We start from the raw sequence: 57,671 nt of genomic DNA on the forward strand, positions 1-57,671 counted from the left end.
GGCGAAAATCCGGGGTTACCGGATCGAAACGGGCGAGATCGAGTCGCAGCTGCTGCGAGTGGAAGGTTTGCGCGAAGCGGTGGTGCTGGTTCGAAGTGACGCAGACGGGCAGAAGGCGTTATGCGCGTATTACACGCCGAATACCGGGGCGGATCTGGTGGTGAACGATTTGCGCAGCGCACTCGCGCAGGAGTTGCCGGGCTATATGATCCCATCGTACTTCGTGGGGTTGGAGCGCCTGCCTCTGACGCCGAATGGGAAGATTGACCGGAAGGCGCTGCCCGCGCCGGAAGGAGAAGCAGGAAGCGGAACGGAGTACGTCGCACCGCGCAATGAGCTGGAAACGAAGCTGGTGGTGATTTGGCAGGAGGTACTCGGGCTTGCGAAGGAGATTGGCGTTCACGACAACTTCTTTGACATCGGCGGCCACTCCTTGCGGGCGACGACGCTGGTCAGCAAGGTATTTAAAGAATTAAACGTCAACTTGCCGCTGCGCGACGTATTTCGTCATTCTACGATTGCGGCAATGGCCGAGGCGATCGCCCGCATGGAACGACGGGAGCATGAGGACATTCCTCAAGCGGAGGAGAGAGAGTACTATCCTCTGTCCTCCGCGCAGAAACGGCTGTTCATTCAGCACACGTTGGATGGGGCAGATCAGCTTTACAACATGCCGGAGCTGGTGCAGGTGGAAGGCAAGTTTGATTTAGACCGGTTAGAAGCCGCCTTGTTGAAATTGATAACACGGCATGAATCGCTGCGCACCGGTTTTGAAATTGTAAAGGGCGAAGTGGTTCAGCGGATTTACTCGCAGGTCGATTTTGCTATGGAGCATTATCGAGCGGATAAAGAGAATGCGGCTCAAATCGAGCAGATCGTCCGCAGTTTCATTCGTCCGTTTGATCTCGTCAAGCCGCCGCTGCTGCGGGCCGGGGTCATCGAGCTGGAGGCGAACCTGTATATCCTCCTTTTCGACATGCACCATATGGTGTCCGATGGTGTATCGATGGCGATTGTGATCGATGAGTTCACGAGTTTCTACGCGGGGGAAGAACTGCCGCCACTACGCATTCAATACAAGGATTATGCCGTTTGGCAGCAGTCGAAGGCCTACCAAGAGCGGATCGGGCTGCAGGAAGCGTACTGGCTGCAAACCTTCGAAGGTGAGCTGCCGAAAGCGGACCTGCCGATGGACTACGAACGGTCTGCGGATCGCAGCTACGAAGGTGCGCATCTGGAGTTCGACATCGAAGCTTCTCTCTCTGCACGGCTGCGCGAATTGGCGGCCGAGCGTGAAAGCACGCTGTTCATGGTGCTTGTTGCGGCTTATACCGTGCTGTTGTCCAAGTATAGCGGTCAGGAGGACTTGGTCATTGGCACCCCGGTGGCGGGAAGAACGAACGCCGATTTGGAATCGGTTATCGGGATGTTTGTCAATACGCTGGCGATCCGCAATCGTCCGTCGGGCGACAAAACGTTTTTGTCCTACCTGGAAGAAGTGAAGGAGACGGCTTTGGGGGCTTTCGAGAATCAGGATTATCCATTGGAGGAACTCGTGGAGCGTTTGAATGTGAAGCGAGAGCCGGGTCGCTTCCCGCTGTTTGATGCCGTTTTCGACTTGCAAAATATCGAAGAACGAGACGCCGAACTGGAAGGGGTCAGCCTGAACAATTATGAGCTTGACCATTTGGAAGAAGCGAAGTTCGATCTGACGCTGTTTATGTATGAAAACAATGGTTCTCTGAGCGGGGGCTTCTTCTACGCCACCAAGCTGTTCAAAGAAGCGATGATCCGCAACTTGACCGAGGATTACCTGCGGGTACTGTCTCAAATTGCGGAAAATCCACAACTCGAGCTAAGACAGATTAAATGTCATAAGCCGGCGGCAGGCGCAAAGAGTGCCGTCGATACGATCGAATTCGCGTTCTAATTTTACAAGCGCGACCCGCTGTCTAGCGAAAGCGGTGCGCATTTATTTCAAGGAAGACGGCGAACAACGTCTAAGCCCTTAGACGCGCAGGCCGAAAGCAAGTTTTTTCGGACCTGCGCCGGGGCATGCGGTCATTTCATTTTTAGGGGTGATACGAATGAAATCTTTGTTTGAAAAGGAAGAACGCTACTGGAGCGCCAAGTTTGACGACGATGACAGCTTGAGCTTCCTTCCGTACAGTCAATCCTCCAAATTATCCGCCGACGGGGAATCCGCGGCCGAGCCGGGCTTGCTACACCGTACGCTGCCGAGCGAACTCTCGGAGAGAATCATTGGGCTCGCCAACGGTTCGGATTTGGCTTTGTACATGATTGTTTTGGCAGGAGTAAAGAGTCTACTGTTCAAATATACCGGGCGGGACCAAGTACTGGTCGGCATGCCTTCTTATAGCGTAGACGCCGACGGGACTCCGCCACCGCATGACATCTTGGTGATCAAGACGTCTGTTAGCCGCCAAACTACGCTGAAAACGCTGCTCGGGGGCATCAAAGCCTCTATTGGTGAGGCGCTGGAGCATCAGCACCTGCCTTTTCGGAAAATGGTGGAGCCGCTCCATCTGGACTATACGGGGGACGGACTCCCGGTTGTCAACACCGTCGTATCCTTTGCCCCGATTCATCCGGGACCGTTGGGTAACCGGGTGGCGGCCGATACGGTTTTTCGCTTCGACCGCCAAAACCACTCCATCGAGCTGGAAATAAGCTTTGATGGGCAGCGGTATGAGCGTGCATTTGTGGAACAGGCGGCCGACCATCTTGTTCGGCTGCTGTGCGTGCTTTTATTTCAGTCGGATTTGGAGCTCGGACAAGTTGATGTGCTGTCCCCGGACGAGAGGGAGACGCTGCTGAAGCGATTTAATGACACTGAAACCGAGTTCGAGCGGGGGAAAACGATTTACGGCTTGTTCGAAGAACAGGCGGAGCTTTACCCGGACAACGTGGCAGTCGTCATGAACGAGCGGCAGTTGACCTACCGTGAGCTTAACGAGCGATCCAACCGCCTTGCGCGGACCCTGCGAAAGAGGGGGGGAGCAGCGGATCAACTGGTAGTGATTCTGGCCGAACGCTCGCTCGATATGGTCGTCGGCATTATGGCGGTTCTCAAAGCGGGCGGAGCCTACGTGCCTGTCGATCCCGACTACCCGGAAGAGCGCATCCGCTTCATGATCGAGGATTCGGGTGCGCAGCTGCTGCTGACTCAAAGGGAACGTCTACAGCAGGTACCGTTCGAAGGGACCGTGTTGGCGCTGGATGACGAGCAGGTCTACACCGATGATGGCTCGAACTTGGAGCCGGTCAGCGGTCCGAATGATCTGGCTTATGTCATCTATACGTCAGGTACGACGGGCAAACCTAAAGGGGTCATGCTGGAACATCGAGGTTTGGTCAGCTTGAAACTGATGTTCGCGGACAGACTGGGCATCACGGAGCATGACCGGATCGTTCAATTCGCCAGCCTGTCGTTCGACGCATCCTGCTGGGAAATGTTCAAAGCGCTCTATTTTGGCGCGGCTTTGTACATCCCGACGGCCGAAACAATTCTCGACAACCGCTTGTTCGAGAGTTATATGAACGAGCATGCGATTACAGCGGCGATTTTGCCTCCGACGTACAGTGCTTATTTGAACCCGGACCGCCTCCCCAGCTTAAAGAAGCTAGTAACGGGAGGCTCAGCGGTATCGGCCGAATTCGTGCAGCAGTGGAAATCGAAGGTGCACTATTTCAATGCTTACGGCCCTACCGAAGCTTCGATTGTTACGACGCTTTGGGATGCGGATGAAGAGCAGCCGGAGCACAGAGTTATTCCGATCGGGCGCCCGCTGGCCAATCACCGGATTTTTATTTTAGATGCCCACTTGCAGCTTGTGCCTCCGGGAGTGGACGGCGAGTTGTGCGTAGCAGGCGTGGGGCTTGCGAGAGGTTACTTGAACCATCCGGAGCTGACGGCCGAGAAATTCGTGGAACATCCGTTCGCGCCGGGAGAACGCCTTTACCGGACGGGAGATCTCGCCCGCTGGCTACCGGACGGAAATGTTGAGTACTTGGGCCGGATCGACCATCAGGTGAAAATCCGTGGAATCCGGATCGAGATAGGCGAGATTGAAGAGCAGCTTCTGAAGATCGACTCCGTGCAGGAGACGATTGTAATCGCGCGGGACGGCAAAAGCGGGCAAGAATTGTGCGCTTATCTGGTCGCGGTCCACCCGCTTACGCTCGGCGAGCTGAGAAGCGCGCTGGCGCAAAAATTGCCGAATTACATGATTCCGGCGCATTTTGTTCAGCTTTCACGGATGCCGCTAACCCCGAACGGGAAAATCGACCGCAAAGCGCTGCCCGCGCCGGAGGAAGCCGCGGTCGGAGGAGCGGAATATGTCGCGCCAAGAACGCTGCTCGAAATGAAAATCGCCCGCGTCTGGCGGGATACGCTTGGCGTTCCGCAGGTCGGCGTAAAGGATAACTTTTTTGAGTTGGGTGGCAATTCGTTAAGTCTGATGAAGCTCGTTCAAGCCGTTTACGATGAAACGGGCATTGAGATACCGCTGAACCGCCAATTTCATCATTTAACCGTTGAAGCTATGGCTTTCGGAGAGGGGAATCTGGGCCTGGATAAAGGGGGAGACTCGTTCATTAAGCTGAATCAAGCAGGAGATCTGAGTGTGTTCTGCTTCCCTCCGGGCAGCGGCTTCGGCGTCGGTTACCGAGAGCTGGCAAGCAGGCTGGATGGCCAGTTTGTGCTCTACGGCATTGATTTTATCGACGATGCCACCGATTACGAGGCTATGCTGAACCGTTATGTGGACGAAATTGTCCGCATTCAGCCGGAAGGACCTTATGTGCTGCTTGGCTACTGCTTCGGAGGCAACTTGACATTCGAGGTAGCCAAAACGATGGAGAAAAGAGGGTATCCCGTAACGGACGTGCTCATGGTGGACTCGTGGATTAAGGACGCGCTAACGCCTTCTGAAACGACGGAGAAAGAGCTTGAAGAAACGCTTGCCGATTTCGATGAAGAAGAGAAGGAATTAATGAGCAACCCACTCGTACGGGAGCGTGTTCATCGTAAGGTCAAAGCTACCTTGGCATACGAAGCGCAGCTTATTAATTCCGGCACGACCTCGGCCCGGATTTACGAACTAATTGCGCAGGACAGCGAAGCGTACCGCACGGAGCACCAATTGCCGTCCTGGCGGGGGGCAACGACGCAAGCTTACGCCTCTTACCGGCTGGAGGGCGCGCACGAGGAATTGCTGGAACTCGCGCGCGTGGACGAAACGGCCATTGTCATCCGGGACATTTTAGTGCAAGTCAAGCGGCAGATCGAAGCGGAGGCTGGGGTGCTGCATGGAAGCTGACCGGCAGCCGTCTGTTCAAGCGCACGGCACAGCGGTGCCTTCCAAGCGCCAAACCGCTTACGCGACCTGGAAAGCATTCCGCTGGCTGATGTCCTATGTAAGCCGTCACAAAGGCTGGATGATCGTGGGTACCTTGTCCGCAATTGCTGCAGCCGTTATTGAGATATGGACGGGGAGTTTAATCGAGCAGTTGACCACCCAGGCCGAGAAGGGGGCAGGTCCAATCGCTCTCCAGATCGTGTACACGGTCTTTGTGGTCATCTTGATCGGAGTGCCGGCGAAGTTTTTCATGAGCTTCGGCGTAGAGCGAAGCAGCGCTTCTGCGGTGCAGGATATCCGCAACCATGTCATGCGTCATATCGGCAAACTCCCGGTCTCCTATTTGGAAAAGCAGCACTCTGGTGACATGTTGTCGCGGATCAACAACGACCTGCAGCTTATTCAGCAGTTTATGATTCGGGACCTCGCCCAGTGGTTTTATCATCCGCTATTATTCATTGGCTGTTTCGCTTATTTAATCTACCTCCAATGGGAGTTGATGCTGTACAGCCTGCTGTTATTTCCTGTAGCGCTGCTGGTTTCCCAATGGATTGGCAAGCAGTTGGAACGGTTGACGGAGGAAGCCCAGGCGAACATGGGCCGAATGAACATCAACCTACAGGATACGCTTGGCGGTATGCCGATTGTAAAAAGCTATCTGCTATCCGGCATGCTATCTCGCTCCTATCAAGTGCTGCTGCAATTGACAGCTCAAAAAAAGCTAGCCGTGAAAAAGCGGGAAGCTTGGGTCAACCCGCTGCTGTCCACGCTGATGATCAGCCCGATCATTTTTGCCGTCAGTTACGGAAGTTATTTAATCTACAACGGTCAACTAGGCGCGGGGGAACTGGTCGCCTTCCTGTACTTGCTGAATCTGTGTCTGGAGCCGCTGGAGCATATTCCTGAGCTCATCACTCGCACGTTCGAAATGGCCGGTGCCCTGAGAAGGGTCTCCGAAATCGTAGAGCAGCCGACCGAAACGGAAAATGGCCGTTCGCTTCCGAAGGCGAGCGCCGCCCCCATCGAGTTTCAGAACGTAACCTTCGGGTATGAAGAGAGCGCCTCGATCCTGCGTAATGTTAGCTTCACGGTGCCGGAAGGGAAGACGATCGCGCTTGTCGGGGCGAGCGGCGGAGGGAAGAGTACGGTGTTTAAGCTTGTAATCGGCTTTTATCCGCTTCAGGAGGATCAGGGGGAGATCCGTGTATTCGGCAGCCTGATCCACGGCGCCGATCCGGAGCAGCTTCGGTCATATTTTTCAGTGGTAACTCAAGATTCCTATTTGTTTAGTGGCACGATCGCCGAAAATATTGGCTACGGGCGGGAAGATGCGTCGATGGACGACATTATGGAAGCCGCCAAAGTCGCTCAGGCGCACTCCTTTATTATGCAGCTTCCCGACGGCTACCAGACGTATGTCGGAGAGCGCGGAGGCTTCTTGTCCGGCGGGCAGCGCCAGCGTATTGCAATGGCCCGGGCTTTTCTGAAGGATGCTCCCGTACTGCTGCTGGACGAACCAACGTCGGCTCTTGATCCGGAGTCGGAAAGCGCGGTTCAGGAAGCGCTCAACGTCTTGATGAAGCAGAGAACGACGATGGTTATTGCCCACCGGCTCTCTACCGTACAAAACGCCGACGAAATTTGGGTCATGGAACAAGGAAATATCGTGGAAAAAGGCACTCATGAACATTTGTTGGAGATGAAGGGGTTGTATGCCCAGTCATACTACCAGGAATTTACCGAGTCTGCCGAACGCAGGGAGGTGTCGTACACATGAAAAAGGGCGGCTGGCTCTCGCAAGTAAAAGAACTCGGCTACTTGCTGACGTTTATGAACCGCAAGCTCAAAACCCAGTACGCCATTGGCCTTGCCGTGACGGCGCTCACACAGACATTGTTCCTGATCGCCTTCAGTTTGGTCGTACATAACTTGGTTGATTTCGCCGTGTCCCGAGATACGTCCCTGATGGTGGAAGCCTTTATTATTTTGGGCGTGGCCCTATTCCTGGAAAATGTGATTTCTCCATGGTTCATTTACTTATACCAACGCAGTGTCGAGATGACTGTGCTGGATATTCGCAAACGTCTTTATGACAAGCTGTGCCGGGTGCGGCCGAGATTCCTAGAGCAGACGCACCATGGAGACTTGCTGTCGCGGGTGAACAACGATGTAACGACCGTTGAGTTTACATTCTCGCAGGTTTACTTCGTTTTGCTGCTTCAAGTTGTCTTTTGCATCGGCTCCATTGTCTCTATGGTGTTGATCGATTGGCGGTTTGCCGGGGTATCCTTCGTCATTCTGCTGCTGTCCTCCGTTGTTAGCCTGAAATTTGCGAGGGATATTCGCGTTCTGTCCGAACAAGGCTTGCAAACGCTCGGTAAAATGACCGAAAAATTTAAAGATTTTATGGGCGGCATTCAAATGGTGAAGCTGTTCCGCATCCGCACGATTTACGGCCAGTACGAGGCGTTGAACGAACAAATGACGCAGACGCTTCGGCAAACCGCACAGAAAAACGGCATGCAGGCTGCGGTGAACCATTTTATCAGCTATGTCACGTTCTGCGGCATCATCGTCATCGGCAGTCTTCTTTATGCTTACGGACTGATGGGAATGGGAAGCGTTGCTGCCCTGGCGGTTCTGCAAGTAAATCTGACACATGCCTTGTTGAACTTGGGGATGGTTCTGTCCATGACTCAAAATTCGCTCGCGGGCGCTACTCGGATTCAAGAGGTACTAAGACAGGAAGAGGAACCGGAGCGTCTGGGATCTCCTTGTAGTGAGCTCGTGTCAGAGGCTGCGGTGGAGTTTCGCGATGTGGAATTTTCCTATCAGGCGGATAAAAAGGTGCTTATCGACATGTCCATGCAGGTGTTTCCCGGCCAGGTCGCCGCTATCGTGGGGGCCAGCGGCAGCGGCAAAAGTACGCTGATTAAGCTGCTGCTCGGCTTTTATCCTGTGGACAGCGGAGAAATTCTGCTCCAAGGCAAACCATTCGGCCATTACACGCTGGAAGAAATCCGCAGGCAGATTGCATACGTTCCACAGGAGTCGTTCTTATTTACCGGCACGATTGAGGAAAACATCCGCTACGGCAACCCGGATGCAACGGATGAAGAAGTAATCGAAGCGGCCAAAGCAGCGTACGCTCACCATTTCATTCAGGAACTTCCTGAACAGTATAAAACGCCGGTGGGAGAGAGAGGAGCGTCGTTGTCGGGTGGACAAAGGCAGCGAATTGCGATCGCCCGGGCGATTCTCAAAAACGCCCCGATTTTGCTGCTGGACGAAGCGACTTCCGCGCTGGATAACGAATCCCAGCATTGGGTACAGCAGGCTCTGAACGTATTGATGAAGGGGCGCACCACCATTTTGATTGCCCACCGTCTCAGTACCGTGGAACATGCAGATTTAATTACCGTCATGAACCAAGGGACGGTCGTTGAGCGGGGCCGCCATCAGGACCTGCTGGCACTCGGGGGTTATTACGCTCGGTTGTACGGCTAGATGTGCTTTGCGGCTGGTGGCTTCCAGCTTGCGAAAGCGACAGAGTCTTTTTAGTAATCCAAGGTATGACTTTATAACGGTAGTTACTAGAAAACGCAGACACGAACAAGGGGGAAGAGTCCGCAGGAGCCGTTCCGAGAATCGCCTGCGCGGTTCTTCTTAAGAGTGACTAAGTGACATCTAGGTACAAAGCCAATCTATAAAGAATCTCTAAAACGGGAGTGTGTCGATGTGAGAGAGAATACCAATGAGCAATATGGATTAACGCAAGCCCAGCGCCGAATATGGTTCACGGAAATTATGAATCCGGGAACGTCCATCACGATGATTTCTGGGACCTACCAAATGACGGGCCAGATCGACACACAGCTACTAGAGCAAGCGGTAGTAGAGATCGTCAAAACTTATGACGCTTTCCGAATCCGCATTAGCGGGGATTTGCAAAATCCAACGCAGTGGTTCGAAGAAGCGGAGAATGTCCAAGCTAGGTTAAACCACCTGGAAATAGAGACACCCGAACAATTCTATGCTTGGATGAAAGAAGTAAGCGAAAAACCGGCCAGCGTGTTCGACGAACACCTGTACCAATTTACGATTTTCCATGTTGCGAACGGCCAAGTATGGCTCAATTTGACGATAAATCATATTATCGCTGACGGTTTGTCAATCAACATTGTGCTGCATGCGGTGATGGAAAAATACTTGGAACTGCGCAAAGGCATCTCCAGCAGGTACCAAGCCCCTTCCTATCTGGATTATATTGCCGCGGAGCGTGAATATGAGCAATCGCAGCGTTATCAAAAAGGGAAGGAATACTGGCTGACGAAGTACAGCACTTTGCCTGAAACGACCGGCATTAAATCGTATTCGCCATTCTCGATCGGCAGCGAATCCAATAAACTGGCCATCACTTTGGACGGTTCCCGGTATGAACGCATTATGGCCTTCAGCGAACAATATCAGGTCAGCTTATATACGTTATTTCTGTCCGCCATGTACACCTTATTGTACAAGCTGACCGACAGCACCGATGTTCCGGTCGGCACGGTTTTCGCCAATCGCACCAGCAAGAAGGAAAAAGAAATGATCGGTATGTTCGTCAGCACCGTGGCTACAAGGATTTGTCTGAATCCAGACGGTCACGTGCTTTCCTTGATCCAAACGGTTTCCAAGGAAAATATGGCGGATCTGCGGTATCAGAAATACCCTTATAACCAATTGATCCAGGATTTACGTGAACAACACGGCCGCAACGATCTTTCGGGGCTGTTCCGCACGTCTCTGGAATATCTACCTTTGAAAGTCGTGGAGTATGAAGAAATTAAGGTACGCGGGGAGACTCACTTCGCTAGGCACGAGGTGGACGATTTGCTGCTGCGCTTCGACCATATGCTGCATGAAGACCATGTCATTTTCCATGCTTCCTATCGTACTGGCCTGTTCGAGAAGGCCGAGATTGATCGAATTATGGAACAGTATGTAAACGTTCTGGACCAGTTTCTTCAAACACCAGAACTGCCGATCCGCGAGATTTCTCTGCTGAGCGATGAGGAGAGACACCGCATTCTCAACGTTTTTAACCCGCCGGTGGCAGAGCTGAGCGAGGGAGAAGTGTTTCATCGGTATGTTGAAAGGTTTGCCCGGGAAATTCCGGATCACCCGGCAGTCGTCTACATGGACAAACAACTGACCTACGGCGAATTGAACGAACGCGCCGAGCGGCTGGCTTCTCTTCTTCGAGAACAGGGCGTGGGAAGGGAGACGATTACGGGGATCTGGGCGGAGCGTTCGGTGGAACTGCTGGTCGGGGTGCTCGCCGTTTGGAAAGCCGGCGGAGCCTATGTACCGCTGGACCCCGATTATCCGGCGGAGCGGATTGAGTACATGCTTAGCGATAGCGATGCATCGGTGCTGCTTACGCAGCGTCATCTGTTGGAGCGGGCCGAAGGTTGGTTGGCCGATAACCGGCTGAAGCTTCAAGCTGTCTATGCCATGGATGATGAACAGATTTATAACGGGGGTGCCTTAGCCACGGCATTTAAATCGGCCAGCAGCGCCCCGCAAGACTTGGCTTATGTGATTTACACCTCGGGTACGACGGGACGCCCGAAAGGCGTCATGATCGAGCACGGTAGTCTCGTGAATACGGCGGATGCGTACCGTCGCGAGTATCGATTGGATCAGTTCCCAGTGCGGCTGCTGCAGTTGGCCAGCTTCTCGTTTGACGTGTTCGTCGGAGACATCGCGCGGACGCTGTATAACGGAGGCACGATGGTGATTGTACCGAAGGATGACCGGATAGATCCGAACCGCTTATACGGCTGGATCCGAGACCAAAATATTACGGTATTCGAATCAACGCCTGCACTCATCCTGCCGTTCATGCAGCATATTTATGAAGAAGGGCTGGATGTTAGCTCCATGCAGTTGCTGATTACCAGTTCGGATGCTTGCAGTGTCACCGATTACCGATTGCTGCAGGAAAGATTCGGCGGACAATTCCGAATTATCAACAGCTATGGCATTACGGAAGCGGCGATTGACAGCAGCTTTTACGATGAGCCGCTGGATAAGCTGCCGCCGTCCGGTCATGTGCCGATCGGCAAATCTTGGCTGAACGCCCGGTTTTACATTGTCGATGCCGAGTTAAAGCCGGTTCCTGTAGGGGTTCCGGGCGAGCTTGTCATCGGAGGCGCAGGGGTGGGACGCGGGTACTGGAACCGTCCGGACCTAACCGCTGAGAAGTTTGTGGACAGCCCGTTTGTGCCGGGCGAACGTCTCTACCGGACAGGAGATATGGCTCGCTGGCTGGAAGACGGCAACGTCGGCTTCATCGGCCGGATCGACTATCAGGTGAAAATTCGCGGGTTCCGGATCGAGCTCGGCGAAATAGAAACGGCCCTGCTGCGTTTCCTTGGCGTCAAGCAGGCTGTGGTGATCGACCGTACGGATGAGCAGGGGCAAAAATATTTGTGCGGCTATGTGGCCGGGGATGCTTCCTTGCCGCTGAGCGATCTGCTGTCCCAATTGAAGCAAGAACTGCCGGCCCATATGGTCCCGGCCCGGCTGGTGTCACTTGATAAGCTTCCGCTCACGCCGAACGGCAAAATTGACCGTAAAGCGCTGCCTGAACCGACCGGAGAGGTAGACTCAGGCCGTGAGTACGTGGCTCCTCGCACAACGCTGGAAACAAGACTTGCTCTCATTTGGCAGCAGGTGCTCGGTATTGCGCGAGTTGGAGTCCAGGACGATTTCTTTGACCTAGGTGGTCATTCTTTGCGGGCCTCCATGCTTGTTTCCAAGATTCGTAAAGAGCTGCAGGTCGAGGTTCCGCTGCGGGACGTTTTCCGCTACACCACGATCGAACAATTGGCCCAAACAATCGGCGGTTTAAGGCAGCAGGAGACGTATGAGATTACAAAGGCGGCTGAAGCCGAGTGCTATCCGGTTTCATCCGAGCAAAAGCGTCTGTATGTCCTGCGCCAGCTTGACGGGGCCGAGCGCAGCTACAATATGTCAGCGGCGATTCTTCTCGAAGGCAAGCTGGACCGTATGCGCGTCGAGCACGCGTTCCGGGCGCTGATTCAGCGCCATGAGACGCTGCGTACCGGGATCGAGCAGGTTCAAGGCGAGCTTGTTCAGCTCATCGATGACGAGGTGGAGTTTGCTGTAGATTATTTTCAGGCGGATGAACGGGAAGTGGACCAGGTGGTGGAAGCTTACTTTTGCCCGTTTGATCTGACCAAACCGCCACTTCTCCGTATTGGTCTGATCGAGGTTGCGGAGGATCGCCACATTTTGCTGTTCGATATGCACCATATCGTCTCGGATGGCATTTCGACAGCGCTGCTCTTCGACGAGTTTAGCCGCTTGTATCGGGGCGAGGAACTGGACCCGCTGCACATTCAATACAAAGATTATGCCGTTTGGCAGCATTCCGAAGCTTACGAGCAGATGCTTCTGCCGCAGAAGGAGTACTGGCTGGAACAGCTGTCAGGCGAGCTTCCGGTCTTGGAGCTGCCGACGGACTACCCGCGGCCTGCGGTGCAAAGCTTTGACGGCCGGACCGTGAAGTTTTATATCGGGAAAGAGCGGACGGAAAAGCTGAAAGAGCTGGCGGCACAGACGGGCACGACCCTGTACATGGTGCTGCTGTCGGCTTACTCGATCCTTATGCATAAATATTCGGGTCAGGAAGATCTGATTGTCGGAACGCCGATTGCCGGAAGAACGCAGGAAGAAGTACAGCCAATCATAGGGATGTTTATCAACACCTTGGCCATTCGCAGTCGTCCGGAGCGTTCCAAACCGTTCCTTTCGTACCTGGAAGAAATCAAGGACATCACGCTCGGGGCTTTCGAACACCAAAATTATTTGTTCGAAGACTTGGTGGAAAGTCTTCACATTCCGCGCGCGACCGGCCGCAATCCGCTCTTTGATACGTTTTTCTCCCTGCAAAATACGGAGAACGAGCAAATTGTCATCGAGGGGCTGGAGCAATCGTTTTATCCATTGGAGAACCGAACATCCAAGTTCGAGCTGCTCCTAGATATTTCGGAACTGGACGGTCAGCTCGAATGCCGGTTTGAATACGCTACGGCTTTGTATAAACAAGAGACAGCCGAACGGTTTGCTAAACATTATGACAAGCTGTTAGAAACTATCGCAGCAGCGCCGGAAGGAGATATTGCCTCGCTGGAAATGCTCACGGAAGAGGAAATCCGCGAACTGGTATGTGGTTTCAACGATTCAGAGGCGGACTACCCGCGGCAGCAGACGATTCACGGCTTGTTCGAAGAGCAGGCAAAGCTTTACCCGGACAACGTGGCTGCCGTCATGAACGAGCGGCAGTTGACCTACCGCGAGCTGAACGAGCGATCCAACCGGCTTGCAAGGACGCTGCGTGAGACAGGAGTAGAAGCGGATCAGCTGGTAGCGATTCTGGCCGAACGCTCGCTCGATATGGTCGTCGGCATTTTGGCGATTCTCAAAGCAGGCGGAGCCTACGTGCCTGTCGATCCCGACTACCCGGAGGAGCGCATCCGCTTCATGATCGAGGATTCGGGCGCGCCGTTATTGCTGATTCAAAAGCATCTGCATGAGAGGACCGACTTCGCAGGAACACGCCTCGAATTGGATGATTTTGTTTGGGGTGACAGAGGGGTGGACTCCGTCGATGCGCTGGACGCTTCGAACCTAGAACCGATTTCCGGGCCGGGCAACCTGGCTTATGTCATCTACACGTCGGGAACGACCGGCAGACCGAAAGGAACGCTAATCGAACATAAGAACGTCGTGCGCCTCCTGTTTAACGACAAGAATCTGTTCGACTTCGGTCCGTCTGACACGTGGACGCTGTTCCACTCGTTCTGCTTCGATTTCTCCGTCTGGGAAATGTACGGTGCGCTGCTGTACGGAGGAAAGCTGGTCATTGTACCGCCTCTCACGGCGAAAAATCCGGCCGATTTCCTGGCGCTGCTGGGCCGTGAGCAGGTCACGATTTTGAACCAGACACCAACATACTTCTACCAACTGCTGCGCGAGGTTTTGGCGGAACATCCGTATGATCTGCGGATTCGCAACGTCATCTTCGGGGGTGAAGCGCTGAGTCCGCTGCTGCTCAAGGGCTTCAAGACGAAGTACCCGGAGACGAAGTTAATCAATATGTACGGCATTACAGAGACGACGGTTCACGTTACGTATAAGGAAATCACATGGGTCGAAATGGAGGCGGCGAAGAGCAATATCGGCAAGCCGATCCCAACGCTGAGCGTGTATGTCCTTGATGACAACCGCCGCCCTGTACCGATCGGCGTAGCGGGCGAAATGTACGTGGCCGGGGAAGGCCTTGCGAGAGGCTACTTGAATCGACCGGATCTGACAGCGGAGAAGTTCGTCGATTCCCCGTTTGCAGAGGGGGAGAAACTGTACCGCTCCGGGGACTTGGCGGTTTGGCTGCCGGACGGTAACATCGAATATCTGGGACGGATCGACCACCAGGTCAAAATCCGGGGTTACCGGATCGAGCTGGACGAAATCGAGACGCAGCTTCTGAACGTCGAGGGCGTGGAAGAAGCGGTGGTGCTCGCCCATCAGGACAGCGATGGCGAAAAGGCGCTTGTCGCCTACTTTGTAGCGGACCGGACGCTGACGGTCAGTGAATTGAGAACCTCACTGGCCCAGGTAATGCCTGGGTATATGATTCCGTCGTACTTCGTGCAGCTGGAGCGCATGCCGCTGACGTCCAACGGTAAAGTGGACCGCAAAGCGCTGCCGGAGCCGCAAGGCGGTTTGCAAACGGGCGTCGAATATGTAGCGCCGCGTAACCGGACGGAGTCTCAGCTTGTGAAGATCTGGGAGGAAGTGCTGGGTTACTCCGGCATTGGAGTCCTTGACAATTTCTTCGAACTCGGTGGACACTCCTTGCGGGCGACGAACCTTGTCAGCAAAATTCGCAAGGAAATGAACGTGGAACTTCCGCTGCGCGATGTGTTCCGCTATACGACGGTAGAGTCTATGGCCGGGGCTATTGCTAGCTTGGAAGAAACGCGGTACAGCTCGATTCCGAAAGCGGAAGAGAGAGCGTACTATCCGGTATCCTCCGCGCAAAAAAGGCTGTACGTCCTGCATCAGCTGGATAGCTCTGAGCTGAATTACAACCTCCCAAGCGCATTGCAATTGAAGGGGGCTTTGAACGAGGCCAAGGTAGAACAGGCGTTGACTACTTTGGTGGCCCGGCATGATATGCTGCGGACCAGCTTTGAAATCGTGAATGGGGAGCCGGTGCAGCGTATTCATCCACTCGCAGCTTTCAAGGTCGAGAAGCTTCAAGCTAGCGAAGATCAGGTTGCGGCCATTCTTGAAGGCTTCATTCAGCCTTTTGACTTGACCCATCCGCCTTTGCTGCGCGCCTTGCTGATCGAACTGGGGAAAGAGAAATTCTTGCTCGCGTTGGATATTCATCATATTGGTTCCGACGGCCTTTCCATGGACGTGCTGTTGCGCGAATTCGTGCGGCTTTACAATGGGGAACAATTGCCGGAACTGCGGATTCAATATAAGGATTACGCTGTTTGGCAGCAATCCGAAGAGCAGCGCCAGCGCATCAAACAGCAGGAGGAATATTGGCGCGGGGTATTCAGCTCCGAGCTTCCTGTTCTTGAGCTGCCTCTCGACTTCTCCCGTCCAGCCGTGCAGCAGTTTGATGGTCAAACGCTCACGTTTACGCTGGATGCGGAGAAAAGCGAAGCTCTCAAACGGCTTGCTGGCGATTCGGGTGCGACGCTGTACATGCTTCTGCTGGCTGCGTACTCTGTATTGCTCCATAAATACGCGGGACAGGAAGATATCGTGGTCGGCACTCCGATTGCCGCCCGTTCTCACGCCGACCTGCAGCCGATTATCGGCATGTTTGTCAATACGCTGGCTCTTCGCTTGGGTCCGGTGGCGGAGCGGACGTTCTTGGATTACTTGCAGGAAGTGAAGGAAACGACGCTTGGAGCCTATGAGAACCAGGACTATCCGTTTGAGGAACTGGTGGAAGCTCTTCAGGTGAGCCGGGATTTAAGCCGGAATCCTCTGTTTGATACCATGTTTTCATTGCAAAAGCACGAAAGCTTGGATGTAACCCCAGCAGGTTTGCAATGGTCCCAATTCGACATCGAGGAAAAGACGGCAAAGTTTGATCTTAGCTTAGATATCGTGGAAGCCGATAACGAGCTGGTTTGCAAGATCGAGTATGCTACCTCAATGTTTAGACAGGAAACGATGGTACGGCTGGCGGGTCATTACGAACAGCTTTTAACGTCGATTATGGCTCAGCCGGGTGCGCGGATTGCGGATTTGGATATTTTGACGGACAGCGAAAAGCATAAGTTGCTGGTCGGGTTTGACGTATCGTCTTCGGCTTTGGCAGAGCAATCTGCCGCAGAGGGTGCAGGCTTGGATGCGGATAAGTCGTGGAAAGAGAGAACGTTCCACGAGCTGTTCGAGCAACAGGCGGAGCGTACTCCGGGAGCGATGGCGGTTGTCTACGAAGACAGCAAGCTGACGTATGCGGAGCTGAACGCCAAAGCGAATCGTCTGGCGTATGCACTGCGGGCGCGCGGGGTGAAGCCGGAGCAGGTGGTCGGCATTCTGGCTGGTCGTTCGACGGAGCTGTTGATTGGGGTGCTCGCCGTATGGAAAGCTGGCGGCGCTTATGTGCCGCTCGACCCGGACTATCCGGCGGATCGGATCGAGTATATGCTCACGGACAGCGGAGCGTCGGTGCTGCTTACGCAGACCCGTCTGCTGGAGCAGGTGGAAGCGTGGCGCAGCGATGGAGTACTCGTGCTGCAAACGGTGTTTGCGCTTGATGACGACGCGACGTACAGCCTCGGAGCGGCGGAAGCGGCTGTGGCTGTACAAGCATTGGAAGAAGCAGGCGCAGAAATGGAGGCTTTAGCGCAAGCGCAAGCGGAAATGACTTCTGCTGAAACGTCCGCCACGGCAGAAGCCGAGAAGAACGTACTAGCTGTGGATCTCGCATCGAATCCGGCGAATGTGAACAAGCCGCGAGATTTGGCTTACGTTATCTACACCTCCGGTACGACAGGACGTCCGAAGGGCGTGGCGGTGGAACACCGCAGCCTGGTAAACACGGCGGAGGGCTACCGGAGGGACTACCGCCTGGATCAGTTCCCGATCCGGCTGCTTCAGCTCGCCAGCTTCTCGTTCGACGTGTTCGTCGGCGACATTGCGCGGACGCTGTACAACGGCGGTACGATGGTCATCGTGCCGAAGGACGACCGGATTGATCCAACCCGCCTCTACGATTGGATTCGCGACTACGCCGTGACGGTGTTCGAATCGACTCCGGCGCTGATCGTGCCGTTCATGGAGCATGTGCATGCCGAAGGTCTGGACCTCAGTTCGATGCAACTGCTGATCACAAGCTCGGATGCGTGCAGTGTAGCGGATTACCGCACCTTGCAGGAGCGCTTCGGCTCGCAGTTCCGTATTATTAACAGCTACGGCGTAACGGAAGCGGCGATTGACTCCAGCTTCTATGACGAGCCACTGGAGAAACTACCGAAGACGGGCAGCGTGCCGATCGGGAAAGCGTGGCTGAACGCCAAGTTCTACATCGTGGATGCAAATTTGAAGCCCGTGCCTATCGGGGTGTTAGGCGAGCTGGTTATCGGTGGAGCAGGTGTGGCCCGCGGTTACTTGAACCGCCCGGATTTGACGATGGAGAAATTCGTAGATAGCCCATTCGCCACCGGGGAGCGGCTGTACCGGACCGGCGACCTGGCGCGCTGGATGCCGGACGGCAACGTGGACTTCATCGGCCGGATCGACAACCAGGTGAAAATTCACGGCTATCGGATCGAGCTTGGTGAAATAGAAGCGGTCATGCAAAATGTTGCTGGCGTGCGTCAAGCGCTTGTCATCGACCGGACGGACGAGCGGGAGAAGAAATATTTGTGTGGGTACGTCGCAGCCGATTCCAGCTTCGATCTGGAAGGACTTGTGACTCATCTGGGCGCCGCATTGCCTTCCCATATGGTGCCTTCGCGCATCATGCGACTGGATCAAATGCCGCTTACGCCGAACGGGAAGATCGACCGTAAAGCGCTGCCTGTGCCGGAAGGAAGCATTCGTGCTGAGGTTGCATACACGGCGCCTCGTACGCCTGCCGAGCAAGCACTTGCGTCGGTCTGGCAGTCGGTGTTGGGCGTGGATCAGGTCGGCACGATGGACAATTTCTTTGCGCTCGGCGGCGATTCAATCAAGGCCTTGCAGGTATCGTCCCGTCTTTTGCAAACGGGGTATAAGCTGGTCATGAAAGATTTGTTCCATTACCCGACGATTTCTGCCCTTAGTTTGCAGCTGCAAACGGCGGAGAGAATGGCAAATCAGGCCGAAGTGACGGGAGAGGTCATCTTAACTCCGATTCAGCGCTGGTTCTTTGAACAAAATCCGGCCGACGTGCATCATAGCAATCAGGCGTTCATGCAGTTCTCCAAGCAAGGATTTGACGAAGAAGCTTTACGCCAAGCGGTGCGTCAGCTTGTCGTGCATCACGATGCTCTCCGTACGGTTTACCGTCTAACTGAGAACGGCTATACCGCCTGGAACCGAGGCGCCCGGGATAACGAAGCGTTGTTCGATTTGGAAGTTGTCGATTTCAAGGGAGTCGGCGACGTGAAAGAAGCGGTAGAGGCTAAGGCAAATGACATTCAAGCGAGCATCGATCTGGAAAACGGTCCGTTGGTGAAAATCGGCTTGTTCCGCTGCGACGACGGCGACCACCTGCTCATCGCGATCCATCACTTGGTCGTAGACGGTGTATCCTGGCGTATTCTGCTTGAGGATTTTGCTGCCGGCTATGAGCAGGCGCTGCAAGGGCAGCCGATCCGTTTACCGCTCAAAACGGATTCATTCCAAGCATGGGCGAAACAGCTCGCTGATTATGCGAACGGTCTGGCGATGGAAAGCGAAAGAGAGTATTGGCAGCATATCGAGCAATTGAGTTATGAGCCGCTTCCAAAAGATTTTGACCAAGGTAGATCCAAGCTGAAGGACAGCGGGCTCGTGACCGTTCGCTGGACAGCGGAAGAAACCGAACAGCTGCTGAAGCAGGCACACCGTGCTTACCATACGGAAATGAACGATTTGCTGCTTGCCGCGCTTGGCCTAGCGGTACAAGCTTGGAGCGGCCGGGAACGCGTGCTGGTGAATCTAGAAGGCCACGGTCGGGAAGACATTTTGCCGGATGTGGACATTACGCGCACGATAGGCTGGTTTACAAGCCAATTCCCTGTCGTTCTGGAACTGGGTGACGCTCAGGCGCTCAGTCATCAGGTAAAACAGGTTAAAGAAAGCTTGCGCCGCATTCCGAACAAAGGAATCGGCTACGGCATCCTACGTTATTTATCGGCGCCGCGTGACGGTGAGCGCTTCGTTTTGGAGCCGGAGATCAGCTTTAACTATTTGGGTCAGTTCGACCAGGATTACGAAAGCAGCGGCTCGCAGCAGTCTCCGTTCAGCCCGGGCTCCGATTCAAGCCCGAATGCAATGATGGATTTTGTCCTCGATATCAATGGTATGGTGTCGGAAGGAGTGCTGGAACTCACGATCCGTTATGGGGAAACCCAGTATAAACGGGAAACGGTAGAGCGCCTGGGCACCCTGCTTCAATCGAGCTTGTGTGAAGTTATCAGTCATTGCGTATCGAAAGAGCTTCCGGAGCTTACGCCTAGCGATGTACTACTTCAAGATGTGACGCTGGAGGAACTGGAGCGGCTGGCCGAACATACGGCGGCGCTTGGCGAACTGGAGAATGTATACATCCTGACTCCGCTGCAAAAAGGGATGTTGTTCCACAGCCTGCTGGATGCCGATTCGGAAGCTTACTTCGAACAGGTGACCTTCGATCTGTACGGCACCCTGAATGTCGAAGCCTTCACTCAAGGATTGGATACGCTGGTACAGCGGAATGAGACGCTGCGGACCAACTTTATTACCGGCTGGAGAGACGAGCCGATTCAAGTGGTGTTCCGCGAGCGAAAGTGTGAAGTGTACTTCGAAGATATTCGCTCGGTTAGCGATGAAGATTCGGAGAAGACGATAGCCGATTTCGTTAGTGCGGATAAAGCGAACAAGTTCGATTTGGCCCGAGGTTCTCTTATGCGCGTGACCGTTCTGCGCACGGGCGAAGAGTCTTACCATGTGATCTGGAGTCACCATCACATTTTGATGGATGGCTGGTGCATGTCCTTCATGCTCAAGGAAGTGTTTGACGCCTACTTCGCGTTCCAGGAGAATCGGACGCTAGAGCTTCCTCCGGTTACCTCGTACTCCCGGTATATCGAATGGCTGGAAGTTCAAGATGCCGAGAAAGCTTCGCGTTACTGGTCCGAGTACTTGGTGGGTTATGATCAGCAGACCAAGCTTCCTCAGGAGAAAACGCAGCTGAAGCAGGGCGCTTTTGAAGCGGCCGAAATCGATGTGGAACTTAGTAAGGAACTGACCGGGAAAATCGAGCGGATGGCACGCCAGCAGCAGGTGACGATCAATACGTTCATGCAGACCGTATGGGGACTGGTTCTGCAGGTATACAACAACAGCGAGGATGTCGTATTTGGCTCCGTTGTATCCGGGCGTCCAGCGGAAATTCCGGGCATCGAAAGCATGATCGGCCTGTTTATTAATACAATTCCGGTCCGTATTCAAGGAAAAGCCGAGGAGACGGTAGCTGATATTTTGAGGAAAACCCAGGATCAAGCGCTGGCATCGGGAGCTTACGAAACGTTCCCGCTGTTCGAAATTCAGTCACTGAGCGAGCAAAAACGCGACTTGATCAACCATATCATGGTCTTTGAAAATTATCCGATGGAAGAACAAATTGAGCAGGTCGTCGGCGGACATGAAGAAGCGCTGAAAATCGCTAATATCCAGTCGCCGGAGCAAACGAACTACGATCTGGATATTACCGTCATTCCGGAAGAGCATATTTTGCTGCGGTTTACGTACAATGCGCTGACGTTCAGAGAGGAAGACATCAGGCAGATCCACGGTCATTTTGCCCAGGCACTGGAGAAAGTTGCAGCTAACCCGAATATCCAAGTGAATCAGTTGGAGCTTTTGACACCAGCGGAAAAAGACCACATTCTCGGCGCGTTCAACCCGGCGCAGCCAGAAGCGGCTCCTGTGACCGCGTTCCACAGGTTGTTCGAAGAACAGGCGGAGCGCACCCCGGAAGCGGCAGCTGTCGTGTACGATAACGATCGGCTGACGTATGCAGAGCTGAACGAGCGGGCGAACCGCGTAGGGGCTACGCTGCGCGCAAGCGGCATTGGCAGGGAAACAATCGTCGGCATTCTTGCCGAGCGTTCGGTGGACTTGCTAGTGGCCGTGCTGGCCGTCTGGAAAGCGGGCGGGGCGTATGTGCCGCTAGACCCGGATTACCCGGCGGAGCGCGTGCGGTTTATGCTGGAAGACAGCGGAGCGAAAGTGCTGTTGACGCAAACGGCGCTGCGAGATCGTGCCGAAGCCTGGCTCGACGAAGAGGGGCTGGCACTGGCGGCCGTGCTGTACCTGGACGACGAAGCGTGGTATAGCCAGGAGCGGGCGAATGCGTCGGTTGTCTCCAGCATGGCCTCCGGCAAGCTGACGGATGCTGTGGACGACGGCGATGAGAGCTATCAGCATGTCGTCACTGACAGCTTCCATGAAGCCTGTCCGGAGGATCTGGCCTACGTAATCTACACGTCGGGAACGACGGGCAAGCCGAAGGGGGTGATGATCGAGCATCGCAGCCTAGTGAACACGGCGGCGGGCTACCGGAGGGAATACCGGTTGGATCAGTTCCCGGTACGGCTGTTGCAGCTTGCAAGTTTCTCGTTCGACGTGTTCGTCGGAGATATCGCGCGGACGCTGTATAACGGAGGCACGATGGTAATTGTGCCGAAGGACGACCGGATCGATCCGTCTCGTCTGCACCACTGGATAGAGCGGGAGCGGGTAACCATCTTTGAATCAACGCCGGCGCTGATCGTACCGTTCATGGAGTACGTGCACGAGCAGCGGCTGGACATGAGCGGGATGGAGTTGTTGATTACGAGCTCGGACAGCTGCAGTGTGGCGGATTACCGAACTTTACAGGAACGCTTCGGCTCGTTGTTCCGGATTATCAACGCATACGGCGTGACGGAAGCGGCGATCGACTCAAGCTTCTACGACGAGCCGTTGATGAAGCTGCCGCAGACAGGCAATGTGCCGATAGGCAAAGCGTGGCTGAATGCGAAATTCTACATCGTGGACACGCATCTGAATCCGGTGCCGGTCGGGGTGCTGGGTGAACTGGTCATCGGCGGAGTCGGTGTAGCGCGCGGGTACTTGAACCGTCCAGAGCTGACAGAAGAGAAGTTTGTAGACAGCCCGTTCGCCGCGGGCGAGCGGCTGTACCGAACGGGAGACATGGCGCGTTGGATGGAAGACGGCAATGTGGACTTCATCGGCCGAATTGACAATCAGGCGAAAATCCGGGGGTACCGGATCGAGACGGGCGAGATCGAGTCGCAACTGCTGCGGGTGGAAGGCTTGCGCGAAGCGGTGGTGCTGGTTCGAAGTGACGCAAATGGACAGAAAGCGCTGTGCGCGTACTACACGCCGGATACCGGGGTGGAACTAGCGGTGAACGATTTGCGCAGCGCGCTGGCGCAGGAACTGCCTGGGTACATGATCCCGTCGTACTTCGTCGCACTGGAGTGCATGCCACTGACGCCGAACGGAAAGATCGACCGGAAGGCGCTCCCGTCACCGGAAGGGGGGGCAGGCGGAGGCTACGAATACGTAGCGCCGCGCACCGAACTTGAGGCGAAGCTGGCAGCCATTTGGCAGAATGTGCTTGTTCAGGAGAAGGCGGTAGGTGTAACCGACAACTTCTTCGACCTTGGCGGACACTCTCTGAGAGCGACGACGCTTGTCAGCAAGATGCATAAGGAGCTAGGCGTCGAATTCCCGCTTCGCGACGTTTTCCGCTACTCGACGGTTGAGGAAATGGCTGCGGCTATGGAGCGGATGGAGATAGGCTCGTTCACGGCTATTCCGGCTGCGGAACTTAGTGAGTATTATCCGCTCTCTTCCGCTCAAAAACGTCTTTATATCTTGAACCAACTGGAAGGAGGCGAGCTGAGCTACAACATACCGGGAGCCATGCTGCTTGAAGGGGAGCTCGATCGACAGCGGTTTGAGGAAGCGTTTTGCGGGCTTGTAGCTCGTCATGAAACGCTGCGTACCGGCTTTGAAATGGTAAAAGGAGAAGTAGTTCAGCGGATTTATGAAGAAGCCGCCTTCCAGGTGGAATATGTGCAGATTAGCGGGGAGCAGGCGGAAGAAACGGTGCGCCAATTCGTTCGTCCGTTTGATCTAGCGAAGCCGCCACTTCTGCGGGTAGGCCTTGCCGAACTGGCACCGGACCGGCACATTCTGATGTTCGATACGCATCATATCGTTTCTGACGGCGTTTCGATGGACGTACTTATCGACGAGTTCGTCCGCTGGTACAGCGGAGAGCAGTTGGAGCCGCTTCGCATTCAGTACAAAGATTATGCGGTATGGCAGCAATCGGACGAGCAGAAAGCTCAGCTTGCCAAGCAGGAAGCCTACTGGCTCGACATGTTCCGCGGAGAGCTGCCGGTCTTGGAATTGCCGACGGACTATCCGCGCCCAGTTATGCAGAGCTATGAGGGCCGCACGCTGCAATTGTTTATGAATAGCGAGAAAAGCGAAGGTTTGAAACGGCTTGCAGCCGAGAACGGCGCAACGCTTTACATGGTTCTGCTTGCTGGCTATACAATGTTATTGCATAAATATACAGGACAAGAAGACGTGGTGGTCGGTACGCCGATTGCGGGAAGAAATCACAGCGATGTTCAGCCGTTGATTGGGATGTTCGTCAATACCCTTGCCATCCGCAGTTATCCGACTGCCGATAAGACGTTCCTTGACTACTTAATGGAAATCAAGGAGACGACGCTGGGCGCGTTTGAACATCAAAATTATCCGTTTGAGGAACTGGTAGATAAGGTAAACGTGGCTCGCGATTTAAGCCGCAATCCGCTGTTCGATACGATGTTTGCTTTGCAGAATACAGAGAATTTGGAAATCCAGCTCTCTGGACTCCATATGTCGACGTTTGCTAGCGAAGAAATTGTTTCTAAATTCGATCTCAGCTTGGACGTCACGGAGATCGAGGAAGGCTTGGAATATCTGTTTGAATACGCGACTGCGCTGTATAAAACCGAAACGGTGGAGAAATTGGCCGCTCACTACTTGCAACTGCTTGAATCCATTCTTCGCAATCCGTCGGCGACTATTGCCGAGCTTGGCATTTTGACACCAGTGGAAAAAGAGCAAATTCTCGGCGCGTTCAACCCGGCGCAGCCGGAAGCGGCTCCTGCGGTCGCATTCCACCGGCTGTTCGAGGAACAGGCGGAGCGCACACCGGAAGCGGAGGCCGTCGTGTACGAGAACGACCGGCTGACGTATGCGGAGCTAAACGAGCGGGCAAACCGCTTGGCTGCTACGCTGCGCGCAAGCGGCATTGGTCGGGAGACGATCGTCGGCATTCTCGCCGAGCGTTCGGTGGACTTGCTAGTGGCCGTGCTGGCCGTCTGGAAAGCGGGCGGGGCGTATGTGCCGCTCGACCCGGATTACCCGGCGGAGCGCGTGCGGTTCATGCTCGAAGACAGCGGAGCGAAGGTGCTGTTGACGCAAACGGGGCTGCGAGAGCGTGCTGAAGCCTGGTTCGGTGAAGAGGAGCTGGCGTTGGCGGCGGTATTGTACCTAGACGACGAAGCGTCCTACAGCAAGGAACTGGCCAATGTGCCGGTTGTCTCCAGCATGGTCTCCGGCAAGCTGACGGATGCTGTGGATGACGGTGATGAGAGTCATCAGGATGTTGGCACCGACAGCTTCCATAAAGCCCGCCCGGAGGATCTGGCGTACGTAATCTACACGTCAGGAACGACGGGCAAGCCGAAGGGTGTGATGATCGAGCATCGCAGCTTGGTGAACACGGCGGCAGGCTATTGCAGAGAATACCAGTTGAATCAGTTCCCGGTACGGCTGTTGCAGCTCGCAAGCTTCTCGTTCGACGTGTTCGTTGGAGATATTGCGCGGACGTTGTACAACGGAGGCATGATGGTAATTGTGCCGAAGGACGACCGGATCGATCCGTCTCGTCTGCACCACTGGATAGAGCGGGAGCGAGTAACCATCTTCGAATCAACACCGGCGCTGATCGTGCCGTTCATGGAGTACGTGCACGAGCAGCGGCTGGATATGAGCGGGATGGAGCTGTTGATTACGAGCTCGGATAGCTGCAGCGTGGCGGATTACCGAATCTTGCAGGAACGCTTTGGCTCGTTGTTCCGGATCATCAACGCATACGGCGTGACGGAAGCAGCGATTGACTCAAGCTTCTACGACGAGCCGTTGATAAAGCTGCCTCAGACAGGCAATGTGCCGATTGGCAAAGCGTGGCTGAATGCGAAATTCTACATCGTGGACACGCATCTGAATCCGGTGCCGGTCGGGGTGCTGGGCGAGCTGGTCATCGGTGGAGTCGGTGTAGCGCGCGGGTACTTGAACCGTCCGGAGCTGACAGAAGAGAAGTTTGTAGACAGCCCGTTCGTCGCGGGCGAGCGGCTATACCGCACGGGAGACTTGGCGCGGTGGACGGAGGACGGCAATGTAGACTTCATCGGCCGAATCGACAACCAGGCGAAAATCCGGGGCTACCGGATTGAGACGGGAGAAATTGAGTCGCAGCTGCTATGGGTGGAAGGTGTGCGCGAAGCGGTGGTGCTGGTTCGAAGTGACGCGGACGGGCAGAAAGCGCTGTGCGCGTACTACACAACGGATGGCGAACTAACGGCGGCAGACCTGAAACGGGCGATCTCCAGCGAGCTGCCGGGCTATATGATCCCGTCGTACTTCGTGGAGCTGGAGCGCCTGCCTCTGACGCCGAACGGAAAAATTGACCGGAAGGCGCTGCCGGCGCCGGAAGGGGGAGCAAGCGCAGGCCGCGAATACGTGGCGCCGCGCACCAAACTTGAGGCGAAACTGGTCGCCATCTGGCAGGACGTGCTCGGGTCGGTCACGATTGGCGTGACGGACAACTTCTTCGACCTCGGCGGGCACTCCCTACGGGCGACGACTCTGGTCAGCAAGGTGCACAAGGAGCTGAGTGTGGACCTGCCGCTGCGCGATGTGTTCCGACACTCGACCGTCGAAGCGATGGCCGAAGCGATTAGCCAATTGGAGCGACAGGAATACCTCTCCATTCCAGTACTGGATAAGAGGGATTACTATCCACTTTCCTCCGTGCAAAAACGGCTGTACATCCAGCAGCAGATGGAAGGCGCCGAGCTTAGCTACAACATGTCAGGCATGACGGTTCTCGTCGGGCGCTTAGAACGGAAACCATTCGAGTCGGCGCTCAAAGAAGTGATAGCTCGTCACGAAATTTTGCGAACTGGCTTCGAAATGGTTGACGGCGAACCGGTACAACGGATTTATCCGGACTTGGAGTTTGCCGTCGAGTATACGAAAGCAACGGAAAGCGAAACGAATAGCATCGTAGACTGCTTTGTGCGCGTCTTTGATTTGGAGCGGCCGCCGCTGCTGCGCGTAGGTTTAGTCGAATGGGAGGCAGAACGGCATCTGCTCATGCTGGACATTCATCATATCGTCACGGATGGCTTGTCGATGGGCATCTTCGTCGAAGAGTTGCTGCGCCTGTATAACGGCGAGACGCTGGAACCGCTTCGGGTTCAATATAAGGAATTCGCCGCTTGGCAGCAGTCCGAACCTGTAAAAGAGCGGCTGAAACGTCAGGAAGCCTACTGGCTGGACGTGCTGGAAGGTGAACTGCCGACGCTTGAACTGCCGACGGACTTTGTCAGACCTGCCACTCGCAGCTTTGATGGAGATGTGCTACCTTTCAGCATCGACAAGCAGATGACTGACAGCTTGCAGCGCATCGCCGATGAGAACGGTGCGACCCTATATATGGTGTTATTTACGGCCTATTCTATCCTGCTCAGCAAATACTCGGGACAAGAAGACTTCATTGTAGGCACACCGGTTTCGGGCCGCACACATGCCGACCTTGAGCCGCTCATCGGAATGTTTGTCAACACGTTGGCGATTCGACATTATCCGTCCGGGGAGAAGACGTTCCTCGCTTACTTGAACGAAGTCAAAGAAACGATGTTGGGGGCCTACGACCACCAGGATTATCCGTTCGAGGAGCTTGTGAAAAAGCTGCAGGCGCCGCGAGATCAAAGCCGCAATCCTGTATTCGATGTCATGTTTGTTCTAGAAACCAAGGAAGATAACGTTCAAAGCTTCGGGGATATCAAGATCGAATCTTATCCGGAAACTCATACGGTTTCCCAATTTGATCTTACCTTGGTCATTTCGTTGCTCGATGAGGGAATGAACGGACAGTTTGAATATGCGACCAAGTTGTTTACGCGCAATCTGATCGACAATTTCGCTCAGGACCTGCTCGTGATCATCAACCAAATTGGCGAACAGCCTTCGGTACTGTTAAAGGATATTTCCCTGAACGGGCAATCCGAACAGGACCAAGATATGCTAGAGGCCATTGATATTATTTTCTAATCTATTACCCGGCTTGGGTGTACACCGTATTTCTCTCGGTATGCATCCTGCCGGTTTTTTTTCAATTAAAAGATGAGTACTGGAACAGTAAGAGTTTTGATTGAAGAATTTAACAACATAAAAATAGATAATCACCTAACTTTAGTTCGAAAAGAGCAACATATGCGACAATTAGTATATTGAGGAATTGGTTATGAAAATTTTAATTATTGAAACAGTAAAAGTTTCCAACTTGCTTTTATGGTAATGTAATACTTTTTATTATTATTCGTGCTCTTCATATGCTCTGGCAAACGCAGTAAAATCGAGTATAGCTAAGAGATATGTAAGGCGGGGTGTTTCCATACATATAGAAGGTAACTTGGTAGGGATGAAGATATACGAAAAACTCATTGTGAAGGGAGTAATTAAAATGAAAAGCCATTTTAATTTAGAAGAGTTAGCGAAAGAACTTCAAGAAGGAACACCGTATATTGAATTTTTAAGAGTTCCTTCTATGTCTGCCGGCATTTATCACTTAAAAAAGACAGATACAGATAAGCAAACTCCTCATACCGAAGATGAGATTTATTACGTTATAGAAGGAAAGGCGCGGATGTTCGTAGGTGATGACGACTTTGAAGTGATGCAAGGTTCAACTATCTTTGTGGAGAAGAATGTAGAGCATAAATTTCATTCTATTGAAGAGGATCTTATGATATTGGTGTTATTCTCACCCGCTGAATATAGCAATAGGGAATAAAGTACTTTAATTTTAAACGAGGAGCATTTACATGATTGATATTCCAAGCGTGATACCACACCGTTATCCTTTTTTAATGATTGATCGGATTATAGAGGTAGAACAAGGTAAGTGGGCTAAAGGATATAAAAATGTTTCATGGAATGAATGGTTTATAACAGAATCAAGAAACGATATGCCAAGTATGATGATCGTAGAGGCTCTAGCACAATTAGGAGCATTTGCAGCGGTAGGTTCGGAGAGAAGTTTGGGTTTCCTATCCTCATTAAATGGTATCGAATGTTTAGGGAATGCCTATCCAGGAGATAGAATCGAATTACACTACGAGGTAGTAAAGCAGAAAAGAGGTTTTGTGCTGGGTAAAGGTGAGGCTGCAGTTGATGGACAGGTAATTATTCGAGCTAATGAGATTATGATTTACATACAAGATCAATCATGATACACATCGAATGGTTAGGATTTAATGTTTTTCTTTTATTCCTCATCTTTGTTGTTAGTACCATTGCTTTTAGTTACTTTATCACAGTAGAAGAGTATATCACGCACTCAGCAGGATTTGTAAATGTTCCATAGAAGTGACCGATCAAAGTACAAAATTTATTATTAATAATTTATATCCTCTATAGTTGCATGATTTATCTGAGATTTGGGATGGAAGCCCAATATACATAAAAGATTAGAGGTGTGCGGTGAATAGCTAAAAGGATGTCTAACTAGAGTGAATGGTATAAAAGCAGGGTATAGATAATTTTTTTAAGTGCGAAAAAAATATTTATCCAAATAACTGCCTCTATGGGAATTATTTGCATTGTGCGAACGTATATCTCTCTGCTATATTACGTATAGAAATCTAGCAAAATCGACAAACCGTTGTCGGAACTAGCACAGAAATAACAACTTAGACGGCGAGGTGTCAGAATGAAGCGATTTGGATTAGCTATTCAAATTGTAATTGGTCTTATTCTGGGTATTATCGTAGGTGCCATCTTCTACGGCAATGCTGAAGTAGTAAAGTACTTGCAGCCTATTGGCGATGTATTCATTCGTTTGATTAAAATGATCGTAGTACCTATCGTAGTCGCGACAATTATTGTCGGCGTGGCTGGGGTTGGTGATACGAAAAAACTTGGCAGATTAGGTGGGAAAACGATCATCTATTTTGAGATCATTACCACGATTGCCATCGTTGTCGGTTTGTTCGCAGCCAACATTTTCCAACCTGGTGTAGGTGTGGATATGAGTCAAATTCAGCAGTCTGACATTAGTTCTTACGTTGAAACGGCTGAACAGACAGAAGCAAAAGGTATGATTGAAACATTCGTCAACATCGTACCAAAAAATGTTTTTGATGCACTAGCTCGCGGTGATATGTTGGCCATTATTTTCTTCTCCGTCCTCTTCGGACTTGGTGTAGCTGCCTCAGGAGAAAAGGGTAAACCCGTGCTGCATTTCTTCCAAGGCGTAGCGGATGCTATGTTCTGGGTAGTAAACACAGTTATGAAATTTGCTCCGTTCGGTGTGTTCGCATTAATTGGAGTCACGGTTTCCAAATTCGGGTTAAGCTCATTATTGCCGCTTGGTAAATTGGTTTTACTTGTACACGGAGCCATGTTGTTCTTCGTATTTGTAGTACTAGGTATCGTTGCTAAGATTAGCGGTATTTCTATCATGAACATTATTAAGATTTTGAAAGACGAATTGCTGCTTGCATACTCTACAGCGAGCTCTGAAACTGTACTTCCTAAGATTATGGAGAAAATGGAGCGATTCGGCTGTCCAAAAGCGATTGCTTCGTTCGTCGTACCAACAGGGTACTCCTTTAATCTCGACGGTTCTACGCTGTACCAAGCGATTGCTGCAATCTTTATCGCTCAAATGTACGGTATCGATTTATCCATTGCTGATCAGGTAACATTGGTACTTGTATTAATGGTAACGTCTAAAGGTATTGCAGGCGTGCCGGGCGTGTCCTTCGTCGTTTTGTTAGCAACATTGGGAGCGGTAGGTATTCCAGTAGAAGGACTTGCATTTATCGCAGGTATCGACCGTTTCTTGGATATGGCACGTACAGTAGTTAACGTAATTGGTAACGCGCTAGCTGTAGTTGTTATTTCCAAATGGGAAGGTCAATTCGACCGCAAAAAGGCTGACTCTTATCTCGATGAGATTGCTTCTGCAAAAGCAGCTGCTTAATATGGATGGTATAACCTCTTGTCAGGATGATCTGGCAAGAGGTTTTTTTAGTATGGACAAGGTAGAGAGTAGAATAGTGTAGTATGTAATTATACATAGGTAAGATTAGCAGCTGGCGAGGTATTCAACTGTCTGCAAAAGAAAGGTGACGATTAGGCAATGAACACGAACAGTGTTACTCCTATATTCAGAATTTTCGATGAACATAAAGCGAAACAATTTTATCTAGAATATTTAGATTTTTCACTCGACTGGGAACACAGATATGGGAATGACTTTCCCCTGTATATGCAGATTTCCAATCACCTGCTAACGTTGCATTTGACCGAGCATTATGGAGATTGTTCTCCAGGTTCAGCTATTCGCATCTTAGTTTCGGATCTGGAGGATTTTCACCGAACTTTAGTAAGCAAAAATTATAAATATTCACGACCAGAAATCGAAACAACGGAATGGGGCACACAGGAAGTGTGTGTGATAGACCCTTTTGGCAATAAGCTTACTTTTGTTGAAGAGCAGCATTAGACGAGAGTGAAGACGAAAAGGGGCGCATTGCCCCTTAGTTCCACTATTTTTATGTTTTGCAAAAATATATTCCTGAAGCTCCGAGCCCAACAAGCTATAGCTCCACATGTTCCACATATCTCGGCACTCATTCGTTACACTATGGCATTCATACTGTCGCAAATAGCTTTCTTCTAACGTCTCAGGCCCATTCCAATTCAAATAATGATATACATTTTTATTAATAATATGAAGGTTACCGAAATCATACTTAATAGATGGGTGAATATGGAATCTATTTCAACTATATCAGCCCATATATTTTCTGTGAATTTCTAGAGTAAATAGTGCTTTATAATCAAAAGTAATTGATGATTTCAAATATTCTTATAGACAAATTTTGAGAAATAGATTGAACCGCGCTTCAACCTGAGTTAGTATAATTACAGATAAAACAAAGTAACGTAGTCGGAATTAAAGAGATTGATGTGAGGTGGAGGATGTTGTTGCAACTACAGGTGACGAATAGTCCGTTTACAGCCGAGCAGGCAGAGTTACTAAATAAGCTGCTCCCGACGTTGACGGAGGCGCAAGTGAATTGGCTTGGGGGGTACTTAGCTTTTTATCGTGCAGGGAATGTTGGCGCCGCGGTATCTGAATTGGCGGTCAGCCAAGTGTTAGAAGCTCCAGTGTTGGCGGCTGCGCCAGCTGCGGCAGTTGTACCACAAGGGCCACGTGAAGCGACGATTTTATTCGGGTCGCAAACAGGTAATTCGCAAAGACTTGCGGGACGGTTAGCGGATAAGCTGAAAGGTGAAGGCTTTGAGGTTACACTGTCAGCCATGAACAAGTATAAGACGAATAACCTGAAGAAAGCAGGTTATTTGTTTATCGTTGTTAGTACGCATGGTGAGGGCGACCCACCAGATAACGCATTGTCGCTGCATGAGCTGTTGAACAGTAAACGAGCACCGAAGCTGGATGGACTAAAGTTCTCTGTCTTAGCACTAGGTGATACCTCCTATGAGTTTTTCTGCAAAACAGGTCAAGACTTTGACACTAGACTAGCAGAGCTTGGAGCAGAGCGGATCGTGGATCGTGTAGATTGCGATGTAGACTTTGAGGAGGCTGCTGCTGGCTGGATCGCTTCTGTAAATGGTGCAGTCAGCGTAGCTGCGACATCGGTATCTCAGCAAGGTGTTGCGAATGTGGCGTCTGTTGCTGCATCTGCTGCCGTTGAGTCCGAGTATTCCCGCACAAATCCGTTTTTGGCGGAAGTATTGGAAAATTTGAATTTGAACGGCAAAGGTTCGGATCGTGAAACACGCCATTTGGAGCTGTCCCTTGAAGGTTCAGGTCTTACGTATGCGCCAGGCGATGCGGTTGGTGTGTACCCACAAAACGATCCAACTTTAGTTGATGAACTTATTTCATTCTTAAAATGGAATCCGCAAGAGTCTGTTGTAATTGGAAAAGCAGGCGAGACTTCTACACTGCGCGAAGCACTACTTCACCACTATGAAATTACCGTATTAACGAAGCCATTACTTGAAAAAGCAGCTGCCTTCTCTGAAAATGGGAAATTGGCTGATCTGCTGAAGCCTGAACATAAAGAAGAGCTAAAAGCATATGCAAACGGCCGCGATCTATTGGATCTGCTTCGCGACTATGGCCCATGGACATTTGCAGTGGGAGATATTGCCGGGTTGCTGCGTAAGCTGCCGCCACGACTATATTCGATTGCCAGCAGCGTGAACGCCCATCCGGAGGAAGTGCATCTGACGATTCGTAAAGTAGAATACGAGGCACATGGTCGTGCTCGCAAAGGCGTATGCTCCGTCTACACATCGGAACGTCTTGAGCCGGGGGATAAGCTGCCGATATTCATTCAGTCTAATCCGAACTTTAAGCCACCAATTGACCCGGATACACCAGTCATTATGGTGGGACCAGGTACAGGTGTTGCGCCATTTCGTGCATTCCTTGAGGATCGCGAAGAGTCTGGGGCAGCTGGTCAAACATGGCTGTTCTATGGCGATCGTCATTTCGTAACGGATTTCTTGTATCAAACGGATTGGCAGCGCATGTTGAATGACGGTGTGCTGACGAAGCTGGACGTAGCTTTCTCTAGGGATTCAGATGAGAAGGTATATGTACAGCATCGGATGTTGGAACATGGCGAAGAGCTCTACAAATGGCTGCAAAATGGTGCGCATGTGTATGTATGCGGAGATGAAAAGCATATGGCGCATGATGTGCAATCCGCATTGCTTACAATTATTGCGCAATATGGCGGCAAGTCCGCTGAAGCTGCGGCTGCATACTTAGCTGAGCTGCAAGAACAAGGACGTTACCAAAGAGACGTATATTAAGCGTTTAAGCTATAACGCACTTCTTGTATAGATATAAACGGGAACGAACCGATCATGGGGATAAAGGAGCTAACAGCAATGGCAAAAAAACGGAAGGTACAGCCAATTGGTGGGCCGCCGAGTGACGTCGAACAATTAAAAGAAGAAAGTAATTATTTGCGCGGTTCGTTGGTTGAATCGCTCTCCAATCGCATTACGGGCGGATTGCCTGAATTGGATAACCGTCTTCTGAAGTTCCATGGCAGCTATATGCAGGATGACCGAGACTACCGCAATGAGCGGGAGAAGCAAAAGCTGGAGCCATACTTTCAATTTATGCTTCGCATCGTTACGCCTGGCGGTGTATCGACTCCGGAGCAATGGCTTGTTATGGATGAGCTGGCTGAGAAATACGGAACAGGAAGCTTGCGTGTAACGACTCGTCAAGCATTCCAACTGCATGGCGTATTGAAGTGGAATTTGAAAAAAACGATTCAAGAAATCAACGAAGCTTTGCTTACTACTTTGGCTGCTTGCGGTGACGTTAGCCGTAACGTTATGTGTAATCCGAACCCTTATCAATCGGACATCCACAGCGAAGTCTTTTATTGGTCGCAGCAGCTGACGACACATTTGGCGCCTAAAACGCCTGCGTACCATGAGATTTGGCTTGATGGGGAGAAGGTTGTAGACAGCTCGGAGCAAAATGGTGCAGCTGTTGAAGTAGAACCGATTTACGGCCATGTATACTTGCCGCGTAAGTTCAAGATTGGTATTGCTGTACCACCATCGAATGATGTGGATGTATTTTCACAGGATCTTGGATATATTGCAATTGTGGAAAATGGCAAGCTTGTTGGCTTTAACGTTAGCGTCGGCGGCGGTATGGGTATGACACATGGTGATACAGCTACGTATCCGCAGTTGGCTCGTGTCGTCGGCTTTATTACGCCTGACCAAGTGCTTGATGTTGCCGAGAAAACGGTGACGATCCAACGTGATTACGGCAACCGTTCTGTACGGAAAAACGCTCGTTTCAAATATACGGTCGACCGCCATGGTTTGGACTGGTTCGTAGAAGAATTGCATGATCGTCTAGGCTGGGAACTTCAGCCTGCACGTGAGTTCCACTTTGAGAATACAGGAGACCGCTATGGTTGGATTAAAGGTAAAGATGGCAAATGGAATTTAACGCTGTATGTGCAAAGCGGGCGCATCGTGGACATTGAAGGCTACAAGCTGAAGACGGCTTTACGTGAGATCGCGAAGATTCACACGGGAGATTTCCGTCTAACCGCGAATCAGAACTTGATCATTGCCAACGTTAGCAGTCAGAAGAAATCGAAGATCGTTGCACTGCTCAAGGAATACGGCATTGAAGAGGGTACGCAGTATTCAGCTCTTCGCCGCAGTGCCTTGTCCTGCGTGGCATTGCCGACATGCGGTCTTGCTATGGCAGAGGCTGAACGTTATTTGCCATCGCTAATCGATAAGCTTGAGCCTGTCATGGAGCAAGCAGGACTGCGCGATGAAGAGATTACTATCCGTATGACAGGCTGCCCGAATGGCTGCGCACGTCCTGCGTTGGGCGAGATTGCGTTCATTGGCAAATCGCCTGGTAAATACAATATGTACATGGGCGCTGGTTTCTCTGGCGACCGCTTGAGCAAGCTGTATCGCGAGAACATTGGCGAAGAGGAAATTATCGGCACACTTACGCCAATTATTAACCGCTATGCGGCTGAACGTGTTAGTGGCGAGCACTTTGGCGATTTCGTCATTCGTGCTGGCTATGTAAAGGCGGTAACGGACGGCACGAATTTCCACGATTAATGAATGTTATAACGAAGGCGATGCAGTGATCATACTGCACCGCCTTTTTCATTTTTCCATCGTTACAGACGAATAGCGAAAAGGAAATACATTGGATTCAGCGAACATACTATTACGTATCACGTATCCAAAGGGCTGTAATCTGCAGCGCAGAATGGTGGTTAATATGGACACTTCAATGATATCCACGAAACTATATATACCTCAAACAAGGTTACATGTTGTGAAGCGCTCACGACTGAACGATAAGCTGAATAAAAGTGCGAAACATAACAGGCTAACACTAATCTCTGCCTCTGCCGGATATGGTAAAACGACATTGGTCAGTGACTGGCTTGCTTGTTGTAACCGGTCTACTGCTTGGTTATCGTTGGATGAAGGGGATAATGATCCCGCGCGATTTTTTCAATATCTATTTGCTGCGTGGCAGAGGATGGTGATTAATGAGGAACAAATAGTGGGGCAGTTAGATATCGTTCATTGCCCACCGTTGCCGTCAATAGAATTGCTGATACCTACGTTGATTCATAAAATGACAGCTGCGACTGAGGATTGTATTGTTGTACTGGATGATTATCACGTCATTCAATCAGAAACGATTCATCGTGCAGTTGCGACACTGCTAGAGCGCATGCCAAATCATGTGCATGTGATTATTATTTCACGGGAGGAGCCACTTCTGCCCTTGTCGAGATTACGAGCTAGAGGCCAAATTACGGAGATACGAGGATCAGACTTGCGGTTTATTTATTCCGAAGCAGCAGAGTTTTTGGAGCACACAATGGGGTTGCATCTTTCCCCAGAGGAGACTGCTCTGCTAGAAACTCGCACAGAAGGTTGGATTGTCGGTATGCAATTAGCAGCTCTTTCTATTAAAAATAACAAAGATGCCGCGGGTTTGGTCTTGTCTTTTACCGGTAGTGATAGGTTCGTAATCGATTATCTATTAGAAGAAGTATTGAGACGGCAACCAGCTAATGTTCAACTTTTTTTGATGCGTACTTCTATTCTCGATCGATTATGTGGATTTTTGTGCGAGGCAGTTATGCACTCGGGAGATGGGAAGCCAAGTGGTCAAGATGATTCGGGGCAAACCATGTTGGAATATCTCGAACGGTCAAATTTATTTATCGTACCATTGGACAATGAGCGGCGTTGGTATCGTTATCATCATCTGTTTGCTGATTTACTGCGTCAGCGCCTCCGTCGGCATTTGATTGCCACTTCACAAAATATGAACCAGTCTGTAGCGGAATTACATCTGCGAGCTAGTGAATGGTATGAAAATCATAGCTTTGAAATAGAGGCTTTTCACCATGCTGTAGCCGCTAATCATATTGAACACGCCGCTCGTTTATTAGTAGGAAACGGAATGCCATTATTGTTTCGCGGAGCAGCGGCACCTGCATTAACATGGTTGGACTCACTCTCCCATACGCAGCTCAATGGACAACCTGCACTGTGGGTACTTTATGCTTCAGCATTGTTAATGATCGGTCGCGTATCAGAAGTTGAATCCAAGTTGAAAGCCGCAGAACAGGTGATACAGCTTGCAGGGAAAAATGAGGCGAATCAAGATCTCTTAGGTCATATTGCATCTATTCGCGCTACAATAGCAGTGAGCAAACATGAGGCAGAAACCATTATTATCGAGTCTCACCGTGCTCTAGAACTTGCATCCCTCGATAATCTTGCCGTTCGCACTGCAGCCACATGGTCGCTGGGATATGCCTACCAACTCCAAGGAGATCGAGCAGCGGCAAGCAAGGCCTATATGGATGCTCTATCAAGTAGTCAGAAGATTGGACATGTCATCATTACAATAATGTCTTCACTTGGTCTTGGTATGTTGCAGGAATGTGAAAATCAACTAAACATGGCGGCTCAAACCTATCAATTCGTTCTGAAGATAGCAGGAGAAACACCGCTGCCTGCCGTTTGTGAAGTACACTTGGGTCTAGCGCGTATTTGCTATGAATGGAATGATCTGGATACTGCTTTGCAGCATGTTCAAATAAGTGTTCAATTGGCTAAGCAGCTTGAAAATACAGATAGAGCGGTTGCGGGTGAAGTGTTTTTGGCAAAGTTGAAGCTAGCACAAGGGGATGTAAGCGGAGCAGCAGCGACTATTTCACGAACTGAGTATGTGGCTGGCCAGTACCATTTTAAGCATCAGCTTCCTCATATTGCAGAGATGCAAGTTCATGTGTGGATTCAGCAAGAACATGTGACAGCAGCGCATACTTGGTCTCAGAAATATAACCTCCCTCTAAGTCAGGCCCGAGTACACTTGGCTCAAGGTGATACGGCTGCTGCACTTGCAATTGTAAAAGCGGTTATTCGGAAAGTGGAGGGAACCGAATTAAAGGATGAACGACTCAAAGTCTTCATCTTGCTTGCGATAGTGTTGTATGCTCATGGTGAACAAATAAAGGCTTTGGAAGCTATAAGAGAAGCCTTAACAATGGCCGAGCCTCATGGATTTATTCGTAGTTTTATAGATGAAGGAATGTGGATGAACAAGCTGCTAGGTGAAGCTTCAGCTCATGGAATTATGCCATATTATACGGCTAAATTGCTTGCACAATTTGAAGATACAGATCAAATACACTCATTTCCATGGAATGAACGGCAGCTTGATCCACTGAAGGTACTTATCGAGCCGTTGACTGCACGAGAGTTGGAAGTTCTGCACTTAATCGCACAAGGACTATCGAATCATGAAATTAGCAATCAATTATATATAGCCTTACCTACCGTGAAAGGGCATAATCGTGTCATTTTTGAGAAATTGCAAGTCAAACGCCGTACAGAAGCCGTTGCACGTGCTCGTCAGTTAGGTTTGTTATAAAAAGTAGATCCGCAAATCGACTATTTCCATCCTAGCCACTGTTCAAGATTCAAAACCATACTTTAGTATCTGCACATGATTCCTTTATTGACGCTATACTCTTTGAAAATAATGCTCAGGAGGAAGACAATGAGAGCCATCGTATGCACAAAGTATGGAACGCCAGAAGTGTTAGAGCTTAAAGATGTCATGAAGCCAGTTCCAAAGGACCATGAAATACAAATTAAAGTCTATGCCACAACCGTAACGACAGGGGACTGTAGAATTCGAAGTTTTACAAGTCCATTTTTACTCTGGTTACCGATGCGAATTGTGCTGGGGTTTACAAAACCGAGAAATCCAATTCTAGGCGTAGAGCTGGCAGGGGAAGTTGAAGCATTAGGCAAAAAGGTGAAGCGATTCCAAGTTGGTGATCAGGTGTATGCATTAAGCGGAATGCGCTGTGGTGCACATGCTGAATATATTTGTATGTCGGAACATGCAGTAGTTGCATTAAAACCAAACAATGCCACGTATGAGGAAGCTGCAGCGCTGCCGTTCGGTGGAACAACAGCATTGCATTTTTTTAGAAAAGGGAATATCCGGGCAGGGATGAAAGTGCTTATTTATGGAGCGTCAGGATCCGTCGGAACAGCCGCCGTACAGCTTGCTAGTTATTTGGGAGCAGAAATTACGGGAGTGTGCAGCGGCAGAAATGCAGACTTAGTAAAGTCACTCGGAGCGGAGCATGTCATTGACTACACGGAAGAGGATTTTACGGCAAGAGCAGAGAAGTTCGATATTATTTTCGATGCGATCGGGAAACGTTCGAAGTCCGATTGTACAAAAGTATTAGCGCCAAATGGAAAGTTTCTGACCGTAAATGGGCTAGGAATTGCCAAAGTCAGTGCGGATGACTTGGTATTCCTTAAAGAGCTGATGGAGAAAGGCGAGATGAAAGCTGTCATCGATAGGCGCTATACACTGGAACAAGTTCCTGAGGCTCACAGATATGTAGAAACAGGTCGCAAGCGTGGAAATGTGGTTGTTCACGTATACCCTAAATATAAAGAGTAAGCATAGAGAAATGATAAAGTGATAGTAAACGTTCGAATTTCTGCATTACTTACTGTAATGCAGGTGTTCGGACTTTTTTTATCGTATCGAGCTGATAGCAAACGATTAGGCCTATATGAAATAGAAGCTAGCCATGATAACATTTTGATGCTAGAATTTGTTAATGTATTTATTTCCCATGGTGATCGACCAACTAGATAAAATATAAAAATGATGGGGAAAAAGTATCATGCAGCAGGTTGAGGTTATGCGAACGCAGCAGTGTCCATTCGTTGATGTGGTAACTACGAATATGATGGAAGCGGCCAATAAGCTTGGTATCCCTATACATATTATTGATATTCAAAATAGAGAAGAGTTGTTAAGAATTTCTCCTACTCCTTACGGTATTTATGGTGTTATCTATAACTCAAAACTAGTTACTTATCATAGGCTTACCATTCACTCGGCTATGAAAAGGCTTAAAGAACTAATGGTATACAGCCAAAACTAGCAGCACGGGAGGGTGTGCTTCTCCTTAATTAGAAAATAGTGATACAATTCTGAATATGAAAGGTTGAACGATATGACGGCATATCACTTTTACCCAATGACCGAAGAGTATGCTTCTATTATTTGTACTTGGAAGTACTCAGCCCCATACTCCATATACAGCATGGATGATAGCAACGAATGTATTTGCGAGCTCATGAATGACGAGTATTTTTATGCTTTAGATAGCGATAATCAATTAGTAGGATTTATTTGTATGGGGAAATCGGCTCGTGTGCCAGGAGGTTATCCAACAGGCATCTATGAATATGATGATCGGCTTGATATTGGATTAGGGCTTAGACCTGATTTTACAGGAGGAGGCAGAGGCCAACTGTTTTTGCTGCAAGGTATAGACTATTTGAAGCAGCATCACCATGCGCAGAACCTTCAGCTGGTTGTAGCAACATTTAATGAAAGAGCGATTACAGTATATGAACGTGCTGGATTCGTGCGTGGAATGAGCTTTATGAGCAGGATAGGAAATAAGCAAGTTGAGTTTTTGTCTATGACGTTGGCTTTGTAAAGTACAGCTCTAGTAAATGAAGAGTTAAGGTGGGAGTGGGGGAGAGTTTATCTATACATGGGTTAGGGTTTTATTTGGTAGCAGAAGATGCCCTGAGAATGAGCAGATTATTATATTGATAGCTATGTAATCCAATCGGATAGAGAAATAAATATTAGTTAGGTTCGTGGCATTCAGCGAGAATCGACTTAATGCGTGCTGCTACTTTTCTCTAACGAACGCTATTGGCGTTATTTTTACGAAATCGGCTATAATTGAATTTTAACGGTTGTCAGTGCGCTTATTTTAGCAATTTTGGCGTGTCGCATCGCTTTTTCTGGCAAATAAGCTCTCTGACAACCTTTACACCTCAAATTAAGCAAATATAGCCTAAATAGGCTCTGTGGCAGCCGTTAGAGGAATTCTGTAGCAATGTTAGTGCGACAAGGTATAAGAATAATAATAGTTGATAGTATGGCATAGTCGAGTGGGCGGTTCCTCCTAAATAGGAGCAATGTCCATTCGAACTATTTTTACCACCAAGAAAATGATTAACTGGCATCTGGCATGATTGATTTAGATTTTAAATATATGGTTAATCCATTAGCAACTGTTGATGCACGAATAAAATATCGCGGAACTAGGAATAGTGGTTAGTAACATTTCCTATAACTTCTACTAATCCTATTTAAAAAATTGATCTTTATGACATGAATAATTACAATCTAATATTCTCTTTTCTAATGTATACGGAAAGTATTTCTCCATGTATAATGATACACGTATTTTTTAGCACTGGTCGATTAAAGGGGAATAACGACAGATGGAGTTTTATAAACAACGAATATTGCCAGCTTCTAGACAAATGAAAGACTTAGAAAAAGCGATTGCATCTCCATATGAGTATCTTATCCTGTTGGATATCCATGTGGCTCAATTAAAGTATGCTGTTGATATGGTGCGCAAAGCAGATAAGAAGCTCTTGCTCCACCTAGATTTGATCCAAGGCTTACAAAGTGATGCGTATGCTACAGAATATTTATGTCAAGAGTACCGTCCGTACGGCATATTGTCGACGAAAGGGAATGTCATTCAACGTGCGAAGCAAAAAGGGGTTGTCGCTGTTCAGCGGATGTTTCTCATTGATAATAGTGCGTTGGAGAAAAGTTATAAGCTGCTGGAAAAAACACAGCCGGATGTTATTGAAGTACTGCCAGGGGGAATGCCCGATGTTATTCGCAAAGTCAAAGAAAATACACAATTACCGATCGTAGCAGGCGGATTTATATCCACACGAGAAGATGTGGAGCGGGCACTGAGTGCTGGAGCGGAAGCGGTAACAACATCGAATAAGCAATTGTGGACGAATTATGAAAAATAGTGATTGACAACGCTTACAAATATGAATAAACTATGAATTAAGTTAATACTTTGTTACGGAGACTTGGAGATCTACTTTCAGAGCACATTTATCCTCACAAGGGATAAGATGTGTACTCGATTGTGGGTCTCTTTTTTTGTTCTTCCTAACAGAATAAAATGTAACAACAGTTAGGATTTTACAGGAGGGGCTTGCTATGTCAGCATTTTGGGCCGAAGTAATTGGAACAATGATTTTGATCGCACTCGGCGGCGGTGTTTGTGCAGGTGTATCACTTAAAAAGTCTTTTGCTGCAAATTCAGGTTGGATCGTCATTACGTTAGGTTGGGGCTTGGCGGTTGCAATAGCAGCCTATTCCGTTGGTTCGTTTAGCGGAGCGCACTTAAATCCAGCTCTTACCGTTGGACTAGCCTTCACGGGGAGCTTCCCGTGGGCTGATGTACCGTCTTATATTGTGGCTCAAATGATAGGTGCTATATTAGGTGCAGTAATTGTATACTTACATTACTTGCCGCATTGGAAAGTCACTGAAGACCCAGCTACAAAATTAGGTATATTCGCAACAGGTCCTGCAATTGATCATCCATTTTCAAATGTAATTAGTGAAATGATAGGTACCTTTATTCTCGTTCTTGGCATACTGGCAATCGGTGCAAATAAATTTGCAGATGGATTAAATCCTTTCATCGTCGGATTTTTAATTGTTAGTATTGGTTTATCACTAGGTGGTACAACAGGTTATGCGATCAACCCGGCACGTGACTTGGGTCCAAGGATTGCTCATTTCTTGCTCCCGATCCCAGGTAAGGGGGGCTCCAACTGGAAGTACGCATGGGTTCCTGTAGTAGGACCATTGCTAGGCGGTTCTCTTGGCGGGTTATCTTATAAAAATGTGTTTCTAGGTGAATCCGATTCGATGTTGTGGTTGGTGTTAGGTATATCGGTGGTTGTTTTAATTGGAGCACAGCTCCTGTCGAAGCGAACAGCAAACTAAAGTGCATATTAAATTCATTGAGTGTTCAAACAATACAGGGGGGAATCTTGTATGGAAAAATATATTTTGTCTTTAGACCAAGGAACAACGAGCTCTCGTGCTATTTTGTTTAATAAAGAAGGACATATTGTGCACACGGCACAGAAAGAATTTACACAGATTTTTCCTGAACCAGGCTGGGTTGAGCATAATGCACAAGAAATTTGGGGGACGATTCTTTCTGTCATTGCCACTTGTCTGATCGAGTCCGGGGTGAAGCCAAGCCAGATCGCAGGGATCGGAATTACGAATCAACGTGAAACGACTGTGGTATGGGATAAACAATCCGGACGTCCTGTATATAATGCGATTGTATGGCAATCTCGTCAAACGAAATCGATTTGTGATGAGCTAAAAGAAGCAGGTCATAGTGAGTTGTTCCGTTCGAAGACAGGATTACTAATAGATTCTTATTTCTCGGGTACGAAAGTAAAATGGATTCTTGACCATGTTGAAGGTGCACGTGAAAAAGCGGAGCGCGGTGAATTACTGTTCGGAACAATTGACACATGGTTAATATGGAAGCTGACAGACGGCAACGTTCATGTGACCGATTATAGTAACGCATCGCGTACTTTGATGTACAACATTCATGAGCTGCGTTGGGATGATGAACTGCTAGAATTGCTCACGATTCCGAAACAGATGCTTCCAGAAGTTCGTTCTTCTTCTGAAGTGTATGGGGAAACGGTTGACTTCCATTTCTTTGGTGAAAGTATTCCGATTGCGGGTGCAGCGGGGGACCAACAAGCTGCGCTGTTCGGTCAGGCTTGCTTCAACAAAGGCATGGCTAAAAATACGTACGGTACAGGTTGTTTCATGCTAATGAATACCGGTGAGCAAGCGGTTCAATCTTCGCACGGTCTATTGACGACAATTGCTTGGGGTATTGATGGTAAAGTCGAATATGCGTTAGAAGGCAGTGTGTTCGTTGCAGGTTCGGCAGTGCAGTGGCTGCGCGACGGTTTGCGTATGATTAAGGAATCGAAAGACAGCGAACTGTATGCGAGTAAAGTCGATACGACAGATGGTGTATATGTCGTTCCTGCCTTTGTAGGACTAGGTACACCTTACTGGGATAGTGAAGTGAAAGGCGCGGTATTCGGTTTGACGCGCGGTACGACTAAAGAACACTTTATTCGTGCGACGCTAGAGTCTCTTGCTTATCAGACAAAAGATGTACTGCAAGCAATGGAAGCGGATTCTTCCATTGAGCTTACGACGCTGCGTGTAGACGGTGGGGCGGTTCAAAATAATTTCTTAATGCAGTTCCAAAGTGATATGTTAAACGTTCCGGTTGAATGTCCGAAGGTATACGAGACGACAGCGCTTGGAGCAGCCTATCTTGCAGGTCTTGCTGTAGGATACTGGGATAGCCGTGATGAAATTGCTGCTCAATGGAGCATAGATCGCACGTTCAATCCTACGATGGAAGAGCAACAGCGTGTGGAATTGTATGGTGGCTGGCAGAAAGCAATTGCTGCAACAAAAGTGTTTAAATAAGCTAATTATTATGTTATAATCATTACAAGTTAATAATTGATTCGGTTGGAGAATAGAGAAGCCGCAATTGCACTATCGTCTTGTTAAGAGACTATAGTGTTATTGCGGCTTTTGTTATTTCGGTCACCGATTGCTCAGGAGGTCATACAGATGAAGATGGAATTTAACGCAGCAGGACGTCACGATATATTGCAGTCTATGAAAGAACAGCCTCTCGATGTAATCGTAATCGGTGGTGGTATTACAGGAGCGGGTATTGCGCTTGATGCGACAACTCGCGGTCTTAATACAGCGTTATTTGAAATGCAGGACTTTGCAGCAGGCACTTCGAGCCGCTCGACGAAGCTTGTGCACGGCGGGCTGCGCTATTTGAAGCAATTTGATGTAAAGACGGTAGCTGAAGTAGGGAAAGAGCGTGCCATTGTATATGAAAATGGCCCACATGTAACGACGCCAGAGTGGATGCTGCTTCCGTTTCATCGTGGTGGGACGTTTGGAAAGTTCAGCACATCGATCGGACTTCGTGTCTATGACTTTTTGGCAGGTGTGAAACGCAGTGAACGTCGCCGCATGTTTACGGACAAAGAAACAATGGAACGTGAACCGCTATTGAAGCAAGAAGGATTAAAAGGCGGCGGTTACTATGTTGAATATCGGACAGATGATGCACGGCTGACGATGGAAGTGATGAAAGAAGCGGTAAGTAAAGGCGCAAAAGCGTTGAATTATATGAAAGTAGAGTCGTTTTTGTACAAAGAAGGTAAAATTGCAGGCGTGCGTGTAACTGATCAAATAAATGGTCATCAACATGAGTTGTTTGCAAACAAGATTATTAATGCAGCAGGGCCGTGGGTGGATGTGCTGCGAGAGCAAGATGGTTCGCGCATGGGCAAGCGTCTTCAAATGTCTAAAGGGGTTCATCTTGTCATCGATCAGTCGAAGTTCCCGCTTAAGCAGGCAATATATTTTGATACCCCTGATGGGCGCATGGTATTTGCCATTCCGCGTGATGGCAAGACGTATGTGGGAACGACGGATACGTTCTATAAAGCTGATCCGATCCATCCGGTAATGACTGCAGAAGATCGTACGTACATTATGGATGCGATTCACTATATGTTTCCTACGGTGCAGCTTACGGTGGAAGATATTGAATCGAGCTGGGCAGGGGTTAGACCGCTTATTTATGAAGAAGGGAAAAGCGCGTCTGAAATATCGCGCCGTGATGAAATATGGCAGTCTCCTTCTGGCTTGATTACAATCGCGGGAGGAAAGCTGACAGGTTATCGGAAGATGGCGGAGACGATTGTTAATTTGGTGACAAAGCTCATTCATGAGCAAGATGGACGTTCATTTGCGGCAGCAGCAACGAAACATATGCCGATCTCTGGCGGTCATGTTGGCGGTTCTGCATCATTCCCGGATTTTGTGAGCAAGAAGATAAGTGAAGGTGTAAAACAAGGTTTGGACGTTAAGTTGGCCAAGCGATGGGCACTATTTTACGGTTCCAATGTAGATCGTATGTTTGAGCTGGCACATGATTATGCTATTGAGTCGGAGCAAGTTGGTCTTCCGCTTGAAGTACTCGCACCGCTCGTATATGCGATGCAGCATGAAATGACGGTGAAGCCGGATGATTTCTTTATTCGCCGTACGGGAGCGCTGTTCTTTCATATTGAATGGGTACGTCGCTGGAAACAGCCAGTAATTGATTATATGGCAGCAGCGCAAGGTTGGACGGAAGAGCAGAAGCTGCGATACACATTGGAGCTCGAACAAAGTTTGGAACGCGCAGTGACACCGCAAATCGAAGTTTAGATATTGTCATGTATTTGAAACGATAATCGCCAAGTCCTCATTTTGTGAGCTTGGCGATTACTGTTTTGTTCCGTTGTACTTAAAGTCTAAACGTGATGCTGGAGAAACAAATTTCGCGGACGAAGGCGAAAAAGACTTCTAGCTAACCAAATGGAAGTGCTAAGCGCTGAACGGTGAAAAAGGCTCCCTTTTTGTTAACTGCGAATGTTAGATCGTATGAGCTTTCTGTTACTTGATCGAATGGTTCAAGTATTGAGATCCTGGCATTCACATGGAGTAAATCTATGTTTCCAAGATGCTGCTTTACATAAGCTCCTAATGCGTGAATGTCTTCCAAGCTTGACACATCAGACAATACTACATGCACGCGTTCACTACCTAACTCACGTCTTGGCTCTTCGATGTTTTTCGGATTGCGACCTGCAACAACTGTAGACTTGGAATTCACAGGAGCGGCTATGGGTGTAGATAGTCGCTTTAATATGTAGGTATCTTCAGATTACACGGAAGGTACTTACTGGTATAATTCATATTAATTTTTACTATGTACGAAACTAGATGAAGCAGAGGGGTAGAAGCGTTAGTGAAGCAGCTAAAGAATGTACTTGAACTGATTAAACTTGGCGAAAAGTTAAAGATGGAGTTGCGTCATAGCTGGTTATCGAATGGTAGAAGAGAAAGTGTAGCGGAGCACACATGGCGTCTTGCCCTAATGGCAATGGCGATTGAACCCTATTTACCTAATCAAGTAAACAGTGAGAAGCTGCTCAAAATGATCATTATTCACGACTTGGTTGAAGCTTATGCGAAAGATATTCCTGCATTTGAAACGATGAATAATAATGAAGCGAAAGCTTTGAAACATAAAAATGATCGCAGCTATTGAGCAGATTCGAGATATACTTGGCGATGAACATGGTCAGAAGATTTATGATTACTGGTTCGAATTTGAAGGTAAGGACACGTATGAGGCCAAAGTCGCTAACGCATTAGATAAGCTAGAGGCGCAAATTCAGCATAATGAAGCAGATATGGAAACATGGCTGCCAATTGAACACGAAATGACATTCATGTTAGGCAAGCATACCGATTTTGATCCGGTGCTGACTGAATTAAAAAATTTGATTGAACAAGAAGGCGAACAGAAGCTTGCAGCCGCGGGCATTGATATAAAAAGGCTTAAGCAGCAAAAAGCCTAAAGAAAACGTCCAACATAATCGTTTAATAAGCACAATAGCACAAGAACATCATAAGAACGATATAACGATAACCCGCAAGATGGAACTTTGAACAAAAGTACCATTTTGCGGGTTGTTTTTTGTATGACTCATTTTCACTTTTTATTGTAAGTTTATTGTAAGATTGCTGAAAGAAGTGAGAAAGATCGGGAATTTACAATACAGATATTACTTGAAAATACAGTCCCAGCGTTACTTGTTTAACCATACTGAGGAGGTAGGTTCATGAAAAAAAGTAAAAAAGCACTATCACTGCTATGTGCACTTATGATGTTATCCGCTTCACTTCCATTGTCTGTTGCAAATGCAGCAGAAGCAGCTCAAGCCCACCAACCAATCCGATATGCAATTGCGCAAGCTAAGCCAGCAGCTAAAAAAGCAGTCATTCCATTAACAAAAGCGAATGTAGAGAAGTTTACGAAGGAGTTTTTTGCAAACCCAGAAATTAAAAAAATCGTAGCGGGAGCAGTAGTTACGGTTGTAAAAGGTAATGAAGTACTGCTCGAGGAAGGCTATGGTTATGCAGATAAAGAGAAGAAGAAACCAGTAGATTCGGAAGAAACTTTATTTTATATCGGTTCTGTAACAAAAGTATTTACGGCAACGGCCGTACTACAGCTAGTAGAACAAGGTAAAATTGATCTGAATGCAGACATAACGAAATATTTGGGCGATGTTACAATCAAAAACGAAACAGGAAGCCCCGTTACGGTAAAAGATTTGCTCACACATACGAGCGGGGTGGAGCATGCGGACACGGGATTTGTGTTTGATGCAAGTTTAGATGCGAGTCAATATTATTCCATTAAAGATGAATTGTTAAAAAATACATTCCGTATCGTAAATAAGCCTGGTACCGTATACAGCTATGATAATTTCGCATCGCAGTTGCAGGGATATATCGTTGAGCAAGTAACGGGACAAAAATTCGAAGATTATGCCAAAAAACATATTTTTGATGTGCTCGATATGGAAAATACGAGCTATGTGTTAGAAAAGGATGAAGCGGATCAATTGGCAAGTTCCTATGATTCGAAAGGGAATAAGCTCAAGCCAGCCGTATTCAAGCCGACAGTTCTGCCAGAGGGATCCATGTCATCTACTGGCGAGGATATGGCTAATTATATGTTAGCTGTACTAAATGGCGGTTCGCTTGACGGGAAGCGCTTTTTGAGTCAAGATTCCTTGTCGAAGATGCTCACACCTCAAGTAAGTATTCACCCTAATGTTCCGAATATGACTTACGGATTCGAATTCAACACCCATCATTTATTTAACGGGCATAATTTTGTTTTAAAGGGTGGCAATTTACCTGGATTTTCTTCTCAGGTTACGTTCCTGCCTGACAAGAAAGTTGGCGTATTTATAAGTGATAACCAAGGAAGCGGCATACGAGAAGTTTATATGTCTGCCTTTATGGATCACTTCTATCCAGATGAGAGACCTGCTCCAATATATTTGAAGCCAACGCAACAACAGCTTGCCAAGTTTGAAGGTCGCTATAAAAACTTGCGCAGGGGATTTGATGTCACAGAGATTAAAGCGAATAGTGATGGGTCTTTAACTGTAATTGATGGGCTTGGCAGCATGATATATCGTCAAGTTGATTCGCTCCTCTTTTTAAGTGAAGATGGCTTGCCATTAGCATTTAAAGAAGAGAATGGTAAGGTGAAGTATATCTATACGTTTCTTTCCTTTGTCACTTGGTCAGAGAAGCTTGAGGCGCCAGTTGTCTATACAGATGTGACTGGAGACCATGCGTATCGTAAATATATAGATGGTCTAAGTCCTTTAGTGGCAATAGGTGAGGAAGGTTCTCATACACTGCAACCGGCTAAAGAGATGACACGTGCAGAGTTTGTTCATGTGCTGATGGAATTGTTTGATATGGGATATCGTAACCACGATAAACCAGCCTTTAAAGATGTGGGGGGACATAAGTATGTGGATGCTATTAATGAGGCGGTTCAGCTCGAAATCATTGATACAAAGACGTTTAAGAATGGGAAGTTTGAGCCAGATCGAATCATCGAGCGTCAAGAAGCGGCGTTGTGGCTGTATAGTTTCCTAAAAGATTATCCTACGATACCGAAATCTCCAGTTAAGCTAGCAGGAACGACAGATGAATGGGCGAAAGAAGCGGTACAGTATTTGGCGACCTATGGATTCTATGGCCCAGAAGTGATTAAAAACCAAGATGGCTCTATCGATTTCTTATCTAAAAAGGGGCTAAAGCGTCAAGAAGTGGCAGTTATCCTTTACAGACTTGTGTACCCTCATCATTAAGAGTGAAAGTAAGTAAATTCAATTTTATTAAAATATAGACTATAAAATGTAGGCTGTATGATTACATGAACAAAACATGTTTTCATGCAGCTTTTTTATGCTCAATTGTAAGATTATTGTAAGGTTACTGAAAGAAGTGAGAAAGACATGTTTTTTAAAATACAAATATTGCCTACAAAAACAGTCATGGAAATGAAGGGTGTGCCATACTGAGGAGGTATAATCATGAAGAAACGTAAAAAATCAATCGCACTGCTATGTGCCCTAATGCTCTCATATGCCTCGCTTCCTATATTTTCTGCGACTGCGACAAAGGATATTCCGATTAGCCAACCGACTGCTACTGAACATGTAATCGCGGCCAAACCAGTGGCTAAAAGAACAACTGTTCCATTAACGAAAGAGAATGTGGAGAAGTTCACAAAAGAGTTTTTTTCTAACCCAATTCTTCAAAAAGTGGCAACGGGAGCTGTAGTTACCGTCGTAAATGGCGGCGAAGTGCTGCTTAATGAAGGGTACGGATATTCAGATAAAGAAACGAAGCAGAAGGTAGATCCGAAAGAGACTTTGTTCTATATTGGCTCTGTATCGAAAGTTTTTACCGCAACAGCTGTGCTGCAGCTTGTGGAGCAAGGTAAGATTGAATTACATGCAGATATAACGAAGTATTTAGGCGACATGAACATTAAAAACGAAACCGGAAGTCCGGTTACCGTAAAGGATTTACTCACTCATACGAGTGGTGTAGAGCATGCGGATACTGGATTTTCCATAGACGCAGAGTTGGATTCAAATAAATATTTTTCCATGAAGGACGAGCTGCGGAACAATACATTCCGAATCATAAAAAAGCCGGGTACCGTTTATACTTATGATAATTTTGCGTCTCAGTTGCAAGGGTATATTGTGGAGCAAGTTACGGGTCAGAAATTTGAAGATTATGCTCAAGAGCATTTGTTTGATGTGTTGGATATGGAGAATTCGAGCTTTGTGCTAGAGAAAGACAAGGCAGATCAGTTGGCTGGTTCATATGACTGGAAAGGGAAAAAGCTTAAGCCAGCCGTGTTTAAACCGACGGTAATGCCAGAAGGCTCGATGTCATCTACAGGTAAGGATATGGCTAATTATATGTTAGCCGTACTGAATGGTGGAGTTTTTGAAGGGAAACGATTTTTGAGCAAAGATTCTTTGATGAAAATGCTCACTCCTCAAGTAAGTATCCATACTGATGTACCAAATATGACTTATGGATTTGAGTTTTATACCCATCATGAATTCAATGGACATAAATTTGTGGTAAAAAGCGGATATATACCTGGGTTTGTGTCCAAAATTGCTTTCCTGCTGGATAAGAAAGTCGGTGTATTTATAAGTAGCAATCAAGTGAATAACTTACATGGCCTCTACATGTCTGCGTTTATGGATCACTTCTATCCAGATGAAAGACCTGCTCCGAATTACTTGCAACCTTCCCAACAACAGCTCTTGAAATTCGAAGGGCGCTATAAAAATTTGCGTATGGGACACTATGTAACCGAAATTAAAGCGAATAACGATGGTTCTTTAACAGTGAATGATGGTATGGGAAGAACCATATATCGTCAAGTTGATTCGCTTTTCTTTTTAAACGAGAAGGGTTTTCCGTTAGCATTTAAGGAAGAAAATGGTGAGGTGAAGTATGTCTACACGTTACTAAGCGGTCTTAGTTGGGCAGAGAAACTTGATGCACCAGTAGCCTATACAGATATTACGGAAGATCATCCGTATCGCAAATATGTGGATGGTTTGAGTCCCTTGCTTGCATTTGGTGAGGAAGGATCAAATGTAATGGAGCCGACGAAAGAAATGACGCGTGCGGAGTTTGCTCATTTGCTGATTGAATTGCTTGATATAGGATATCATCACCACGATAAAGCTACATTTAAGGATGTGGAGGGACACAAGTATGCGGCAGCTATTAATGAGGCTGTTCTTAATAAAATCATTGATACAGCGAAGGTTAAGAATGGAAGGTTCGAGCCAGACCGAATGATTGAGCGTCAAGAGGCAGCCGTATGGATCTACAGTGTGTTGAAATCTTTTCCAACTGCACCGAAACCGCCAGTAAAGCTTGCAGGAACGACGGATGAGTGGGCACTAGAAGCGGTTCAATATGTGGTAGCGCACGGTTACTATGGACCAGAAGTGAGTAAGCATCAGGATGGTTCGATCGACTTTTTGTCCAAAAAAGGATTGAAGCGACAAGAAGCAGCAGCTATATTCTATCAAATTGTGTATCCTGATTACGCTCAAGGAAAGTAATTTGAATTGATATTATTTCCATTACAGGGATGTATGGAAGCGTATAGGCTGTATGATTGCACGAGTAATCATACAGCCTATTTTTTATTTCTTCGAAAACTACAGTCTTGAAAAGGAACATCATCGTTTTACGAAATGTCTATCAATCCATGTTATATAAACAACAGCTACAATTTACATTGAATAATAAATGTTGGAATATAGTCGAAAGTAGGTGAACCTGTGATTAAAGCCGTCATCTTTGATCTAGATGGAACGCTGCTACATCGTGATCTGTCATTGAGACGGTTTGTGGAAGACCAATATGATAGATACGCTGGTCATTTAACTCAAGTTCCGAAAACCGTCTTTGTTGCAAGTTTCATTGCGCTGGATAAGCGCGGCTATGTTTGGAAGGACAAAGTTTATCGACAGCTAATAGAAGAATATCAGTTAGACAAACTTCAGTGGGAGACAATGCTGGAAGACTATATCGAGCATTTTCCTAGGTTTGCAAGGCCTTTTCCCCACACGGTGGAAATCTTGAGTTGGTTGGAAGAGCAGCAAATCAAAATAGGAATGATAACAAATGGATTTACTCGATTTCAAACGGCTAATTTGGACGCATTACAAATAAAAGAATACTTTGACGAGATATTGATTTCTGAACAAGAAGGGACTAGAAAGCCGGAGAAAGAGATATTTGTACGAGCATTGCAGCGATTAAAAGTTGAAGCCAATGAAGCTTTGTACGTTGGGGACCATCCCATTAACGATGTTCAAGCATCAATAGACGTGGGCATGAAAGGGATTTGGAAGAAGGAAAGTTATTATACGCGCGAGGTTCAGGCAGATGCCACGATTGAAGATTTGATTCAATTGAAAGAAATCGTAGCTAAATATCAAGGTTAGTTTTTGTGTTTTATGACTTTAGAGCATTCGTATGCTAAAGGCACCTGCAAGATGATGCCTTCTTATGATGTGCGTAAATTCCTTTACTAGCAGGAAGTGGGATTTAATAACGAGCTTGATTTGTACTTTTTATCTACTGATTTGTACTTTTAGCTTTATTTTGAGTAAGTTGATGAGGATTTTGGCATATAATGCTTGTCAACAATTGTATCGTCTCCTATAATTGCAAATGAGATTCAATATCAATTAAGTGAAATCGGGCAGAGTAGGGAGAGAAGCGAACGTGTTCAAACTAGGTAAAAAATCACTTCTTGTACTTGCATCAATGGTGTTATTATTGTCGATTATTACGGGTTGTGGTGCTGGTGGACAAGCAGGAACGACAACCGACTCAAGCAAGCCAGCTGCAGAGAATCAAGCTCAAGGAACAAATAATACGCAAACAAGTGAAGCAGATTCGGTTCGAGTTATCGAGCACCCAATGGGCAAAACCGAAGTAAAAGGAACGCCTAAAAGAGTAGTTACCTTGTACCAGGGCGCTACAGATGCTGTAGTTTCACTTGGTGTGAAGCCAATTGGTGTAGTTGATGCTTGGGGAGAGAAGAAAGTTTATGATTACTTAGCTGCCGATTTGGAAGGCGTTCAACTGTTGGGGTTGGAAACGCAGCCAAACTTAGAAGAGATTCATAAGCTTAAACCTGATTTGATTATTGCTTCGAAAACTCGTCATGAAGAGATTTATAATCAATTGTCAGCGATTGCACCAACGGTTACGACAGAATTGCTGTATGATTGGAAAACGACTTTAAAAGTGGCAAGTCAAGCTTTGAATATAGAAGATCAAGGAAACAAGCTGTTGGCTGACTGGGATGGCCGAGTAGCTGAATTTAAGCAAAAGATGGGCGGTAAATTGCCAATCGAGGCTACCATTATTAACTTTAGAGCGGATCATGTTCGTATTTATTATATGGGTTATGCAGGCATGATATTGAAGGAGCTTGGCTTCACAAGACCTGCTGGACATGATGCAGATACATGGGGCGTAGAAATAACGTCCAAAGAAAGTATTCCAGATATGAATGCGGATGTTATCTTTAATTTCAACTATGCAGGTGAAGAAGCAGAAGCAATCAAAAAGACGGCTAATGACTGGATGAGTCATCCGCTTTGGAAAAATATCGATGCGGTGAAGAGTAATCAAGTTCATGAAGTAAACGACATCATTTGGAATATGGCAGGCGGATACAAATCAGCACATTTGCTGCTCGATAATTTGTACGACATGTTTAAGTTAGAAAAATAATCAGATGTTTATTTTATCAAACGAAAGAGTGAGCGTATGTTTCACCTTTATGCAAGTGTGAAAATGAAAGTAGCAGGCTTTTGCCTGCTACTCCTTCTATTAATAGGTGGTTTCGTATCTAGTATTGTTTTTGGACAAACACCTATGTCTTTTGCTACTGCGATGCAGGCTTTTCTTCATTATGATGAAACGTTAGTCGAACATGTTATTGTTTTAACAGAGCGGCTTCCTCGCGCCGTTATAGCAAGCTTTGTAGGAGCCAGTTTAGCTGTTGCAGGCGCGCTGATGCAAGCGTTAACAAGAAATCCGTTGGCTTCACCTAGTACATTTGGTATTAATGCAGGGGCTGTCTTTTTTATTGTCATTGCGATTGTCGTTTTCTCGGTTTCATCTTTAATTCAATTAACTTGGATTGCTTTTGTGGGGGCGGCGATTTCGGCAGTAATCGTATATAGCCTAGGTTCTATGGGCAAAGACGGATTGACACCAATTAAGATTGTATTAGCTGGAACAGCCATTACGGCATTATTTGTTTCGTTTACGCAAGGTATTCTTGTACTCAATGAAACGGGATTACAAGATGTTATGTTTTGGTTAGCAGGCTCGATTAGTGGTCGTACACTAGACATGCTAATTCCTGTGCTGCCTTATATGGCAGTAGCAGGGGTGATGTCCCTATTTATGGGCAGAGCAATCAATTTACTTATTACTGGCGATGATATTGCAAAAGGGATGGGACAAAATACAGTTCTTGTAAAATGTATGATGGGAATTGTCATTGTACTTCTCGCAGGCAGCTCAGTTGCAGTTGTAGGTGCTGTTGGATTTATTGGTCTTGTCGTACCACATATTTCTCGCGCATTTGTAGGGAACGATTACCGTTTGCTAATCCCATTCTCAGCTGTAGCAGGCGCAGTGTTATTACTGTTTGCTGATGTTGTTGCTAGATTTCTCATTATGCCTTCAGAAGTTCCAATTGGCGTGATGACAGCATTAATCGGCGGTCCCTTTTTCGTGTATATTGCCCGTAAGGGGGTAACTAAAATTTGAGACAGCATATCACGATTCGTAACAAAAACGACTCGATATCTATACAATTTGAAACGAAATCTTTGCTCGTTATTATCGCACTTTTCTTCCTTTCGCTACTTGCCGTTATAGCAGGCACTAGCCTAGGAAATACGATCATCCCACCGCTTGAAGTGGTCCAATCTATGTTGAAAATCGGTTCCGGTGAACATGATTTTGTCATCCAAACATTAAGACTCCCTCGAGTTCTAGTTGCTCTATTAGTGGGGGCTGCATTAGCTGTATCCGGTGCAATTTTACAAGGAATTATTCGAAATCCGCTAGCTTCACCAGATATTATTGGTATAACGGGTGGAGCATCAGTTGCGGCGGTTGCTTTTGTTACACTTTTAGCTGGCACAGTAAGTATTTCATTTATGCCGCTTGCTGCAATCGTTGGGGCGATGATCGTGTCCATCATCATTTACTTGCTAGCATGGAAGAACGGTGTTTCGCCTATACGGCTTGTACTCGTTGGGATCGGTATATCAGCGATTATGAGCGCAGGTACAACATTTATGCTTGTGATGAGTCCCTATTTTGCAGCAGGAAAAGCGTATATTTGGTTGAGCGGCAGTGTGTATGGTTCTACGTGGGAAGATGTATATCTCATTTTGCCGGTAACGGCAGTAGTCATTCCTCTAGTTGTGATATTAGCACGTAATCTGAATTTGCAAGAGTTTGGTGATGAGGTGGCAACCGGATTAGGAGCTGCTGTGCAGCGTCAACGCTTACTATTACTCGCTCTAAGTGTGGTGCTAGCAGGTGTTGCGGTTTCCATTGGTGGTGCTATTGGTTTTGTAGGACTAATTGCACCTCATATCGCTAGAAAACTGGTAGGACGCCCTTTTGGCAGCTTAGTCGTTGTATCAGCCTTAATTGGTTCGTTACTGGTCTTCGTTGCTGATTGGATTGGCCGTACTGCTTTTTATCCATTAGATATTCCTGCTGGTATATTTACCGCAGGTGTAGGTGCACCATTCTTTCTTTATTTGCTGTTTAAGAATAGAAATCAATTATGAGAACAATACATGAATAGAGGAGAACGATTGATGGCGGTACAGTTTACACCAGAAGAGTTGGAGATGTTAACGACCAAATATCGGCTGACTATGGATGTGTCGACTGACGCAACCTATTCGATTCGGTCGTTAGATTTTTTAGATATACAAAAAAATACGGCGTATTTTGAGAAAGTCGCGAGTATATACGAATCCACATCTGAAGTGGTTACCGTTTCCTTGTTTGCAAAACGATACGCTTGCTTAGGCATTGCCTCTGGGTTGTATGCGATGTCAATGTATAACAAAAGTATGGATTACTCTCTAGAAAATTGCCATATGGAATCTATATTTCATGGAGAAGCATGGCTGCCATGTGTGCGCCTAACGAATAGCGAAGTTTCTCAGCCTGAAGTGGGTTCACGTAAGGAATGGCGTGATCGAGTCATTCAAAATATATTTGCAGATAATATTGCTAGAGTTTGGGATTCTTTTGCCAAGTCCGTAAAAATTTCAAAGTCAGTTCTCTGGGAAAATACGGCGATTTATGTATATTGGCTATATGAGAATCAATTCGGTGAAGGGGCGAGTGCTTGTCAGCAGGCTCAACTTCTTGAAGACTATCAATATTTAGTTGAGGAAGCGCCTGCTCATCTCTTCGGCGAAACGAAAAATCCATTGAAGAAGTTTAATAGCCCCAAGAAAGTAACAACTGCATCAGAAACACCACTTCGCATTCGCAAAACTTGCTGTTACTATTATCAAGTTTCGGATGACAATGAATATTGTCCGACATGCCCCAAAATTAAACATGAATTTGTTTCCGTATAAGCAATTTTGAAAATGATCAGTTTTATTTGAATAGATATATAAGTGCTTTGTTATCTAGCAAACAAAGTGCTTATTGTCTATTTTATGGATAAAACAGATTGTGAATATTGATAATTAGAGGTTGACAATAAACACTAAAATCTATTATATTTTCACTGACTGATAGTGATTATCATTATCAATCATAAAGTTGTTATATTTCTCCCAATGCATTTGGCACTAGAAGGGAAAAACCGTACAGCATCTAGATCCATGGGGAGGAGGACTTCGGGGGCGGAAGACGTGTGATTCTGCCTAACGACGATACTTTGTGTAGGGAGGATTTGTAGTGACACAGCAAACCAGTCAAAACTTGCAAAATAAATTAATCATGAGTAAAGC

28 protein-coding genes and 1 pseudogene (1 of these 29 running past the window's edge) are annotated in these 57,671 nt (G+C 48.1%); 28 read left to right on the forward strand and 1 reads right to left on the reverse strand.

Features of this window, described 5'->3' with window-relative positions:
* The 19 genes from H580_RS0120355 to H580_RS0120445 all read left to right on the forward strand — a co-directional run.
* Window positions 1-1,930 (forward strand): condensation domain-containing protein (locus H580_RS0120355; RefSeq protein ID WP_245583611.1); only part of this gene is annotated, 1,930 nt, incomplete at its 5' end.
* Window positions 1,931-2,087: 157 nt separating this feature from the next.
* The gene (locus H580_RS0120360; RefSeq protein ID WP_028596418.1) at window positions 2,088-5,342 is read left to right on the forward strand and encodes a non-ribosomal peptide synthetase; all 3,255 of its coding nucleotides are present in this window, start codon (window positions 2,088-2,090) and stop codon (window positions 5,340-5,342) included.
* On the forward strand, window positions 5,332-7,158 hold the full coding sequence (locus tag H580_RS0120365) for an ABC transporter ATP-binding protein (protein WP_028596419.1): 1,827 nt from the start codon (window positions 5,332-5,334) through the stop codon (window positions 7,156-7,158). Before H580_RS0120360 ends, H580_RS0120365 begins: the two co-directional genes overlap by 11 nt.
* The gene (locus H580_RS0120370) at window positions 7,155-8,888 is read left to right on the forward strand and encodes an ABC transporter ATP-binding protein (protein WP_028596420.1); all 1,734 of its coding nucleotides are present in this window, start codon (window positions 7,155-7,157) and stop codon (window positions 8,886-8,888) included. The genes H580_RS0120365 and H580_RS0120370 overlap by 4 nt, the downstream gene beginning before the upstream one ends.
* A 231-nt stretch (window positions 8,889-9,119) precedes the next feature.
* A complete protein-coding gene (locus tag H580_RS0120375; protein WP_028596421.1) occupies window positions 9,120-28,070 on the forward strand; it encodes a non-ribosomal peptide synthetase in 18,951 nt (6,316 codons plus the stop codon).
* 412 nt (window positions 28,071-28,482) lie between these two features.
* Window positions 28,483-28,812, forward strand: coding sequence for a cupin domain-containing protein (locus H580_RS0120380; RefSeq protein WP_028596422.1), 330 nt, complete (start codon window positions 28,483-28,485; stop codon window positions 28,810-28,812).
* Between the two features lie 34 nt (window positions 28,813-28,846).
* Entirely contained in the window at window positions 28,847-29,251 is a 405-nt protein-coding gene (locus H580_RS0120385; RefSeq protein WP_028596423.1) for an ApeP family dehydratase, read from the forward strand.
* 479 nt (window positions 29,252-29,730) lie between these two features.
* On the forward strand, window positions 29,731-31,005 hold the full coding sequence (gltP, locus tag H580_RS0120390) for a glutamate/aspartate:proton symporter GltP (protein WP_028596424.1): 1,275 nt from the start codon (window positions 29,731-29,733) through the stop codon (window positions 31,003-31,005).
* A 159-nt stretch (window positions 31,006-31,164) separates the two neighbouring features.
* Window positions 31,165-31,530, forward strand: coding sequence for a glyoxalase superfamily protein (locus tag H580_RS0120395; protein ID WP_028596425.1), 366 nt, complete (start codon window positions 31,165-31,167; stop codon window positions 31,528-31,530).
* 485 nt (window positions 31,531-32,015) lie between these two features.
* Window positions 32,016-33,881, forward strand: a complete 1,866-nt coding sequence (locus H580_RS0120400; RefSeq protein WP_028596426.1) for an assimilatory sulfite reductase (NADPH) flavoprotein subunit — start codon at window positions 32,016-32,018, stop codon at window positions 33,879-33,881.
* Between the two features lie 78 nt (window positions 33,882-33,959).
* Complete coding sequence (cysI, locus tag H580_RS0120405) at window positions 33,960-35,693, forward strand: assimilatory sulfite reductase (NADPH) hemoprotein subunit (protein ID WP_028596427.1); 1,734 nt, start codon at window positions 33,960-33,962, stop codon at window positions 35,691-35,693.
* Window positions 35,694-35,916: 223 nt separating this feature from the next.
* Window positions 35,917-38,544 (forward strand): winged helix-turn-helix domain-containing protein, encoded by a 2,628-nt coding sequence (locus tag H580_RS0120410; RefSeq protein WP_342663201.1) that lies wholly within the window; start codon window positions 35,917-35,919, stop codon window positions 38,542-38,544.
* A gap of 129 nt (window positions 38,545-38,673) precedes the next feature.
* Window positions 38,674-39,600 carry an NAD(P)-dependent alcohol dehydrogenase gene (locus H580_RS0120415; protein WP_028596429.1) on the forward strand — a complete coding sequence of 309 codons (927 nt, stop codon included), beginning with the start codon at window positions 38,674-38,676 and terminating at the stop codon, window positions 39,598-39,600.
* A gap of 229 nt (window positions 39,601-39,829) precedes the next feature.
* A complete protein-coding gene (locus H580_RS0120420; protein WP_028596430.1) occupies window positions 39,830-40,093 on the forward strand; it encodes a hypothetical protein in 264 nt (87 codons plus the stop codon).
* Between the two features lie 72 nt (window positions 40,094-40,165).
* Window positions 40,166-40,657 carry a GNAT family N-acetyltransferase gene (locus tag H580_RS0120425; protein ID WP_028596431.1) on the forward strand — a complete coding sequence of 164 codons (492 nt, stop codon included), beginning with the start codon at window positions 40,166-40,168 and terminating at the stop codon, window positions 40,655-40,657.
* Between the two features lie 802 nt (window positions 40,658-41,459).
* Complete coding sequence (locus H580_RS0120430) at window positions 41,460-42,017, forward strand: glycerol-3-phosphate responsive antiterminator (protein ID WP_028596432.1); 558 nt, start codon at window positions 41,460-41,462, stop codon at window positions 42,015-42,017.
* Window positions 42,018-42,213: 196 nt separating this feature from the next.
* The gene (locus H580_RS0120435) at window positions 42,214-43,011 is read left to right on the forward strand and encodes an MIP/aquaporin family protein (protein WP_028596433.1); all 798 of its coding nucleotides are present in this window, start codon (window positions 42,214-42,216) and stop codon (window positions 43,009-43,011) included.
* A 51-nt stretch (window positions 43,012-43,062) separates the two neighbouring features.
* Window positions 43,063-44,553, forward strand: a complete 1,491-nt coding sequence (glpK, locus tag H580_RS0120440; protein WP_028596434.1) for a glycerol kinase GlpK — start codon at window positions 43,063-43,065, stop codon at window positions 44,551-44,553.
* A gap of 156 nt (window positions 44,554-44,709) precedes the next feature.
* Window positions 44,710-46,371: a glycerol-3-phosphate dehydrogenase/oxidase gene (locus tag H580_RS0120445; RefSeq protein WP_028596435.1), complete on the forward strand. Its 1,662-nt coding sequence runs from the start codon at window positions 44,710-44,712 to the stop codon at window positions 46,369-46,371.
* Window positions 46,372-46,513: 142 nt separating this feature from the next.
* Here H580_RS0120445 and H580_RS24985 read toward each other — a convergent pair whose 3' ends face one another.
* Window positions 46,514-46,819: an SDR family NAD(P)-dependent oxidoreductase gene (locus tag H580_RS24985; protein ID WP_051217612.1), complete on the reverse strand. Its 306-nt coding sequence runs from the start codon at window positions 46,817-46,819 to the stop codon at window positions 46,514-46,516.
* A gap of 189 nt (window positions 46,820-47,008) precedes the next feature.
* On the opposite strand from H580_RS24985, the pseudogene H580_RS24990 reads away from it, so the two are divergent.
* From H580_RS24990 to H580_RS0120495, 9 genes and pseudogenes are all read left to right on the forward strand, one after another.
* Window positions 47,009-47,570 (forward strand): annotated as a pseudogene (locus H580_RS24990) (HD domain-containing protein).
* A 264-nt stretch (window positions 47,571-47,834) separates the two neighbouring features.
* On the forward strand, window positions 47,835-49,895 hold the full coding sequence (locus tag H580_RS0120460) for a serine hydrolase domain-containing protein (RefSeq protein WP_028596437.1): 2,061 nt from the start codon (window positions 47,835-47,837) through the stop codon (window positions 49,893-49,895).
* 225 nt (window positions 49,896-50,120) lie between these two features.
* The gene (locus tag H580_RS0120465) at window positions 50,121-52,196 is read left to right on the forward strand and encodes a serine hydrolase domain-containing protein (protein ID WP_051217613.1); all 2,076 of its coding nucleotides are present in this window, start codon (window positions 50,121-50,123) and stop codon (window positions 52,194-52,196) included.
* Between the two features lie 222 nt (window positions 52,197-52,418).
* Window positions 52,419-53,087 (forward strand): HAD family hydrolase, encoded by a 669-nt coding sequence (locus tag H580_RS0120470; protein WP_028596439.1) that lies wholly within the window; start codon window positions 52,419-52,421, stop codon window positions 53,085-53,087.
* A gap of 283 nt (window positions 53,088-53,370) precedes the next feature.
* Window positions 53,371-54,390: an ABC transporter substrate-binding protein gene (locus H580_RS0120475; protein WP_028596440.1), complete on the forward strand. Its 1,020-nt coding sequence runs from the start codon at window positions 53,371-53,373 to the stop codon at window positions 54,388-54,390.
* A 36-nt stretch (window positions 54,391-54,426) separates the two neighbouring features.
* Window positions 54,427-55,440: a FecCD family ABC transporter permease gene (locus tag H580_RS0120480; protein ID WP_028596441.1), complete on the forward strand. Its 1,014-nt coding sequence runs from the start codon at window positions 54,427-54,429 to the stop codon at window positions 55,438-55,440.
* Window positions 55,437-56,480 (forward strand): FecCD family ABC transporter permease, encoded by a 1,044-nt coding sequence (locus tag H580_RS0120485; RefSeq protein WP_028596442.1) that lies wholly within the window; start codon window positions 55,437-55,439, stop codon window positions 56,478-56,480. The genes H580_RS0120480 and H580_RS0120485 overlap by 4 nt, the downstream gene beginning before the upstream one ends.
* A gap of 30 nt (window positions 56,481-56,510) precedes the next feature.
* Window positions 56,511-57,290, forward strand: a complete 780-nt coding sequence (locus tag H580_RS0120490; protein WP_028596443.1) for a (2Fe-2S)-binding protein — start codon at window positions 56,511-56,513, stop codon at window positions 57,288-57,290.
* 328 nt (window positions 57,291-57,618) lie between these two features.
* On the forward strand, window positions 57,619-57,671 hold the start of the coding sequence (locus H580_RS0120495; protein WP_028596444.1) for an ATP-grasp domain-containing protein. It continues 943 nt past the right edge of the window; the window shows 53 of its 996 coding nt (coding positions 1-53); the start codon lies at window positions 57,619-57,621; its stop codon lies beyond the right edge, outside the window.

It is taken from the genome of Paenibacillus assamensis DSM 18201 (assembly GCF_000422445.1).
GTDB classification, from domain to species: Bacteria; Bacillota; Bacilli; order Paenibacillales; family Paenibacillaceae; genus Paenibacillus_B; species Paenibacillus_B assamensis.

What these genes read in the sequence shown, in the direction of transcription:
- glpK (WP_028596434.1), top strand. Translation starts at nt 43,063, where the DNA reads ATGGAAAAATATATTTTGTCTTTAGACCAAGGAACAACGAGCTCTCGT.
- cysI (WP_028596427.1), top strand. Translation starts at nt 33,960, where the DNA reads ATGGCAAAAAAACGGAAGGTACAGCCAATTGGTGGGCCGCCGAGTGAC.
- H580_RS0120430 (WP_028596432.1), top strand. Translation starts at nt 41,460, where the DNA reads ATGGAGTTTTATAAACAACGAATATTGCCAGCTTCTAGACAAATGAAA.
- H580_RS0120480 (WP_028596441.1), top strand. Translation starts at nt 54,427, where the DNA reads ATGTTTCACCTTTATGCAAGTGTGAAAATGAAAGTAGCAGGCTTTTGC.
- gltP (WP_028596424.1), top strand. Translation starts at nt 29,731, where the DNA reads ATGAAGCGATTTGGATTAGCTATTCAAATTGTAATTGGTCTTATTCTG.
- H580_RS0120425 (WP_028596431.1), top strand. Translation starts at nt 40,166, where the DNA reads ATGACGGCATATCACTTTTACCCAATGACCGAAGAGTATGCTTCTATT.
- H580_RS0120445 (WP_028596435.1), top strand. Translation starts at nt 44,710, where the DNA reads ATGGAATTTAACGCAGCAGGACGTCACGATATATTGCAGTCTATGAAA.
- H580_RS0120365 (WP_028596419.1), top strand. Translation starts at nt 5,332, where the DNA reads ATGGAAGCTGACCGGCAGCCGTCTGTTCAAGCGCACGGCACAGCGGTG.
- H580_RS0120490 (WP_028596443.1), top strand. Translation starts at nt 56,511, where the DNA reads ATGGCGGTACAGTTTACACCAGAAGAGTTGGAGATGTTAACGACCAAA.
- H580_RS0120435 (WP_028596433.1), top strand. Translation starts at nt 42,214, where the DNA reads ATGTCAGCATTTTGGGCCGAAGTAATTGGAACAATGATTTTGATCGCA.
- H580_RS0120415 (WP_028596429.1), top strand. Translation starts at nt 38,674, where the DNA reads ATGAGAGCCATCGTATGCACAAAGTATGGAACGCCAGAAGTGTTAGAG.
- H580_RS0120465 (WP_051217613.1), top strand. Translation starts at nt 50,121, where the DNA reads ATGAAGAAACGTAAAAAATCAATCGCACTGCTATGTGCCCTAATGCTC.
- H580_RS0120395 (WP_028596425.1), top strand. Translation starts at nt 31,165, where the DNA reads ATGAACACGAACAGTGTTACTCCTATATTCAGAATTTTCGATGAACAT.
- H580_RS0120380 (WP_028596422.1), top strand. Translation starts at nt 28,483, where the DNA reads ATGAAAAGCCATTTTAATTTAGAAGAGTTAGCGAAAGAACTTCAAGAA.
- H580_RS0120460 (WP_028596437.1), top strand. Translation starts at nt 47,835, where the DNA reads ATGAAAAAAAGTAAAAAAGCACTATCACTGCTATGTGCACTTATGATG.
- H580_RS0120370 (WP_028596420.1), top strand. Translation starts at nt 7,155, where the DNA reads ATGAAAAAGGGCGGCTGGCTCTCGCAAGTAAAAGAACTCGGCTACTTG.
- H580_RS0120420 (WP_028596430.1), top strand. Translation starts at nt 39,830, where the DNA reads ATGCAGCAGGTTGAGGTTATGCGAACGCAGCAGTGTCCATTCGTTGAT.
- H580_RS0120360 (WP_028596418.1), top strand. Translation starts at nt 2,088, where the DNA reads ATGAAATCTTTGTTTGAAAAGGAAGAACGCTACTGGAGCGCCAAGTTT.